Origin of the sequence: Streptomyces sp. NPDC088915 (genome assembly GCF_044749825.1) — a bacterium.
Lineage (GTDB): Bacteria > Actinomycetota > Actinomycetes > Streptomycetales > Streptomycetaceae > Streptomyces.
On the sequence record NZ_JBIVIR010000006.1, the window covers coordinates 225,064 to 280,334 of the forward strand.

The 55,271-nt window shown below is 73.2% G+C and carries 55 protein-coding genes (1 of these 55 running past the window's edge); 29 read left to right on the plus strand and 26 right to left on the minus strand.

Annotated elements, in window-relative coordinates:
• Positions 1–92 precede the first annotated feature (92 nt).
• Both ACIP5O_RS13540 and ACIP5O_RS13545 read left to right on the plus strand, forming a co-directional pair.
• Complete coding sequence (locus ACIP5O_RS13540) at positions 93–773, plus strand: RNA polymerase sigma factor (protein WP_401292368.1); 681 nt, start codon at positions 93–95, stop codon at positions 771–773.
• The gene (locus ACIP5O_RS13545) at positions 773–1,942 is read left to right on the plus strand and encodes a hypothetical protein (RefSeq protein WP_401292370.1); all 1,170 of its coding nucleotides are present in this window, start codon (positions 773–775) and stop codon (positions 1,940–1,942) included. Before ACIP5O_RS13540 ends, ACIP5O_RS13545 begins: the two co-directional genes overlap by 1 nt.
• A gap of 193 nt (positions 1,943–2,135) precedes the next feature.
• Here ACIP5O_RS13545 and ACIP5O_RS13550 read toward each other — a convergent pair whose 3' ends face one another.
• Positions 2,136–3,116, minus strand: coding sequence for a L,D-transpeptidase family protein (locus tag ACIP5O_RS13550; protein ID WP_401292373.1), 981 nt, complete (start codon positions 3,114–3,116; stop codon positions 2,136–2,138).
• 139 nt (positions 3,117–3,255) lie between these two features.
• Between ACIP5O_RS13550 and leuE the strand changes: the two genes are divergently transcribed.
• Together leuE and ACIP5O_RS13560 are read left to right on the plus strand one after the other, a co-directional pair.
• On the plus strand, positions 3,256–3,912 hold the full coding sequence (leuE, locus tag ACIP5O_RS13555; protein WP_401292376.1) for a leucine efflux protein LeuE: 657 nt from the start codon (positions 3,256–3,258) through the stop codon (positions 3,910–3,912).
• Between the two features lie 60 nt (positions 3,913–3,972).
• Positions 3,973–4,794: a MerR family transcriptional regulator gene (locus ACIP5O_RS13560; RefSeq protein ID WP_401292379.1), complete on the plus strand. Its 822-nt coding sequence runs from the start codon at positions 3,973–3,975 to the stop codon at positions 4,792–4,794.
• Positions 4,795–4,818: 24 nt separating this feature from the next.
• On the opposite strand, the gene ACIP5O_RS13565 is transcribed toward ACIP5O_RS13560, so the two are convergent.
• Both ACIP5O_RS13565 and ACIP5O_RS13570 read right to left on the minus strand, forming a co-directional pair.
• On the minus strand, positions 4,819–6,204 hold the full coding sequence (locus ACIP5O_RS13565; RefSeq protein WP_401292381.1) for a polysialyltransferase family glycosyltransferase: 1,386 nt from the start codon (positions 6,202–6,204) through the stop codon (positions 4,819–4,821).
• Positions 6,201–7,232 (minus strand): glycosyltransferase family 2 protein, encoded by a 1,032-nt coding sequence (locus ACIP5O_RS13570; RefSeq protein WP_401292384.1) that lies wholly within the window; start codon positions 7,230–7,232, stop codon positions 6,201–6,203. Before ACIP5O_RS13570 ends, ACIP5O_RS13565 begins: the two co-directional genes overlap by 4 nt.
• 219 nt (positions 7,233–7,451) lie before the next feature.
• Here ACIP5O_RS13570 and ACIP5O_RS13575 point away from each other — a divergent pair, with 219 nt between their 5' ends.
• The 12 genes from ACIP5O_RS13575 to ACIP5O_RS13630 all read left to right on the plus strand — a co-directional run bounded on the left by ACIP5O_RS13575 (position 7,452) and on the right by ACIP5O_RS13630 (position 21,802).
• Positions 7,452–8,741, plus strand: coding sequence for a DUF6716 putative glycosyltransferase (locus ACIP5O_RS13575; protein ID WP_401292387.1), 1,290 nt, complete (start codon positions 7,452–7,454; stop codon positions 8,739–8,741).
• Positions 8,741–10,237, plus strand: a complete 1,497-nt coding sequence (locus ACIP5O_RS13580) for a cytidylyltransferase domain-containing protein (protein ID WP_401292389.1) — start codon at positions 8,741–8,743, stop codon at positions 10,235–10,237. The genes ACIP5O_RS13575 and ACIP5O_RS13580 overlap by 1 nt, the downstream gene beginning before the upstream one ends.
• Before the next feature lie 11 nt (positions 10,238–10,248).
• The gene (locus ACIP5O_RS13585; RefSeq protein WP_356541478.1) at positions 10,249–11,142 is read left to right on the plus strand and encodes an N-acetylneuraminate synthase family protein; all 894 of its coding nucleotides are present in this window, start codon (positions 10,249–10,251) and stop codon (positions 11,140–11,142) included.
• The gene (locus tag ACIP5O_RS13590) at positions 11,139–12,350 is read left to right on the plus strand and encodes a hypothetical protein (RefSeq protein WP_401292391.1); all 1,212 of its coding nucleotides are present in this window, start codon (positions 11,139–11,141) and stop codon (positions 12,348–12,350) included. Before ACIP5O_RS13585 ends, ACIP5O_RS13590 begins: the two co-directional genes overlap by 4 nt.
• Positions 12,351–12,500: 150 nt before the next feature.
• Positions 12,501–13,724 carry an amidohydrolase gene (locus ACIP5O_RS13595; protein ID WP_401292393.1) on the plus strand — a complete coding sequence of 408 codons (1,224 nt, stop codon included), beginning with the start codon at positions 12,501–12,503 and terminating at the stop codon, positions 13,722–13,724.
• A 362-nt stretch (positions 13,725–14,086) separates the two neighbouring features.
• Positions 14,087–15,148, plus strand: a complete 1,062-nt coding sequence (locus tag ACIP5O_RS13600) for a BMP family protein (protein WP_401292395.1) — start codon at positions 14,087–14,089, stop codon at positions 15,146–15,148.
• A gap of 107 nt (positions 15,149–15,255) precedes the next feature.
• On the plus strand, positions 15,256–16,971 hold the full coding sequence (locus tag ACIP5O_RS13605) for an ABC transporter ATP-binding protein (protein WP_401292397.1): 1,716 nt from the start codon (positions 15,256–15,258) through the stop codon (positions 16,969–16,971).
• Positions 16,968–18,086: an ABC transporter permease gene (locus ACIP5O_RS13610; RefSeq protein WP_356541486.1), complete on the plus strand. Its 1,119-nt coding sequence runs from the start codon at positions 16,968–16,970 to the stop codon at positions 18,084–18,086. Before ACIP5O_RS13605 ends, ACIP5O_RS13610 begins: the two co-directional genes overlap by 4 nt.
• Positions 18,083–19,345, plus strand: a complete 1,263-nt coding sequence (locus ACIP5O_RS13615; protein ID WP_401292401.1) for an ABC transporter permease — start codon at positions 18,083–18,085, stop codon at positions 19,343–19,345. Before ACIP5O_RS13610 ends, ACIP5O_RS13615 begins: the two co-directional genes overlap by 4 nt.
• Positions 19,342–19,746 carry a cytidine deaminase gene (locus ACIP5O_RS13620; protein ID WP_356541490.1) on the plus strand — a complete coding sequence of 135 codons (405 nt, stop codon included), beginning with the start codon at positions 19,342–19,344 and terminating at the stop codon, positions 19,744–19,746. The genes ACIP5O_RS13615 and ACIP5O_RS13620 overlap by 4 nt, the downstream gene beginning before the upstream one ends.
• An 82-nt stretch (positions 19,747–19,828) precedes the next feature.
• Positions 19,829–21,106, plus strand: a complete 1,278-nt coding sequence (locus ACIP5O_RS13625) for a thymidine phosphorylase (protein ID WP_401292403.1) — start codon at positions 19,829–19,831, stop codon at positions 21,104–21,106.
• 105 nt (positions 21,107–21,211) lie between these two features.
• The gene (locus ACIP5O_RS13630) at positions 21,212–21,802 is read left to right on the plus strand and encodes a Uma2 family endonuclease (protein ID WP_401292405.1); all 591 of its coding nucleotides are present in this window, start codon (positions 21,212–21,214) and stop codon (positions 21,800–21,802) included.
• On the opposite strand, the gene ACIP5O_RS13635 is transcribed toward ACIP5O_RS13630, so the two are convergent.
• Positions 21,799–22,458, minus strand: coding sequence for an HAD family hydrolase (locus ACIP5O_RS13635; protein WP_401292408.1), 660 nt, complete (start codon positions 22,456–22,458; stop codon positions 21,799–21,801). The two genes, ACIP5O_RS13630 and ACIP5O_RS13635, sit on opposite strands and share 4 nt — an antisense overlap.
• A 74-nt stretch (positions 22,459–22,532) precedes the next feature.
• Here ACIP5O_RS13635 and ACIP5O_RS13640 point away from each other — a divergent pair, with 74 nt between their 5' ends.
• Positions 22,533–22,823: an STAS domain-containing protein gene (locus ACIP5O_RS13640; protein ID WP_401292411.1), complete on the plus strand. Its 291-nt coding sequence runs from the start codon at positions 22,533–22,535 to the stop codon at positions 22,821–22,823.
• Here the strand turns inward: ACIP5O_RS13640 and ACIP5O_RS13645 are convergent.
• The 3 genes from ACIP5O_RS13645 to ACIP5O_RS13655 all read right to left on the minus strand — a co-directional run bounded on the left by ACIP5O_RS13645 (position 22,812) and on the right by ACIP5O_RS13655 (position 25,954).
• Positions 22,812–23,783 carry a sigma-70 family RNA polymerase sigma factor gene (locus ACIP5O_RS13645; protein ID WP_401292413.1) on the minus strand — a complete coding sequence of 324 codons (972 nt, stop codon included), beginning with the start codon at positions 23,781–23,783 and terminating at the stop codon, positions 22,812–22,814. The genes ACIP5O_RS13640 and ACIP5O_RS13645 overlap by 12 nt on opposite strands.
• A gap of 82 nt (positions 23,784–23,865) precedes the next feature.
• Entirely contained in the window at positions 23,866–24,573 is a 708-nt protein-coding gene (locus ACIP5O_RS13650; protein ID WP_401292416.1) for a L,D-transpeptidase family protein, read from the minus strand.
• A gap of 121 nt (positions 24,574–24,694) precedes the next feature.
• Positions 24,695–25,954 (minus strand): MFS transporter, encoded by a 1,260-nt coding sequence (locus ACIP5O_RS13655; protein WP_356541501.1) that lies wholly within the window; start codon positions 25,952–25,954, stop codon positions 24,695–24,697.
• Between the two features lie 62 nt (positions 25,955–26,016).
• On the opposite strand from ACIP5O_RS13655, the gene ACIP5O_RS13660 reads away from it, so the two are divergent.
• The gene (locus ACIP5O_RS13660; RefSeq protein ID WP_401292419.1) at positions 26,017–26,988 is read left to right on the plus strand and encodes a LysR family transcriptional regulator; all 972 of its coding nucleotides are present in this window, start codon (positions 26,017–26,019) and stop codon (positions 26,986–26,988) included.
• A gap of 5 nt (positions 26,989–26,993) precedes the next feature.
• Here ACIP5O_RS13660 and ACIP5O_RS13665 read toward each other — a convergent pair whose 3' ends face one another.
• Positions 26,994–27,767, minus strand: coding sequence for an alpha/beta hydrolase (locus ACIP5O_RS13665; protein ID WP_401292422.1), 774 nt, complete (start codon positions 27,765–27,767; stop codon positions 26,994–26,996).
• A 188-nt stretch (positions 27,768–27,955) separates the two neighbouring features.
• Between ACIP5O_RS13665 and ACIP5O_RS13670 the strand changes: the two genes are divergently transcribed.
• Both ACIP5O_RS13670 and ACIP5O_RS13675 read left to right on the plus strand, forming a co-directional pair.
• Entirely contained in the window at positions 27,956–29,110 is a 1,155-nt protein-coding gene (locus ACIP5O_RS13670; RefSeq protein WP_401292425.1) for an adenosine deaminase, read from the plus strand.
• A 185-nt stretch (positions 29,111–29,295) separates the two neighbouring features.
• Complete coding sequence (locus ACIP5O_RS13675; RefSeq protein ID WP_401292427.1) at positions 29,296–29,649, plus strand: hypothetical protein; 354 nt, start codon at positions 29,296–29,298, stop codon at positions 29,647–29,649.
• Positions 29,650–29,726: 77 nt separating this feature from the next.
• Here the strand turns inward: ACIP5O_RS13675 and ACIP5O_RS13680 are convergent, their stop codons facing one another.
• From ACIP5O_RS13680 to afsQ1, 5 genes are all read right to left on the minus strand, one after another.
• Positions 29,727–29,927 carry a PspC domain-containing protein gene (locus tag ACIP5O_RS13680; RefSeq protein WP_401292429.1) on the minus strand — a complete coding sequence of 67 codons (201 nt, stop codon included), beginning with the start codon at positions 29,925–29,927 and terminating at the stop codon, positions 29,727–29,729.
• An 88-nt stretch (positions 29,928–30,015) separates the two neighbouring features.
• Positions 30,016–30,597, minus strand: a complete 582-nt coding sequence (locus ACIP5O_RS13685; RefSeq protein WP_401292432.1) for a VanZ family protein — start codon at positions 30,595–30,597, stop codon at positions 30,016–30,018.
• Between the two features lie 49 nt (positions 30,598–30,646).
• On the minus strand, positions 30,647–31,300 hold the full coding sequence (locus ACIP5O_RS13690; RefSeq protein WP_401292434.1) for a hypothetical protein: 654 nt from the start codon (positions 31,298–31,300) through the stop codon (positions 30,647–30,649).
• Positions 31,297–32,826 carry an ATP-binding protein gene (locus ACIP5O_RS13695; RefSeq protein ID WP_401292436.1) on the minus strand — a complete coding sequence of 510 codons (1,530 nt, stop codon included), beginning with the start codon at positions 32,824–32,826 and terminating at the stop codon, positions 31,297–31,299. The genes ACIP5O_RS13690 and ACIP5O_RS13695 overlap by 4 nt, the downstream gene beginning before the upstream one ends.
• A complete protein-coding gene (gene afsQ1 / locus ACIP5O_RS13700; RefSeq protein WP_185893284.1) occupies positions 32,823–33,500 on the minus strand; it encodes a two-component system response regulator AfsQ1 in 678 nt (225 codons plus the stop codon). The genes ACIP5O_RS13695 and afsQ1 overlap by 4 nt, the downstream gene beginning before the upstream one ends.
• A gap of 169 nt (positions 33,501–33,669) precedes the next feature.
• Between afsQ1 and ACIP5O_RS13705 the strand changes: the two genes are divergently transcribed.
• Positions 33,670–34,395, plus strand: a complete 726-nt coding sequence (locus ACIP5O_RS13705; protein WP_365542323.1) for a SigE family RNA polymerase sigma factor — start codon at positions 33,670–33,672, stop codon at positions 34,393–34,395.
• Positions 34,396–34,593: 198 nt separating this feature from the next.
• Here the strand turns inward: ACIP5O_RS13705 and ACIP5O_RS13710 are convergent, their stop codons facing one another.
• Positions 34,594–35,226, minus strand: coding sequence for an ATP-binding protein (locus ACIP5O_RS13710; protein ID WP_356541519.1), 633 nt, complete (start codon positions 35,224–35,226; stop codon positions 34,594–34,596).
• Between the two features lie 117 nt (positions 35,227–35,343).
• On the opposite strand from ACIP5O_RS13710, the gene ACIP5O_RS13715 reads away from it, so the two are divergent.
• On the plus strand, positions 35,344–35,742 hold the full coding sequence (locus ACIP5O_RS13715) for a hypothetical protein (protein ID WP_356541521.1): 399 nt from the start codon (positions 35,344–35,346) through the stop codon (positions 35,740–35,742).
• A gap of 81 nt (positions 35,743–35,823) precedes the next feature.
• Here the strand turns inward: ACIP5O_RS13715 and ACIP5O_RS13720 are convergent, their stop codons facing one another.
• Genes ACIP5O_RS13720 through deoC form a run of 3 tightly spaced genes read right to left on the minus strand, consistent with a single transcriptional unit; the run spans position 35,824 to position 39,108 of the window.
• Positions 35,824–36,714: an aldehyde dehydrogenase family protein gene (locus tag ACIP5O_RS13720; RefSeq protein ID WP_401292440.1), complete on the minus strand. Its 891-nt coding sequence runs from the start codon at positions 36,712–36,714 to the stop codon at positions 35,824–35,826.
• A complete protein-coding gene (locus ACIP5O_RS13725; RefSeq protein WP_401292442.1) occupies positions 36,707–38,143 on the minus strand; it encodes an aldehyde dehydrogenase family protein in 1,437 nt (478 codons plus the stop codon). Before ACIP5O_RS13725 ends, ACIP5O_RS13720 begins: the two co-directional genes overlap by 8 nt.
• A gap of 5 nt (positions 38,144–38,148) precedes the next feature.
• On the minus strand, positions 38,149–39,108 hold the full coding sequence (deoC, locus tag ACIP5O_RS13730) for a deoxyribose-phosphate aldolase (RefSeq protein WP_401292445.1): 960 nt from the start codon (positions 39,106–39,108) through the stop codon (positions 38,149–38,151).
• Positions 39,109–39,361: 253 nt separating this feature from the next.
• Here deoC and ACIP5O_RS13735 point away from each other — a divergent pair, with 253 nt between their 5' ends.
• The 3 genes from ACIP5O_RS13735 (at position 39,362) to ACIP5O_RS13745 (ending at position 42,118) form a co-directional block, all read left to right on the plus strand.
• On the plus strand, positions 39,362–40,645 hold the full coding sequence (locus ACIP5O_RS13735; RefSeq protein WP_401292448.1) for a hypothetical protein: 1,284 nt from the start codon (positions 39,362–39,364) through the stop codon (positions 40,643–40,645).
• Between the two features lie 128 nt (positions 40,646–40,773).
• On the plus strand, positions 40,774–41,412 hold the full coding sequence (locus ACIP5O_RS13740) for a class F sortase (RefSeq protein WP_401292449.1): 639 nt from the start codon (positions 40,774–40,776) through the stop codon (positions 41,410–41,412).
• A gap of 34 nt (positions 41,413–41,446) precedes the next feature.
• A complete protein-coding gene (locus tag ACIP5O_RS13745) occupies positions 41,447–42,118 on the plus strand; it encodes a PH domain-containing protein (protein ID WP_401292452.1) in 672 nt (223 codons plus the stop codon).
• A gap of 82 nt (positions 42,119–42,200) precedes the next feature.
• On the opposite strand, the gene ACIP5O_RS13750 is transcribed toward ACIP5O_RS13745, so the two are convergent.
• The 3 genes from ACIP5O_RS13750 to ACIP5O_RS13760 form a co-directional block, all read right to left on the minus strand.
• Positions 42,201–43,862 (minus strand): phospho-sugar mutase, encoded by a 1,662-nt coding sequence (locus ACIP5O_RS13750; protein WP_401292454.1) that lies wholly within the window; start codon positions 43,860–43,862, stop codon positions 42,201–42,203.
• A 370-nt stretch (positions 43,863–44,232) separates the two neighbouring features.
• Positions 44,233–45,036, minus strand: coding sequence for a purine-nucleoside phosphorylase (locus tag ACIP5O_RS13755; protein WP_053645975.1), 804 nt, complete (start codon positions 45,034–45,036; stop codon positions 44,233–44,235).
• Positions 45,037–45,194: 158 nt separating this feature from the next.
• On the minus strand, positions 45,195–45,632 hold the full coding sequence (locus tag ACIP5O_RS13760) for a gamma-glutamylcyclotransferase (RefSeq protein WP_356541535.1): 438 nt from the start codon (positions 45,630–45,632) through the stop codon (positions 45,195–45,197).
• Positions 45,633–45,836: 204 nt separating this feature from the next.
• Between ACIP5O_RS13760 and ACIP5O_RS13765 the strand changes: the two genes are divergently transcribed.
• Together ACIP5O_RS13765 and ACIP5O_RS13770 are read left to right on the plus strand one after the other, a co-directional pair.
• A complete protein-coding gene (locus ACIP5O_RS13765; RefSeq protein ID WP_401292458.1) occupies positions 45,837–47,276 on the plus strand; it encodes an NAD(P)H-quinone dehydrogenase in 1,440 nt (479 codons plus the stop codon).
• Positions 47,277–47,501: 225 nt separating this feature from the next.
• The gene (locus ACIP5O_RS13770) at positions 47,502–48,431 is read left to right on the plus strand and encodes a DeoR/GlpR family DNA-binding transcription regulator (RefSeq protein ID WP_401292720.1); all 930 of its coding nucleotides are present in this window, start codon (positions 47,502–47,504) and stop codon (positions 48,429–48,431) included.
• A 52-nt stretch (positions 48,432–48,483) separates the two neighbouring features.
• On the opposite strand, the gene ACIP5O_RS13775 is transcribed toward ACIP5O_RS13770, so the two are convergent.
• Together ACIP5O_RS13775 and ACIP5O_RS13780 are read right to left on the minus strand one after the other, a co-directional pair.
• Positions 48,484–49,029 carry a TetR/AcrR family transcriptional regulator gene (locus ACIP5O_RS13775; RefSeq protein ID WP_401292461.1) on the minus strand — a complete coding sequence of 182 codons (546 nt, stop codon included), beginning with the start codon at positions 49,027–49,029 and terminating at the stop codon, positions 48,484–48,486.
• Between the two features lie 80 nt (positions 49,030–49,109).
• On the minus strand, positions 49,110–50,864 hold the full coding sequence (locus ACIP5O_RS13780) for an acetyl/propionyl/methylcrotonyl-CoA carboxylase subunit alpha (protein ID WP_401292464.1): 1,755 nt from the start codon (positions 50,862–50,864) through the stop codon (positions 49,110–49,112).
• Between the two features lie 388 nt (positions 50,865–51,252).
• Here ACIP5O_RS13780 and ACIP5O_RS13785 point away from each other — a divergent pair, with 388 nt between their 5' ends.
• Positions 51,253–51,669 (plus strand): hypothetical protein, encoded by a 417-nt coding sequence (locus tag ACIP5O_RS13785; RefSeq protein ID WP_401292467.1) that lies wholly within the window; start codon positions 51,253–51,255, stop codon positions 51,667–51,669.
• Between the two features lie 13 nt (positions 51,670–51,682).
• Here ACIP5O_RS13785 and ACIP5O_RS13790 read toward each other — a convergent pair whose 3' ends face one another.
• The 4 genes from ACIP5O_RS13790 to ACIP5O_RS13805 form a co-directional block, all read right to left on the minus strand.
• Entirely contained in the window at positions 51,683–52,300 is a 618-nt protein-coding gene (locus ACIP5O_RS13790) for a nucleoside triphosphate pyrophosphatase (protein WP_401292470.1), read from the minus strand.
• 94 nt (positions 52,301–52,394) lie between these two features.
• A complete protein-coding gene (mmpB, locus tag ACIP5O_RS13795; RefSeq protein ID WP_401292473.1) occupies positions 52,395–52,523 on the minus strand; it encodes a morphogenic membrane protein MmpB in 129 nt (42 codons plus the stop codon).
• Positions 52,524–52,681: 158 nt separating this feature from the next.
• Complete coding sequence (locus tag ACIP5O_RS13800; protein ID WP_125665853.1) at positions 52,682–52,894, minus strand: acyl-CoA carboxylase subunit epsilon; 213 nt, start codon at positions 52,892–52,894, stop codon at positions 52,682–52,684.
• A gap of 29 nt (positions 52,895–52,923) precedes the next feature.
• Positions 52,924–54,525, minus strand: a complete 1,602-nt coding sequence (locus ACIP5O_RS13805) for an acyl-CoA carboxylase subunit beta (RefSeq protein ID WP_401292477.1) — start codon at positions 54,523–54,525, stop codon at positions 52,924–52,926.
• Between the two features lie 134 nt (positions 54,526–54,659).
• Between ACIP5O_RS13805 and ACIP5O_RS13810 the strand changes: the two genes are divergently transcribed.
• Positions 54,660–55,271 carry the 5' portion of a biotin--[acetyl-CoA-carboxylase] ligase gene (locus ACIP5O_RS13810; RefSeq protein WP_401292480.1) on the plus strand. Its footprint extends 243 nt past the window's final position, so the window shows 612 of its 855 coding nt (coding positions 1–612); its start codon is at positions 54,660–54,662; its stop codon lies beyond the right edge, outside the window.

Below are 55,271 nucleotides of genomic sequence, written 5' to 3' on the forward strand. Positions count from 1 at the left end.
GGAGCACCACGTAGCGTGCTGGTGCGTGAGGCAGCGTGACGGCGGTGACCAGCCGTGACGAGACGGCGCGATCGACGAACAGGGTTTGGGGAGTGCTGGGGGACGACGCGGAGCTGACGGCCGCGGTGCTCGCCGCACAGCAGGGGGACGAGGACGCCTTCCGTGCTGTGTATCGCGCCGTGCACCCCCGGCTGCTCGGCTACATACGCACACTGGTCGGCGACACCGACGCGGAGGACGTGGCCTCCGAGGCCTGGCTCCAGATCGCGCGCGACCTCGACCGCTTCGGCGGCGACGCGGACCGCTTCCGCGGCTGGGCCGCCCGGATCGCCCGCAACCGCGCCCTCGACCACATACGGATGCGCGGCCGGCGCCCCGTCGTCGGCGCCGACGAGACCGAACTCACCGACAAGCCCGCCGAGTCCGACACCGCGAGCGAGGCCCTGGAGGCCCTGGCCACCGGCCACACCATGGACCTGATCGCCCGGCTCCCGCAGGACCAGGCCGAGGCCGTCGTCCTGCGCGTCGTCGTCGGCCTGGACGCCAAGAGCGCCGCCGACACCCTGGGCAAGCGCCCCGGCGCCGTGCGCACCGCCGCGCACCGCGGCCTCAAGAGGCTCGCCGAGCTCCTCGGCGTCGAAGGCGCACCGGACGGCGCCGGCGGGGCCGTCGTCCCCCTGGACGGCGTGCCTCCGCAGCGCGGCAGGACACCGGGACCCGTGGGGCCCGGCGGTGTGACGCAATGGCGTCCGCGTACGCAGAAGGACATGTGATGGCCGACGAGCGGTACCAGTGGCTCGACGAGGAGGCCGCGGAGCGACTGCTCCGCGGCGATCCCGTCGACCCCGTCGGCCCCGCCGACGACCTCGCGCGCCCGCGGGCCGGCCGCCTCGCGGAGGCCCTCGACGCGATCCGCGCCCCGGCCGCGGAGGACGGACTGCCGGGAGAGGCCGCGGCCCTCGCCGCCTTCCGCGAGGCCACGGCGGCCCGCGCCGCCGCCTCCGCGGCAGGGAGCGCGTCCGGGAGCGTGCCCGGGAGCACCGCCGACCTCGGCCGGGTGCGGCTCGCGCGGCCCGTCGCCGCCCCGCGCCGCTGGGGCCGCTCCGCGCGCTACGGCCTCGCCGCCGCGGTCGCCGCCGTCGCCGTCGGCGGGGTCGCCGTCGCCGCGGGCACCGGCGCCCTCCCGCTGGTGGGACCCGCCCCCGCCCGCTCCGTCTCCGCCGGGGACACCGCGCGGCCGCTCGTCTCGCCGGAGCCCGGCGGCACGCGCGAGGACCCCGGGATACCCGGGCCCCCGCCGCCCGTCGACGGCCGCACGCCCGGCGCGACCCCCTCCGCCGGTACGGGCTCCACGGCACCGGCCGCCCCGGCCCCGGACGGGGAGGGTGCGAACCGGCCGAAGCGGGACGCCCCGGAGCCCGGCCGGAGCACGGCGGACCCGCACGGGACCCCGCGCCCGGACCGCACGGACGACCGGGACCGGGACGGGAACGAGAACGGCGGCGGTACGGACCTCCGGGAGAGGGCCGTCGAGGCCTGCCGGGCCTACCGGTCGGGAAAGCTCGACGACGGGCGCCGCCGCCTGCTCACGGAGACCCTGCGCAACGGCGAGACCCTGCGCCGCTACTGCGACCGCCTCCTCGCCGGCGCCCCCGGGGACACCTCCGGGGACGGCGCGAAGGACGGCTCGGACCCCGGCTCCGGGGACGGCTCCGGGAACCGGCCGGGCGACGGCTCCGAGGGCGGCTCGAAGGGCGACGGCAGGGGCGACGGGAAGGGCGACGGGAAGGGCGGCAGCAGGGGCGACGGCTCCTGGGGCAGGGGCCGGGACGGCCGCGGCACCCCCCGGACCTCGGCGGAGACCCTCGCCGGACCGGCCGCCACGGACCCCGCGGAGCTCCCGGGGACGGGCGCGACGACGCGCCTCCCGCTCGCGGTGTAACACTTTCCGGCCCACCGGCGCAGTACGTAATGCCGACTGGTCATCGGCCGCGCGATGAGCCGGGGTTCCCCCCGTACCTACGGCTCGGCGCACCCGGCGCGGGTGGGACACGTTCCCCCGGTCCCACCCGCGCCCTCTCTCCTCCCCGCCCCTGTCGGGGGACTCCCCGCCCCTGCCAGTGGGCTCCCCGTCCCTACCAGTGGACGACGACCTTGTCCCCGACCTTCACCTGGTCGAAGAGGGCCGCGAGCTTGGCCCGGTCCCGGACGTTGACGCAGCCGTGCGAGGCCCCCGCGTAGCCGCGGGCCGCGAAGTCCGCCGAGTAGTGCACGGCCTGGCCGCCGCTGAAGAACATCGCGTACGGCATGGGCGTGTGGTAGATCGTCGACGTCCACTCGCGGGCCTTCCAGCCCACGCTGAACGTGCCCTCGCGGGTCGGGGTGTTCTCCGAGCCGAAGCGGACGTCCATCGACGAGACGACCTTGCCGTCGATCATCCAGGCGAGGGTCCGGCTCTCCTTGCTGATGCAGAGCACCCGGCCGGTCATGCACGCCGGGGCCGGGGCGTCCAGGGCGTTGGTGGTCGACGGCTTCAGCTCGTCGGCGGTCGGCTTCCGGCTGGCGCCGAGCAGCCGCTGCCAGGTGGCCTCGTCGACCGAACCGGTGGCGGCCAGCCCCTGCTTCTTCTGGAAGCCCCTGACCGAACCCGCCGTCATCGTCCCGTAGAAGCCGGTGGGGGCGCGGTCGAAGAACTTCAGCTGCCGCAGCCGCGCCTGGAGCTCGCGCACCTGCTCGTTCTCGTCCCCGTCCTTCAGGAGGACCGGGGACGCCGACGTCCCGTCGGAGGCCGAGCCGGAGGGCTCCGGCGTGGGGAAGGTGGGGGAGGCGGAGGGCGCCTTGCCGTCGTCCGTGGGAGAGGCCTCGGGGGTGGCGGACCCCGACTCCGACTCCGAGGGCGACGCGGTCGCGGACGTGGACGCCGATGCCGATGCCGACGGCTGTGCCGAGGAGCTGCCCGAAGGGCCCGCGCCGCCGCCGGCCCCGGCGCTCCCCGTGCCGGCCGCCTGGGCCGTACAGCCCGCGGCGAGCGCCACCGAGACCGCCGCCAGCACCACTCTGCGCACGACACCTCTGCGTACGACACCTCTGCGCACGACGGTCGAAGACCGCTTCATCGTTGCCCCCCGGGAAACTCGTCTGTACGTAGAGGGATGCTTCCCGCGCGCGCGTGGTTGCGCACCACGGCCGGAAATCGCCCTTCCGCGATGCGAAACGCGCGGGCGGAACGTCGTACGCGCGTGCGACACTCCGCCCATGCTGGGTGTCACCGATCTGCCGACCTACCTCGCCGGGCTCGTCCTCATCATCCTCCTGCCCGGACCGAACTCGCTCTACGTCCTGTCCGTCGCCGCCCGCAAGGGCACCCGGACCGGATACAAGGCCGCCGCCGGCGTCTTCACCGGCGACACGGTCCTCATGACCCTGGCCGCCCTCGGCGCGGCCTCCCTCCTCCAGACCACCCCGGTCCTCTTCATGATCGTGAAGTACGCGGGCGCCGGATACCTGGCCTGGATGGCGTACGGGATGCTGCGCGCGGCCCGGTCGATGTGGCGCTCCCGCGAGGAGACGGCCGCCGAGGAGTCCCCGGCCGCCGCGGCGGCCCCCGCCGAGCGCCCGTACCGGCGCGCGCTGGTCATCAGCCTCTTCAACCCGAAGGCGATCCTCTTTCTGATCTCCTTCTTCGTGCAGTTCGTGGACCCCGGCTACGCCTACCCGGCGCTCTCCTTCCTGGTCCTCGGCACCCTGCTCCAGCTCGGCAGCTTCCTCTACCTCACGACTCTCATCTTCGGCGGCACCCGCCTCTCCGCCGCCTTCCGCCGCCGCAGGCGCCTCTCCGCCGGCGCGACCTCGGCCGCCGGCGCCCTCTTCCTCGGCTTCGCCGCGAAGCTCTCGCTCAGCAGCGCCGCCTGACCCCGTCCACCGGCACCGGTTGACCCTCACACCGTGTGAGGCCGTTCCGTAGGGGGCGTCATGTTCACCATCGGAGACTTCGCCCGGCACGGGCGGGTGTCGGTCCGGATGCTGCGTCACTACGACGCCGTCGGACTGCTGCGCCCGGCCCGGGTCGACCCGCACACGGGCTACCGCTTCTACGCGGCGGACCAGCTGGCCCGGCTCAACCGCGTCATCGCGCTCAAGGACCTCGGCTTCACCCTCGAACAGGTGGGGGCCGTCCTCGACGAGCGAATCGACGCGGACGAGCTGCGGGGCATGCTGCGCCTGCGCCAGGCCGAGCTGGAGACGGCCCTGGCGGAGGCGCGGACCCGGCTCGACCGGGTCGGCGCGCGGCTCCGTGCCATCGAGAGCGAGGGACGCGTGTCCACCCAGGAAGTCGTCGTCAAGAAGATCCCCGCCGTCCGGATCGCCGAACTGAGCGCGGTCGCCGCGAGCTTCGGCCCGCAGGACATCGGCCCCGTCATCGGCCCGCTGTACGACGAGCTGTGCGGCCGGCTCGAAGGCGCGGGCGTCACCGGCTTCGGCCCGGCCGTCGCGTACTACGAGGACGCGGGCCGGGGCGACGGCTCGGTCGTCGTCCACGCGGGGACGACCGTCCCCGAGGGCACGGCGGCGGAGGGCGTCCTCGTGCACGTCCTGCCCGGCGTCGAGGAGGCGGCGACCGTCGTCCACCACGGCGCGATGGACGACGTCCTGCCGACCGCGCAGACCCTGGCGACCTGGATCGACGCCAACGGCTACGCCTCCGCCGGGTACGCCCGCGAGCTGTACCTGGAGTGCCCGGAGGACCCGGCGCGCTGGGTGACCGAGCTCCAGGAGCCGGTCGTCCGCGCCTGATCCCCTTCCGGCTCCCTCAGGCGGCTACCTCTTCAGCGCCCTGCGCAGCCGCAGCGCCCGCCGGGCCAGCCGGCGGACCTGCGGGTGCCGGGGGAGGGGCAGGCCGCCGGGGAGGCCCAGGACGGTGAGGCGGCGGCGGGTGAAGTGGTGCCGGGTGCGCTCGGCGAGCGGCCCCGACAGGTGCCGTACCGCCGCCGTCCGCAGCTCCGGCCGGATCTTCGGCTGCATCGCGAAGCCGACCGCCGCGACCAGGTCGTTCAGCTCCTCCGTACCGATCCCGGAGCCGCCGCCCGCCGTACCGCCGCCCGCCGGGTCGCCGCCCGCCGGGTCGCCGCCCGCCGGGTCGTCGAGCGGCGGGACGACCGCGTCCACCACCGTGAGCGGGATCCGGTTGCTGTTCTGGAACGGGGTGAGCCGCTCCAGGAGGGGGCGGGTGCCGACCCGGGCGACCGGCAGGCCGTAGAAGGTGCGCGCGGTGAGCAGCGCCGTCGAGAAGCAGCCGACGACGAGGGCGGGCCGCAGCTCGCGGTAGAGCACCTCAGCGAGGACGGGCCGGTCCTCGACCGTCAGCTCCGCGCCCAGCTCCTCCGCCGCGCGCACCAGCGCCCGCGACCAGGCGTCCGGGGCCGTCGGGTGCGGTTTGAAGACGAGCCGCCGGTGGCCCAGGGCGACCGCGCCCCGCACCATCCGCAGGTGCAGCTCCTCCTCCTCGGCGGCGGTCAGCAGGTTCAGGGCCGCCAGGTACTGGCCCAGGAGCAGCACCGGGCCCTCCTCCGCCGCCGGGCCCTCCGCCGGGGACGGGCCCGCCAGCTCCTCGACGCACTTCGTGAACGCCTCCACCGGTACGGCCTCCGGCACCGCCCCGAACTCCCCGAGCAGCAGCGGCGCGAGCCCCGGGACCAGGTCCAGGTGGAGCAGCCGGGAGACCCGGCCGCCGATCAGCGGGTCGATCTTGTTGCGGGTCGGCCCGTAGCTCATCAGCCCGTCCGCGTACACCGTGATCGGCGCCTCGGGGAGGAGCTGCGCGATGGCGAGCGCGGGCGTCACCTGGATCGACTCCAGGGCCAGTTCGACCCGGTCGTCGCCGAGGTCCCAGAGCCTGCGCAGATGGCGCTGGAGGAGGGGGAGGTCGCTCGCGCGGGGGGTCCAGCCGCCCGGGTGGAGCGGGGAGATCGTCTCGTTCCAGGAGAGGACGGAGTCGAAGCGGCCGCGCAGCCGCGCGAACCCCTCGGCCTCGTCGAGCGCGGGCGTCGTCTCCGGCACCGGCGCGTTGTTGGTGACCAGGAGGATCCGGCGGTCGGCGGATCCGAAGCAGCCGCTGTCGATCGCGGCGGCGAGCGTCACCGCCCCGTAGAGGGTGGAGGCGCAGAAGATCTGGGTGGTGCGGCGGGGGCGCGTACGGGAACTCATGCCGCGACCTCCGGCTCCGGGTTCGGCTTCGGGGACGAGGAGTCGGGACCCGCCGGTGTCGGCGGTGGGGCCGGCCTCCGCCTCCGCAGCCTGCGCAGCAGCGTCGCGCGGTCCCCGCCCATCGCGGTCAGGGCCTCGTCGAGGACGTCCTGCGGCATCCGGCGCAGCGCCCCCGCGCTCATCGCCCGCGCCTGCCGCGCCACCGCCGGCTCGAACTTCCCGATCGAGCCGATGTGGTGGGAGATCACCGCGCAATAGGTGCGCACGGCTTTCGGGAGGAGACGGTCCGCGTCCCGGTCCCGTGCCGTTTCCTCGATCACCTGGTCGAAAGCGCGGATGAAGTCCAATTGCCTGACGTCGCCGATCTGCGTGAGGGAGGTCGCCACTCCGCGCCGGTAGAACACGCCGAGTTCCCCGACCGCCGCGAACGATTCCGCCTCGCGGTGCAGCCGCCAGATCCACGGCCGGTCCTCGGCCGTCCGCAGGCCGGGCGTGAAGTGCAGCAGGCCCCGGTCCAGGAGCCGCCGGTGGTAGATCCCGGCCCAGGCGTACGGGTAGTCGACGGAGGTCGTCCGGTGCGCCGGCAGGATCGCGTCCCGCGGGCGCAGCACCTCGCCGCGCCGGGGGACCGGTGCCCGGCGCACCCCGCGCTCGCGGCCGGTCACCGAGACGTGGTCGGTGCGCAGGAAGTCGCAGCCCAGCTCCTCGGCGGTGGCGACGAGGCGGCCGTAATAACCCGGGGCGAGCCAGTCGTCCCCGTCGAGGAAGGCGACGTACGTGCCGCGGGCGGCGTCGAGTCCGGTGTTCCGGGCCGTGGCGAGGCCCTCGTTGCGCGCGTGCCGGAGCAGGACGGCGCCCGGGATCTCGCGCGCGGCCCGTTCGAGGAGCTCCGGGGTCCCGTCCGACGAGCAGTCGTCGACAAGCAGGAACTCGAAGTCCTCGCGGGTGTTGGCCCGCAGGCTCGTGAGGGTGTCGGGGGCGTATGTCTGCACGTTGAAGAACGGCACGACGACGGAGAGCTTGACCACGCGGCCGACGCTAGGCGCCGGCCCGGCATTCCCACCGACCGGCGGGGGGATGTCCGGTGAACACCAAGCGGCGAGCCGATTAACCGCCTTTTCCCGAGTGGGGAATCCGGCCGCGGGCGGCCGGATCCCGACCCGCTTCAGCAGGCGGAGAGGCTCTGTTCACCGGTTGTTGTGGCTCAGTTGGGCCGAAGAGCGGAATGCCCTTCTAGCGTCCTCGACGTGCCATCACGTACCCGAGAAGCGATACGGGTCGCCGTACTCGCCGATTCCGACACCCGGTGGAAATGGGGCGCCCTCACCGCGCGCCGCATCACGGCGACGAGCGCCGAACCCACCGGCTTCGTCCTGCGCGGACGCGCCACCCCCACCGCCCGCCAGCTCGCCGAGACCGGGGTGTCCGCGGACGCCCCCCGCGAGGTGACGGGCGTGGAGTTCCTGCGCGCCGTACGGGACGCGGAGGCGCGCGGCGAGGGGTACGACGTCCTCGTCCTCGCCCTCGTCGGCGGCACCGTCCGGGCCGTCCTCCAGGGCCTGGCCGACCTGGGCCTCGCGCGGCGGCCCGTGATCGTCACCGGTTACGTCGGGGTCGTCTACGAGAAGCTGACCGACGGCCTGCTGCTGCGCCACGGCGCCGACGTCGTCCTCGCCAACTCCCGCCACGACGCCGAGCGCTTCCGCGCCGTGTACGAAGGGGTGGGCGCCGGGGCCGAGTCGGTCGTGGAGGCGGCGCTGCCCTTCCTCGGCGGCGCTCCGTACGCCCCCGCCGCAGGCCGCGACACCCTGGTCTTCGCCGCCCAGCCCTCCGTGCCCGCCACCCGCGCCGAACGCGCCCACGTGCTGCGGCGGCTGATCGGGCACGCCCGGCTCCACCCGGGTCGCGAGGTGCTCCTCAAGCTCCGCTCCAAGCCGGGCGAACACACCACGCACCTGGAGGAGTTCCCCTTCCAGAAGCTGGTCCGCGAGCTCGACCCGCCGGACAACTTCCGCCTCGTGTACGGGCACATGGGCGAGGTCCTCGACCGCACCGACCTGCTCGTCACCGTCTCCTCGACGGCCGCCCTGGAAGCCCTGCACCGGCGGATCCCCACCGCGATCCTCACCGACCTCGGGGTCCGCGAGGCGCTCGGCAACCACCACTTCGTCGGCTCCGGCCTGCTGACCTGCTTCGACCGCCTCGACGAGGGGCTCGCGCCGACGCCCGACGAGACCTGGCTCGCCCGCCAGGGGGTCGCCTCCGACGGCTCGTACGAGAAGGCCTTCGACGCGGCCCGCGACCGGGTCGCCGCCCTCCTGGCGCTGCCCGCGCTCCCCCCGATCACCCCCTACTACACCGCGGAGACGGCCTCCGGCTACCTGCCGGGGATCCTCGCCCGCCACCGCCTGGACGTCACCGCGCCGGAGGCCCGCGAGAGCGGCCTGCGCCGGGTCGTCCGGGAGGCCGCGCGGGGCGCGTACCGCCACGGCGTGCAGCGCGTCGCCCCCGTCATCCGCCGCCTGGGAGAACTCTGATGACCGCCGCACCCGCTTCCGGGCCCGCCGCGCCTGCGCCCGCGACCGCCGCGCCCGCTCTCGGGACCGCCGCGCCCGCGTCCGAGGCCGCCGCTCCTGCTTCCGGGCCCGCCGCGCCTGCGCCCGCGACCGCCGCGCCCGCTCTCGGGACCGCCGCGCCCGCGTCCGAGGCCGCCGCTTCCGGGCCCGCGCCCGCGTCCGAGGCCGCCGCCTCCGCGACCACCGCGCCCACCCCCGGGACCGCGCCCGCCGCCCCCGTGCACACGAGCCCCGCGGCCGTCGTGCTCGCCGTGATCCCCGCCCGGGGCGGCTCCAAGGGCGTGCCCGCCAAGAACCTCGCCCCGGTGGCCGGGGTCCCCCTGGTCGGCCGGGCCGTCCACGCCTGCCTGGGCGCCCGCTCCGTCACCCACGTCGTGGTCTCCACCGACGACCCCGCCATCGCGGCCGCGGCCCGCACCGCCGGCGCCGAGGCGGTGCACCGCCCCGCCGCGATCGCGGGCGACACCGCCACCAGCGAGGCCGCCGTCCTGCACGCCATGGACGCCTTCGAGGCCACCCACGGCCGCGCCGCCGACGTGGTCCTCCTCGTCCAGTGCACCAGCCCCTTCCTCACCTCCGCCGAGGTCGCCGAGACCGCCGACCGGATCCTCGCCGGCGCCGCCGACACGGCCTTCACGGCCGCCCCGTCGCACGGCTTCCTCTGGCGCGAGACGGGGGAGGGCGCCGAGGGCGTCAACCACGACAGGGCGCACCGCCCCCGCCGCCAGGACCGGGAGCCCGAGTACCTGGAGACCGGCGCCGTCTACGCCATGGCCGCGCCCGGCTTCCGCACCCACCGGCACCGCTTCTTCGGCCGCACCGCGCTCGTCGTCACCGACCCCGCCCGGGTCCTGGAGATCGACGACCCGCACGACCTGGCCCGCGCCAAGGCCCTCGCCCCGCTCCTGGACGCCCCCGTCACCCCCGGCTTCGCCGACGTGGACGCGGTGGTCCTGGACTTCGACGGCACCCAGACCGACGACCGGGTCCACCTCGACGCCGAGGGCCGCGAGTTCGTCTCCGCGCACCGCGGCGACGGCCTCGGCATCGCCGCCCTGCGCCGCGCCGGACTCCCCGTCCTCATCCTCTCCACCGAACAGAACGCCGTCGTCGCCGCCCGCGCCCGCAAGCTCCGGATCCCCGTCCTGCACGGCATCGACCGCAAGGACCGGGCCCTCAAGGAGTGGTGCGAGGCCGAGGGCATCGACCCGCAGCGCGTCCTCTACGCCGGCAACGACGTCAACGACCTGCCCTGCTTCCACCTCGTCGGCTGGCCCGTCGCGGTGAGCAGCGCCCACGACTCCGTACGGGCCGCGGCCCGCGCGGTCACCGTCACCCCGGGCGGCGCCGGAGCGATCCGCGAGATCGCCGCCTGGCTCCTCGGACCCGAGCTCGACACCCCCGTACGCGCCGACGCCGCGCGCACGACCCCCGCACGCACCACCACCGAACCCTAAGGACCCGCACCATGAGCACCCGTCTCCGCACCCTCGGCGCCAAGACCGCCGGCCCCGGGCAGCCCGTCTACGTCACCGGCGAGATCGGCATCAACCACAACGGCGAGCTGGAGAACGCCCTCGCCCTCATCGACGTCGCCGCCGAGGCCGGCTGCGACGCGGTCAAGTTCCAGAAGCGCACCCCCGAGATCTGCACCCCGCGCGACCAGTGGGACATCGAGCGGGACACCCCCTGGGGCCGCATGACCTACATCGACTACCGCCACCGCGTGGAGTTCGGCGAGGAGGAGTACCGGGCCATCGACGCGCACTGCAAGGAGCGCGGCATCGACTGGTTCGCCTCCCCGTGGGACACCGAGGCCGTCGCCTTCCTGGAGAAGTTCGACGTCCCCGCCCACAAGGTCGCCTCCGCCTCCCTCACCGACGACGAGCTGCTGCGCGAGCTGCGCTCCACCGGCCGCACGGTGATCCTCTCCACCGGCATGTCGACGCCGAAGCAGATCCGGCACGCCGTCGAGGTCCTCGGCAGCGACAACATCCTGCTCTGCCACGCCACCTCGACCTACCCGGCCAAGGCCGAGGAGCTGAACCTGCGCGTCATCCAGACGCTCCAGGAGGAGTACCCGAACGTCCCGATCGGCTACTCCGGCCACGAGACCGGCCTCCAGACCACCCTGGCCGCCGTCGCCCTCGGCGCCGTGTTCGTCGAGCGCCACATCACCCTCGACCGCGCCATGTGGGGCTCCGACCAGGCCGCCTCCGTCGAGCCCCAGGGCCTGACGCGCCTGGTCCGCGACATCCGCACCATCGAGACGGCCCTCGGCGACGGGGTCAAGAAGGTGTACGAGTCGGAGCTCGGCCCGATGAAGAAGCTCCGCCGGGTCCAGGGCGCCGTCGCCTCATGACCGGGCAGCTGGCGTTCGTCGAGAGCCCGGTCCAGCTCCTCAACGTCCTGGAATGGGCACACACCCGGGCCCCCGGCACGGGCATAGGCGCGGCCCCCGGCACGGGGGCACCCGCCACGGACACGGACACGGCCCCCGGCACCGGGGCACCCGCCACGGGCGCCCCCGCCGCCGGGAAGCCCGCCCCGGAGGCCCCCGCACCCGTCACGGCCCCCGGCACCACGCCAGCCCCCCTCACGGTCGTCGTCCTCTCGCCGACTGACCCCATGTCGCGGGGCCAGCTGCGCCGGATGGCCCAGCTGGCCCGCGACGAGGGCCTCACCGTCCACTGGCAGGAGGCCCGCGGCGGCCGGGGCGCCCTCGTCCGCACCCTGCGGCGGCTCGCCGGGCCGCTGCGCTCGGCGGAGCGGGTGATCATCGGGGACCCGTTCTCCCGGTACGTCCAGCTCCTCCTGACCCTCTTCGCCCCCCGGCACCTGACCGTGGTCGACGACGGCACGGCGACCATGGAGTTCGCCGCCCAGCTCGGCCGCGGCGAGCGCCTGGTCCGCTGGCACCGCAAGGGCAGCCTGGGCCCCCGCGAGCTGGTCCTCGCCCCCGTGACCACCCTGGCCCGGCGGCGGCTCGCCCCGGCCCGGGGCCGCACCGTCGAGATCTTCACCTCGCTGCCCGTGGAGGCGCCGGCGGGCGTCGAGGTCACCGAGAACTCCTACGCCTGGACCCGTGCCCGCTTCGGCCCGCCGCTGCTCACCGGCGGCGCGGACCTGGTCGGCACCTCGCTGGTGGAGACGGGCGTGGTCGACGCCGACCACTACACCCGCGTGGTCGGCGAGCTCGCCCGGACCCACGGCGCCACCCGCTACTTCGCGCACCGCAGGGAGAGCGCCGAGAAGCTGCACCGGATCGCGGTCGAGACGGGCCTCCAGGTGGTCCGGCCCGAGCTGCCCCTGGAGCTGATCGCCCGGCGCGGACCGGTCGGCCGCACGATCGTCAGCTTCCCGTCCACGGTCGTGCACACCCTGCCGCTCGCCCTCGCCGGCACGGGCGTGAAGGTCGCCGTCTGCGACATCGCGCCCGAGTGGCTGCGGGCGACCGCCTCCCCCCGCGCGCAGGGCTTCCTGTCCGGCGTGACGGGCACGGCGGCCCACGAGGTCGACCGGCTCACCGCGCGCAGGACCCCCGCCGTCGACCGGCTGGAGTTCGGGTGACGTTTCCCGCCGCACATACGGGGCAATCGGGTGAGGATACCCACATGGAGTGGTCCTTAAGCCCGGGAAATCGAGGTTCTTTCCCCTAACGGACTGAACTTTTCGTGATCAACGGGCAGTTGGCCACCCCGAAGGCCTACCCTTCAAAAGGTGAACCAGTTGAAGTCCCGTGAGCCAGGCTCCGCCACTCTGCCCGGAAAGCTGCCCGCGACCCTGCGTGACGAACTGATCGTCTTCCGCAGGGACTTGCACATGCACCCCGAGCTCGGGAAGCAGGAGTTCCGTACGACCGCCGCGCTCAAGGCCCGCCTGGAGGCGGCCGGGCTCGCGCCGGAGGTCCTTCCGGCCGGCACCGGACTCATCTGTGACATCGGCACCCCGGACCCGCGGCGGCCGATGCTGGCGATCCGCGCCGACCTCGACGCGCTGCCCATCCCGGACGTCAAGACCGTCGCCTACCGCTCCACCGTGGCCAACCGCGCCCACGCCTGCGGACACGACGTCCACACCACCTCCGTGCTCGGCGCGGGCCTGGTCCTCGCCGAGCTGGCCCGGCAGGGGCTCCTGCCGGGCGCCGTGCGGCTGATCTTCCAGCCCGCCGAGGAGGTCCTCCCCGGCGGCGCCGTCGACGTCGTCGAGGCCGGCGCCCTGAACGGCGTCGGCCGGATCATCGCCGTCCACTGCGACCCGAGGGTCGACGCGGGGAAGATCGGCCTGCGCGCCGGCCCCATCACCTCCGCCTGCGACCGGCTGGAGATCACCCTGGACGGCCCCGGCGGCCACACCGCCCGGCCGCACCTCACCACCGACCTGGTCACCGCCGCCGCCCGCGTCGCCACCGACGTCCCCGCCGTCCTGGCCCGCCGCGTCGACGCCCGCTCGGGCCTCTCGGTCACCTGGGGCCGCATCGAGGCCGGCCACGCCCCCAACGTCATCCCGCAGCACGCCGAGCTCTCCGGCACCGTCCGCTGCCTCGACCTGCCGGCCTGGCGCGACGCGCCCGACCTGGTGCACGCGGCGATCGACGAGGTCGCGGCCCTGCACCGGGCCAAGTCGACCGTCACCTACGTCCGGGGCGTCCCGCCGGTCGTCAACGACGCGGCCGTCGCCGAGCTGCTCCGCGACGCCATGGCCGCCCGGCGCGGACCGCACGCGATCGAGGACACCGAGCAGAGCCTCGGCGGCGAGGACTTCTCCTGGTACCTGGAGCACGTCCCCGGCGCCATGGCCCGCCTCGGCGTCCGCGTCCCCGGCGACACCCGCGTCCGCGACCTGCACGCGGGCGACTTCGACGTGGACGAGAGCGCCATCGAGGCGGCCGTGGAGCTCTTCACGGCGGCGGCCCTGCTCGACGGCGGCGCGCCGGAGGCCTGAGGGGCCCGGCGCACAGGAGGCCCGAGCGCCCCGGGACGCCGACCGCGACTCGCACGCCCGACCCGTACGCCCGAACGACGCTTTCCGGCCGGACGGACGCCCTCATCCGTCCGGCCCAGCCGTTCCCCCCGACGGCCCAGCGTCCGGCGTGTCCGCCGTACGCCCCCTGTCGCGGCGGGCGCCCCCGCCGGTATAACCGGCGGTACCGGGCCGAACGCCCTCGGTCGCCCCGCCCGGCCGGTTCGCGACGATCCGATAACGACTCATGAACGGGTCTTTAACTGACATCTACGCGCGTTACGATCGCCGCGAAACCAGCGCCGGAAGAGGCGCTTTCGGTCAGTCTTGAAGGGACCCTCCTCTTGCGCCGGATCACCAGGATCACGACCGTGGGCATCGCCTCCGCGGCGCTCGCCCTCTCCGCCACCGCGTGTGGCAAGTCCTCGACGGACTCCGGTTCCAGCAGCTCCAGCTCGGACTCGAAGACCGTCACGGCCGCCATCGCGTACGACATCGGCGGCCGCGGCGACCAGTCCTTCAACGACGCCGCCTACGCGGGCCTGCAGAAGGCCGAGAAGGAACTCGGCGTCAAGGGCAAGGAGGCCGAGCCCTCGGAGGGCGAGGGCGACGCCGACAAGGTGCAGCGCCTCACCGCCCTCGCCCGCTCCGGGAGCAACCCGGTCATCGGCGTCGGCTTCGCCTACGCCCCGGCGATCGCCAAGGTCGCCAAGGCCTACCCGAAGACCACCTTCGGCCTCATCGACGACACCTCGGTGACCGCCCCGAACATCGCCAACCTCGTCTTCAACGAGGAGCAGGGCTCCTACCTGGCCGGCGTCGCCGCCGCCAAGACGTCGAAGACCGGCACGGTCGGCTTCATCGGCGGCGTCGAGGTCCCGCTGATCAAGAAGTTCCAGGCGGGCTTCGAGCAGGGCGCCAAGGACACCAACCCCAAGGTGAAGGTGCTCGTCCAGTACCTGACCCAGCCGCCGAACTTCGACGGCTTCTCCAAGCCCGACCTCGGCAAGGCCGCCGCGCAGGGCCAGCTCGACAAGGGCGCCGACGTGATCTACGCCGCCGCCGGTCTGGCCGGCTCGGGCTCGATCGAGGCCGCCGCCGCCGCGGACAAGTGGGCCATCGGCGTCGACTCCGACCAGTACAACCAGGCGGGTCTGGCCTCCTACAAGGACCACATCCTGACCTCGGTCACCAAGGACGTCTCGGACTCCGTCTTCAACCTGATCAAGTCGGTCAAGGACGGCAAGCCGCAGACCGGTGAGATCCGCTACGGCCTCGCCCAGGACGGCGTCGGCCTGTCCGACTCCAACCCGGCGTACAAGAAGATGACCGACGTCATCGCCGCCGTGAACGAGGCGAAGAAGAACATCGTCGACGGCAAGATCACGGTCAAGACCACTCCGTAAGGAACCGCAGGTCAGCGACCTCAGGGCCCGGCGACGGTGGGACCCCCACCGGAGCCGGGCCCCGTTCCCGTACGGATTTTCATTTTTCGGCAGTGCTACGCGTGTAGATGTCTCCCTGGCACGATAGCTTCGCCCCGCCCTGCCCTCCCGCTCCCACTCCTTCCGGCCAAGGAGAGTGCGTCATCAACGCGTCCAGCCCCCCCGCCGTAGAACTGCACGGCATCACCAAGCGATTCCCCGGCGTCGTCGCCAACAAGGACATCGCCATCACGGTCCGCAAGGGCACCGTGCACGCCCTCATCGGCGAGAACGGCGCCGGCAAGTCGACCCTCATGAAGATCCTCTACGGCATGCAGAAGCCGGACGAGGGCACCATCGCCGTCGACGGCGAGCAGGTCACCTTCTCCAGCCCCGGTGACGCCATCGCGCGCGGCATCGGCATGGTGCACCAGCACTTCATGCTCGCCGACAACCTCACCGTCCTGGAGAACGTCGTCCTCGGCGGCGAGAAGCTCCACGGCATCGGCGCCAAGGCCCGGAAGAAGATCCGGGAGATCTCCGACCAGTACGGCCTCGGGGTCCGCCCGGACGCCCTCGTCGAGGACCTCGGCGTCGCCGACCGGCAGCGCGTGGAGATCCTCAAGGTCCTCTACCGCGGCGCCCGGATCCTCATCCTCGACGAGCCCACCGCCGTCCTCGTCCCGCAGGAGGTCGACGCGCTCTTCGACAACCTGCGCGAGCTCAAGTCCGAGGGCCTGACCGTCATCTTCATCTCGCACAAGCTGGGCGAGGTCCTGAAGGTCGCCGACGACATCACCGTCATCCGCCGGGGCACCACGGTCGGCACCGCCGACCCGAAGACCGCCACCACCAAGCAGCTCGCCGAGCTGATGGTCGGCAGCGAGCTGCCCTCCCCGGAGACCCGCGAGTCGACCGTCACCGACGTGCCGATGCTCCAGGTCCGGAACCTGACCCTGTCCGAGACCGGCGCCGTCGCCGCCGCCCCGCTGACCAGCGCGGCCCCGCCGGACCCGGCCGGGGGCGCCACCGTCCTGGAGGAGACCGCCGAGGGCCGCAGGCTCCTCGACGACGTCTCCCTCACCATCCACAAGGGCGAGATCCTCGGCATCGCGGGCGTCGAGGGCAACGGCCAGACCGAGCTGATCGAGGCCCTCATGGGCATGGCGACCCCGGACTCCGGCGTGATCACCCTCGACGGCCGGGACATCTCCAAGGTCTCCGTGCGCAAGCGCCGCGAGGGCGGCATCGGCTACATCCCCGAGGACCGGCACCGCCACGGCCTGCTCCTGGAGGCCCCCCTCTGGGAGAACCGCATCCTCGGCCACGTCACCGAGGCCCCCAACTCCAAGCGCGGCGTCCTCGACCCGAAGGCCGCCCGCAAGGACACCGAGCGGATCGTCCGCGAGTACGACGTGCGCACCCCCGGCATCGACGTCACCGCGGCCTCCCTCTCCGGCGGCAACCAGCAGAAGCTGATCGTCGGCCGCGAGATGAGCCACGCCCCCAAGTTCCTGATCGCCGCCCACCCCACCCGCGGCGTGGACGTCGGCGCGCAGGCGCAGATCTGGGACGCGATCCGGGACGCCCGCCGCGAGGGCCTGGCGGTGCTGCTGATCTCCGCCGACCTCGACGAGCTGATCGGCCTCTCCGACACCCTCCGGGTCATGTACCGCGGCAAGCTGGTCGCCGACGCCGACCCCGCCACCATCACGCCCGAGGAGCTGGGCTCCGCCATGACCGGCGCTGCCACCGGCCGACTCGAAGGCACCGAAGAGCACCCCGGAAACGGTGACGCCCGATGATGAAATTCGACAAGGACCGGCTGATCCTGGGCGCGGCGGGACCGGTGCTCGCGCTGGTCTCCTCGTTCGTGCTCACCGTGCTGGTGCTGCTCGCGACCGGACTCGACCCGATCGAGCCGATCCGGATCATGATCGAGAACGCCGGGTATTCCGACATCCAGGTCCTGATCGTCAACCAGACCGGGATCTACTACCTCGCGGCCCTGGCCGTGGCGGTCGGCTTCCGGATGAACCTCTTCAACATCGGCGTCGACGGCCAGTACCGGCTCGCCGCGATGGTCTCCGCCCTCGTGGGCGCCTCCGTCGAGCTGCCGGGCCCGCTGCACATCCTGCTCATCGTGCTCGTCGCGATGCTGACCGGCGCCTTCTGGTCCGGCATCGCCGGCATCCTGAAGACGACCCGCGGCGTCTCCGAGGTCGTCTCGACGATCATGCTCAACGCCATCGCGACCTCCCTGGTGGCCTGGCTGATCCTGCCGAAGAACTTCGGCGTCCAGCCCGAGGGCTCCAACAACCTCACCACCGGTGAGATCGCCGAGTCCGGCTGGTTCCCCGGCATCGACATGGGCGAGGGCAGCGGCGTCATCTACGGCTTCACCTTCGTGGCCCTCGCCCTCGGCGTCGTCTACTGGTTCGTCCTCAACCGCACCCGGTTCGGCTTCGACCTGCGCGCCACCGGCGCCAGCGAGTCCGCCGCCCAGGCCAGCGGTGTCGACGCCAAGAAGATGATCCTCACCTCGATGCTGCTCTCGGGCGCGCTGGCCGGCCTCTCCGGCATGCCGACGCTGCTCGGCGAGTCCCACACGTACAGCCTCGACTTCCCGGTCGGCGTCGGCTTCACCGCCATCACCATCGCGCTGCTCGGCCGCAACCACCCGGTCGGCATCTTCTTCGCCGCCCTCCTCTTCGCCTTCCTCGACAAGGCGTCCTCGTCGCTCGACACCTTCGGCTACCCGAAGGAGATCACCAAGATCATGCAGGGCATCATCGTGATCGCCGTGGTCGTCTCCTACGAGCTCGTCCGCCGTTACGGCCTCCGCCGCCAGCAGCAGAAGGTCGGCGAGGAACTCGCCGCCGGCGGCGCCCTCAAGACCGACAAGGAGGTCTCGGCATGAGCACCGCCGCTGCCACCAAGCCGAGCGCCGCGCCCAAGGGCGGCGGACGCCGCAAGCTCACCCTGCCGTGGATCATGCTGATCGTCGCGGCCGGCCTCGTGCTCTTCTCGCTGGTCCGGGTCGTCTCCGGGGCCAATGACCTCACCTCCGTGGGCCAGGTCTCCGGCGCGCTCCAGCTCGCCGTCCCGATCGGCCTCGCCGGCCTCGGCGGTCTGTGGGCCGAGCGCGCGGGCGTCGTCAACATCGGTCTCGAAGGAATGATGGTCCTCGGCACCTGGTTCGGCGCCTGGGCCGGCTACCAGTGGGGCCCGTGGACGGGCGTCCTCTTCGGCCTCGTCGGCGGTGCGATCGGCGGTCTGCTCCACGCGGTCATCACCGTCACGTTCAACGTGAACCACATCGTCTCCGGTGTGGCGATCAACATCCTCGCGGTCGGCTTCACCCAGTACCTGTCGAACTTCACGTTCGCCGAGGCCGAGGGCGGCTCCTCCAAGCAGTCCCCCCGCATCGAACAGATCACCAAGATCACCGTTCCGGGGCTCTCCGACTGGTTGCAGGACCTCCAGGCCAAGCACTGGTTCCTGATCTCCGACCTCGCCGGCATCCTCGGCGGCCTGGTCACCAACCTGTCGCTGCTCACCGTCGTCGCGATCCTGCTGATCCCGGCCACCTGGTGGATCCTGTGGCGCACGGCCTTCGGCCTGCGGCTGCGCTCCTGCGGCGAGAACCCGGTCGCCGCCGAGTCCCTGGGCGTCAACGTCTACAAGTACAAGTACATCGCCGTCACCGTCTCCGGCGCCCTCGCCGGCCTCGGCGGCGCCTTCCTCGCGATCGTCGCCACCGGCATCTACCAGGAGGGCCAGACCGGCGGCCGCGGCTACATCGGTCTCGCCGCGATGATCTTCGGCAACTGGATGCCCGGCGGCATGGCGCTCGGCGCCGGACTCTTCGGCTTCACCGACAGCCTCAAGCTGCGCGGCGGCGCCGAGAACGTCCACGCGCTGCTGCTCCTGGTCGCGCTGCTCCTGGTGATCGCCGCCCTCTGGCAGCTGTACCGGAAGAAGTACGTGGTCGCGGTGGTCTCCGCCGCCTTCTCCGCCGTCTTCTTCCTCTGGTACGCGCTGACCGACGAGGTCCCGAGCCAGTTCGTCGACGCCGCCCCGTACGTCACCACCCTGCTCGTGCTCGCCCTGTCGGCACAGCGCCTGCGGATGCCGAAGGCGGACGGGTTGCCGTACCGGAAGGGCCAGGGCAAGTGACCGCGAAGCTCTCCGAGTCCGACTGGGAGGCCCTGCGGGTCACGGCGCGCGAGGCGATGTCCCGCGCGTACGCCCCGTACTCGGGCTTCCCGGTCGGCGCGGCGGCCCTCGTGGACGACGGGCGGACGGTCTCCGGCTGCAACGTGGAGAACGCCTCCTTCGGCCTCGGCCTGTGCGCCGAGTGCGGGCTCGTCTCGCAGCTCCAGGCGACCGGCGGCGGCCGGCTGACCCACTTCGTCTGCGTGGACGGCCGGGGCGAGTCCCTGGTCCCGTGCGGGCGCTGCCGTCAGCTCCTGTACGAGTTCGGGGGCCCCGAACTGGTCCTGGAGACCCCGGCCGGTCTGCTGACCCTGGCCGAGATGCTCCCGCAGGCCTTCGGCCCGGAACACCTGTCCCAGTAGCACTTCGGAGCGGCCCTTCCGGCACGATGGAAGGGCCGCTCCTCCTTTCCCCCTCTATGCGCGTAGAAAGAGGCACCACCCCATGGACGTCATCTCCGTCATCCGTACGAAGCGGGACAAGGGCGAGCTGAGCCCCGAGCAGATCGACTGGGTCATCGACGCGTACACCCGCGGCGCGGTCGCCGACGAGCAGATGTCCGCCCTGGCCATGGCGATCCTGCTGAACGGCATGAACCGCGACGAGATCGCCCGCTGGACCGCGGCCATGATCGCCTCCGGCGAGCGCATGGACTTCTCCTCCCTCTCCCGGCCCACCGCCGACAAGCACTCCACCGGCGGCGTCGGCGACAAGATCACCCTCCCGCTCGCCCCGCTCGTCGCCGCCTGCGGCGCGGCCGTGCCGCAGCTCTCCGGCCGCGGCCTCGGCCACACCGGCGGCACCCTCGACAAGCTGGAGTCCATCCCCGGCTGGCGGGCGCTGCTCTCCAACGAGGAGATGCTGCACGTCCTCGACACCACCGGCGCGGTCATCTGCGCGGCGGGCGACGGCCTGGCCCCGGCGGACAAGAAGCTGTACGCGCTCCGCGACGTCACCGGCACCGTCGAGGCGATCCCGCTGATCGCCTCCTCGATCATGTCCAAGAAGATCGCCGAGGGCACGGGCTCGCTGGTCCTGGACGTCAAGGTCGGCACCGGCGCCTTCATGAAGAACATCGAGGACGCCCGCGAGCTGGCCTCCACCATGGTCCGGCTCGGCACCGACAGCGGCGTGAGGACGGTCGCGCTGCTCACCGACATGTCGACCCCGCTCGGCCTGACCGCGGGCAACGCCCTGGAGGTCCGCGAGTCGGTCGAGGTCCTCGCGGGCGGCGGCCCGGCGGACGTCGTCGAGCTGACGATCGCGCTGGCCCGCGAGATGCTCGACGCGGCCGGGATCAAGGACGCCGACCCGGCGAAGGCCCTCGCCGACGGCTCCGCGATGGACGTCTGGCGCCGGATGATCGCGGCCCAGGGCGGCGACCCGGACGCGACCCTCCCGGTCGCCCGCGAGCAGCACGTCGTGACGGCCCCCTCCTCCGGCGTCCTGACCCGCCTCGACGCCTACGACATCGGCATCGCCGCCTGGCGCCTGGGCGCGGGCCGCGCCCGCAAGGAGGACCCGGTGCAGGCGGGCGCGGGCGTCGAGCTCCACGCCAAGCCCGGCGACACGGTCACGGCGGGCCAGCCCCTCCTGACCCTCCACACGGACACCCCGGAGAAGTTCGACTACGCCCTGGGCTCCCTGGAGAACACCTGGGACATCGCCCCGGCGGGCACGTCCTTCACGGCCTCCCCGATCGTCCTGGACCGCATCGCCTGACACCTGGGCATATGCGCCTGACACGTCCAGGCGAACGGGACCGGTGGACCCCCGCCGGTCCCGTTCGGCATGCTGGGATCGGTGACGCACTGATTGGAGACCGCCGTGAGCGCACTCACCGTCGACTCCGCGGGGGCCAACGGCCGCGACTGGGACGACCTCGTCCGGATCTGGGAGGAGACGGACGCGCCCGAGGGCTGCAAGGTGGAGATCATCGAGGGGATCATCACCGTGTCACCGCCGCCGTCACCCCTGCACAACGACATCGCCGACGAAGTCCAGAGGGCGCTCTACGGGGTGATCCCCCGCGACCGGGGGGTCTACCAGACGCAGGCCGTCACTCTGCCCACGCGCGCGGGGATGTTCATTCCCGACCTCCTCGTGGCTCCCAAGGGGGCCGTGCGCGAAGCCCCTCTCGCGATCCAGGCGTCCGACGCCGAACTCGTCGTCGAGATCACCTCGCGGAACAACGCGAACCACGACCGGATCGTGAAGCTGCAGGCCTATGCCACCGCCGCCGTCCCCCTCTACCTGCTCGTCGACCGCTGGCACTCCGGCCGCCCCACCGCGACCCTGTACGGCGAGCCGAAGAAGGGCCTGTACCGGGTCCTCGACGCGGTCGAGTTCGGCCGGGAACTCCACCTCCCCGCCCCCTTCGACCTCACCCTCGACACCGGAACCTTTCCGCTCGGCTAGAGCCCCGTCCCCGCCAGCAGCCCCGGCAGCGTCCGCATGTCCTCGAAGACCACCGTCCCCTGGCCCGCCAGGCGGTCCGCGCGGGTCAGGCCGCCGCAGTAGCCGAAGGCGCGCATTCCGGCGGCGCGGGCCGCCTCGACGCCGTACGGGCTGTCCTCGACGACGGCGCACCGCGCGGGCGGGACGCCCATCGCGGCGGCGGCGTGCAGGAAGAGGTCCGGGGCGGGCTTGCCCCGGGCGACGTCACGGGCGCTGAAGATCCGGTCCTCGAAGCGCTCCAGGAGCCCGGTGCGGCCGAGGTTCCGCCGGATCGTGGGGTGGCTGCCGTTGGAGGCGAGGCAGTACGGGACGGACAGCGCGTCCAGGACGTCGGCGACGCCCTCGACGGCGGTCAGCTCGGCGTCGAGCGCGTCCTCGTACCGCTGCCGGAAGGGTTCGTGCCAGCCGGGCTCCAGGGGGCGCCCGATGCGTTCCTCCAGGATCGCCGTCAGGACCTCGTGGGAGGAGCCCACGAACCGCTCGACGATCTCCGCCTCGGTGAACTCCGCCCCGAGGCCGGCGAACACCTCCCGGTCCACCCGGCAGTAGATCCGCTCGCTGTCCACCAGTACGCCGTCACAGTCGAAGATCACCAGTTCGACGGGTTCGAGAGTCATGACCGGGAGCCTAGGGGGTGTCCGGCGGAGGGGCCTTCCGATGAGTTCCCGCCCGCGCTCCGGTCTCACCGGACGTGGACACCAGTCAGCCGGGCACCAGCCGGCCCCTCGTCGTGACCCTGAGCGCCCGGCCCGGGCGGGAGGAGGTCGAGCGGCTCTGCGCGGAGCTCGCCGCCGCCCCGCCCGCCGAGGTCGTCTGCGAGGCCGGCGCGCTCGTGCCCGACGGGCTCGCCGCCGTCGACGCCCTGGCCCGGCTGAAGCTCGCGGCGGTCCGGCACGGCCACCGCCTCCGGCTCCACGGAGCGGGCCCCGAGCTGCGGGCCCTGCTCCGGCTGACGGGGCTCGACGGGACCCTAGGCCTCTAGCCTCGCAGGCAGGTCGAAGAGCGGGAACCAGCGCTCGGTGTCCAGGAAGAAGTCCATCCCCGCCACCTTGCCCTCCCGCAGCTCCAGGACGATCAGCGCCCACGGGCCGTAACCGCCCTCCGGGTCCGGGTGGTAGTGCGCGAAGGCCGGCGAGCCGTTGGCGACCGTCGGCACCAGCTTCGAGCCGCGGCAGACGTCACCGACGCCCAGCATCCAGCCCACGATGTCGTCGTGCCCCCGGAGCCACAGGTCGTACGGCGGCATGGACATCGTCGCGTCCTCGTGGAGGAGGGCGGTCAGCGCCTTCATGTCGTAGCCCTCGAAGGCGGCCACGTACCGCTCCAGGAGCGCCTTCTGCTCCTCGTCCAGCGGGTCCGCCGGGTCGGAGGAGGCCGGCGCCTGCTCGGCCAGGGTCGCGCGGGCCCGCTGCAGCGCGCTGTTCACCGAGGCCACGGAGGTGTCGAGCAGCTCCGCCACCTCGCTCGCCTTCCACGCGAGCACCTCGCGCAGGATGAGGACCGCCCGCTGCTTGGGCGGCAGGTGCTGGAGCGCGGCCACGAACGCGAGCCGCACGGTCTCCCGGGAGACGGCCGCCTCCGCCGGGTCCGCCACCGAGGGCAGCACCCGCCCGTCCGGCACCGGCTCCAGCCAGGTGATCTCGGGCTGCTTCACGAGCTGCGCCCGCTCCACCGGCGTCGGGGAGGTCAGGTCCATCGGCCGCGCCCGCCTGTTCCCCGCGTTCAGCGCGTCGAGGCAGACGTTGGTCGCGATCCGGTACAGCCAGGACCGCAGCGAGGAGCGGCCCTCGAAGGAGTCGAGCGCCTTCCAGGCCCGCACCATCGTGTCCTGCACCGCGTCCTCCGCCTCGAAGGAGGAGCCGAGCATCCGGTAGCAGTAACCGGTCAGCTCACGGCGGTACTTGTCGAGTTCCTCGGTCGTCGCGATCGCTGCGTCGCTCATCGGTGCACACCCCGCTCGCCCTCACCGGCACCCGTTCGGTGCCGATGGGAGCGAAGCTACCGCAGCGCACTGACAGCCGGGGTCAGGTTCCCGGCTTGCGCCCGTACACGTAGACGTCGTCGCCGTTGCGCAGCAGGTTCCAGTACGCCTTCGCGTCGGCCGACGTCATGTTCACGCAGCCGCCCGAGCCCGGCGGGTTCCACATCGACTTGGTGGTCGAGTGGAAGGCCTGGCCGCCGTCGAAGAACTGCGCGTACGGCATGGAGACGTGGTAGAGCGTCGACCAGTGGTCGATGTTCCGCCAGTAGATCTTCTTCGGGCCGGTACGGGTCTCCGTGCCGTTCTTGCCCGTGCGCACCGGCACCGGGCCGTACTTCAGCTTGGCGCCGTCCTGGATCCAGCTCAGCTGCCGCGTCAGGTCCACGCAGGCGATCCGGCCCTTGTCGGTCGGACACTTGCGGTCCTTGTTCGGGTTCTTCCCGGCCGCCTTCTGCTGGTTCATCGTGTTCATGGTGCGCCAGGTGATCTCCCCCGCGTACCCGGCGGACGGCGTGATCCCGTGCTTCTTCTGGAAGGCCTGGATCGCCTTGCAGTCGGCGGACGACTGGCGCCCGTCGACCGGCCGGCCCAGGAACTTCTCGACCTGCTTCTGGTACGGCCCGGTCGTCACGTTGCAGGTCGCGGCCTCCGCCGTCCCCGTCCCGAGCGCGACCGTCAGCGGCACCACCAGCGCCGTCAGACCGGCCGTGACGACCGCCCTCCGGCCCGTCCGGCGTATGACTTCCCTCATGTCCTCTGCACCCCCTGGAGTCCTGTCCCCGAAGACGTACGGAGGAGTCTGGCGGTTGCGGCCCGCCCGGGGAAGAGGGGCTTCCGTCACGGGCGGGCCGCCGCGGGGCGCCCGGCGCGCCTCAGGCGGTCGCCGGACGGATCCGCCGCGCCTCCACGCGCGCGCTGTGCGTGCCGTACAGGGTGATCGAGACGACGCCGAGGACCGCGACCAGGCCGATCAGGACCGTGCCCGCCCAGCCGCCCGCGTGGAAGGCGACCGCGCCGAGCGTGCCGCCCGCGCTGGAGCCCAGGTAGTACGCCGACTGGTACAGCGCCGAGGCCTGCGCCCGGCCCGTCTTCGCCGTGCGGCTCACCGAGGAGGACGCGACCGCGTGGCCCGCGAAGAAGCCGGCCGTGATCAGGACGAGGCCCGCCAGGACCGCGGGGAGCGCGTCGGCCAGCGAGAGCAGCAGGCCCGCGGCCGTGGTGGTCACCGCCAGGTAGAGCGCCCCGCGCCGGCCGAGCCGCCCGACCAGCTTCCCGGCCGCCGCCGAGGAGACCGTACCGACCAGGTACACCAGGAAGACCGAGCCGATCACGCCCTGCGGCAGCGAGAACGGGGCCTCCACCAGGCGGTAGCCGATCACGGTGTACACCGCGCCGAAGACCGTCATGAACAGGGCGCCGATCGCGTAGAGCCGCATCAGGAGCGGGTCGGCGAGGTGGCCGCGCACGGTCCGGGCCAGCGCCCTCGGGTGCAGCGTCCCGGGCGTGAAGTGCCGGGCCTTCGGGAGCAGCGCCCGGAAGGCGAGCGCGCACGCCAGGGAGACCAGGCCCACGGCGGCCACGCCCGCGCGCCAGCCCCACACCTGGGCGATCCAGCCGGACACGATCCGGCCGCTCATCCCGCCGATGGAGTTGCCCGCCACGAAGAGGCCGATCGCGCCGACCAGCGCCTTGGGCCGCACCTCCTCGGCCAGGTACGCCATCGCGGAGGCCGGGAGCCCGGCGAGCGCCGCGCCCTGGAGCGCGCGCAGCACGACCAGGGACTCCAGGTTCGGGGCGAGCGGCACCAGGAGCGCCAGGGCGACCGCGACCGAGAGGGAGACGGTCATCGTCGCGCGCCGGCCGAAGCGCTCCGAGAGGGCGCTGAACGGCAGGACGCACAGGGCGAGGGCGCCGGTCGCGGCGGAGACCGTCCACGAGGCGGCCGAGGCGGTGGCGCCGAAGTCGGCGGAGATCGCCGGGAGGAGGGCCTGCGTGGAGTAGAGGAGGGTGAAGGTCGCGAGCCCGGCGGCGAAGAGCGCGAGGCTCATGCGGCGGTAGCCGGGGGCGCCGGGGGAGAGACGGGTGTCGGCGGACGCGTGGGTGGCGGCCGCCCTGGTACTGGCGGAAGGCATGCCACGAACGTAGGACGACGGGTTTCATGCGTCCAATGCACGGAACTGCTGTAATCGTTCCCATGGTGCATGAGTACAGGTCACAGCCCCGGCTGTCACCGAGCAGTAACGAAGAAGACATGGGACTGCTGCTCGCGCCCCGGCTCGCGTACTTCGCGGCCGTCGCCCGGCACGAGCACGTGACCCGGGCCGCGGCCGAGATGGGCGTCCCCCAGTCCACGCTCTCGCGGGCGATGGTCCGGCTCGAACAGGACCTCGGCGTGACCCTCTTCGCCCGCCGGGGCCGCACGGTCTCCCTCACCCCGGCGGGCCGCCGCTTCCTCACCGCCGCCGAGCGGGCCCTGGCCGAGGTGGAGCGGGCCGCCGACACCGTACGGGCCGACGCCGACCCGGCCGCCGGGCGGGTCGCCTTCGGGTTCCTGCACACCATGGGCTCCGAGACCGTCCCCGGGCTCATCCGCGCCTTCCGGGTCGACCACCCCCGGGTCCGCTTCACCCTGGTCCAGAACTACGGCGAGGCCATGATCGAGCGGCTGCGGGCCGGCGACCTCGACCTCTGCCTGACCTCGCCGGTGCCGGACGCGCCCGACCTGGTGGCCCGGCGCCTGGACGAGCAGCGACTGCGGCTCGTCGTCCCGGACGACCACCGGCTCGCGACCCGCAAGCGGGTGCGGCTCGCGGAGGCCGCCGACGAGACCTTCGTGACCCTGGAGCCGGGGTACGGGCTGCGCCGCATCACCGACGACCTGTGCGCGGAGGCCGGGTTCAAGCCCCGGGTGGCCTTCGAGGGGGAGGAGGCCGAGACCCTGCGCGGCCTGGTCGCCGCCGGGCTCGGCGTCGCCCTGCTGCCCCCGCCGGCCGTGCCCCGGCCCGGTGTCGTCGAACTGACCGTCACCGCCCCGCGCGCGGTCCGCGAGATCGGGGTGGCCTGGCTCGACGGCCACCCGGACACGGCCCCGGTGGCCGCCTTCAAGAAGTTCCTCCTGAGCCGGCGCGGCCACCTGCTCCCGAAGGAGCCCTCGCCCCCGGCGTGAGGCGGTCACGTCCGCCGCGCGCCCCCGAACCCCGCCGCGAGCGGCATCCGCAGGCCGAGCGGCGGGGGCGCGGCGAAGGCGTCGGTCAGGGGGCGGGCGACCGGCCGGGCGAAGAGGGCGCCGAGGACGAAGTCGACGGCCAGGGCCCGGACCTCGTCCGCGTACTGGCGCAGCGCGTGGCCGTCCGAGTGCACCTCGAAGCGGCAGGTCTCCCGGTTCGCCTTCTTCGCCCGCTCGGCGAAGCGGAACGACAGCTCCGGGTCCGTACGGGCGTCGTTGGTGCCGTGCACGAGCAGCACCCGGCGCCCCACCAGCTGCCGCACCGGCTCCGGTTCGGCCGCCACGTCGTCCTCGGGGAGCCAGGGGGCGAGCGCCAGGACCGCGCCGACCGCGTCCGCCCCGGCCGCCCGCAGCGCGGCCCGTCCGCCGAGCCCGTGCCCGGCCAGGCAGACCGGGACGTCGCCGTAGCGCCGTACGGCCTCCTCGACCGCCCAGGAGGCGTCCGCCGCGAGGTCCGCGTCCGCGCCGTTCCAGCCGCGCGCCCGGTAGCGCACCACGTGCGCGACGAGCCCCTCGGCCCGGCCCGCCCGCACCAGGGCGCGCCCGAGCGGGACCATCGCCGCGTGGGCCCGCGCGGAGGCCCGGCGCCTCGACGACGGCTCGCCGTCCGGGAGGAGCAGCACCACGCCGCCCACCGCCGACGTGCCGGAACCTGCGACGGACCGTCCGAGCCGGGGTCTCCGTGCGTCGGGCGGCCCCACGAGTGCGAAGTGCGCCATGGCAGAACAGTCTCAGAAGCGGAGGTGTACGCCAGCCGTACGCGCGGTCACTGTTGCGTATCGCCGCCGGGGCCCTCGAACGGACGTGCCCGGCAAGCCCGTTCGAGCCCGGCGGGCGCCGCCGCGAACGTACGGGAAGGCGAGCGCCACGAGGGGCGCTCTACGCGCGTAGGGGCTAGAGTGCGGCAATGACGAGCCAGACCCACAGCGTCCCCACCGCGGACCGGATCCGCCGCGCCCCGAAGGTGCTGCTCCACGACCACCTCGACGGCGGGCTGCGCCCCGGCACGATCATCGAACTCGCCCGCGAGCAGGGCTACGAGAACCTCCCCGAGACCGAACCCGACAAGCTCGGCGCCTGGTTCAGGGAGGCCGCCGACTCCGGGTCCCTGGAGCGGTACCTGGAGACCTTCGCGCACACCTGCGCCGTCATGCAGACCCGGGAGGCCCTCTTCCGCGTCGCCGCCGAGTGCGCCGTCGACCTCGCCGAGGACGGCGTCGTGTACGCGGAGGTCCGCTACGCCCCCGAGCAGCACCTGGAGGGCGGCCTCACCCTCGAAGAGGTCGTGGAGGCCGTCAACGCGGGCTTCCGCGAGGGCGAGCGGCGGGCCAGGGAGGACGGCCACCGCATCCGGGTCGGGGCCCTGCTCACCGCCATGCGGCACGCGGCCCGCTCCCTGGAGATCGCCGAACTCACCAACGCCTACCGCGACTCCGGGGTCGTCGGCTTCGACATCGCGGGCGCCGAGGCCGGCTACCCGCCCACCCGCCACCTCGACGCCTTCGAGTACCTCAAGCGGGAGAACAACCACTTCACGATCCACGCGGGCGAGGCCTTCGGGCTGCCCTCCATCTGGCAGGCGCTCCAGTGGTGCGGCGCCGACCGCCTCGGCCACGGCGTCCGGATCATCGACGACATCGAGGTCGCGGACGACGGCTCGGTGCGCCTCGGCCGCCTCGCCGCCTACGTCCGCGACAAGCGGATCCCGCTGGAGATGTGCCCCTCCTCCAACCTCCAGACCGGAGCCGCCGCCTCGATCGCGGAGCACCCCATCGGCCTGCTGCGCAAGCTGCACTTCCGGGCCACGGTCAACACCGACAACCGCCTCATGAGCGGCACGAGCATGAGCCGTGAATTCGAGCTGCTGACCGAGGCGTTCGCTTATACGCTCGACGACATGCAGTGGTTCACGGTCAATGCGATGAAATCGGCGTTCATTCCTTTCGATGAACGACTGGCCATGATCAATGAGGTCATCAAGCCCGGCTACGCCGAACTCCGGTCCGAATGGCTGTTCCAGCAGACCGCCGCGACCAGCGGGTCTTCCGGCACGGAGGACTGAGCGGAGCCCCCGGGAGGGGCGGAGGCGGCCGGGACGGCACGACATCCGGCCGCTTTCCGGTGTTTGCGGAGGGTCCCCCCGCTGGTTAGGTTGCAGAGCCGCTCTGCGTTCCCCCTGTCATTCCCCGGATTTCCCCGCACGGCTTTTCCCGAAGCCCCCGGATTCCCCCTTAGGAAGTTCCCCAGATGAAGCAGTCCGCCAAGAAGCTCGGTGTCGTCGCCCTCGGTGCCGCCTTCGCCGCTGCCGCCGCCGGCACGGCCTCCGCCGCGCCCGCAGCCCCCGACGCGCTCGGCCTGGTCACCCAGACCGTCCCGCTGGGCGACGGCCTCGGCGAGCTCCCCGACGACGCCGCCAAGGGGCTCGACGCCGGACAGGGCGCCCTCGGCCAGGGCCTGGACCAGGTCACCAGGACCCTCCCGACCGCCGCCGGCCAGGCCACCCAGAACCTCCCGCTCGGCACCGCCACCAGCGGCCTCGGCGCCACCCCGCTCGGCGGACTCCTCGGCGGCCTGCCCCTGAACGGCCTGCCGCTCGGCTGACCCGGCCCGTACGACGGCCGAGGGGGCGCGCACCCGGAAGACCCCGGGTGCGCGCCCCCTCGTCGTGCGCGCGGCGGCTACCAGGCCGCGCTCGCCGTCTTCTCGGCCGGCAGCAGCAGCCACAGCGCCAGGTACACCAGGAACTGCGGGCCCGGCAGCAGACAGGACGCCAGGAAGATCACGCGCATCGTCGTCGCGGAGGTGCCGAAGCGCCGGGCGAGCGCCGCGCACACCCCGCCGATCACGCGTCCGTCACGGGGGCGGATGAGTGCGGCCATGGTGGGCTCCTTCAGGTCGGTCCGGGAGCCGCTCCGTCGGGCTTCCGATGACTCCATACTGCGGTCGAAAGGGGGACGAAGCGTCGGTCTACCGGGCGATCGGGACCCTGGGAATCGTCGGGGTCGCACCCTGAGAACCCTCGTTCCGCGGCAGGACGGAACCCCGGCCGCGCCCGGTCCCTCCGGAGGACCCCGGACGGCCCGCACCCGACCTGCGGCGCAGCCAGACCCGCCCGGCCGGCACGAGCAGGAGGTGCGCGAGGACCACGCCCGCCGTGTTCAGGAGCACCGAGTCCACATCCACGACCTGCCCCGGCACCGCGGTCTGCAACAGCTCCACCGCGAGCGACACGAGCGCCCCGGCGGCGGCCGTCCGGACCAGGGAGGCCCAGCCGGGCACGTCGAGCCGCCCGTCGGCCATCGGGAGCAGCACCCCGAGCGGGGCGAGCAGCAGCAGGCCCTCGCCGATCAGCCGGACCGCCTCGGCGGACCCCAGCGCGAGATCGGCCCGCAGGCCGTCCAGGGGCACCGTGTTCGGCGCGGTCACCCAGGCCACGTCCCGTGGGCGCAGACTGACCCAGGCGACGAGCAGCAGATGCGCGACGAGGAGGACGAACCCCGTCGCGCGGACGACCACGGCGGCACTGCCGCCCGAACCTTGACGCTGCACGCCCCCCAAGACGCCCCCGGGAGCGGAATCGGTTCCGCCGCGCGACGACTCAGCCGGTCGGGGCCGCGGGGGACGACCCCGGGACCGGCCCCGACGCCGAGGCCGTCGGCGGCGGGGCCGTCGGCGGCGCGGACTCCGGGCGCTCGCGCAGCTCCGTCGTACAGCGGTAGCGCTTCGGCGCGTACGGGCCGGGGCCGCCGAGCAGGACCGTGCGGTCGCCCGCGCCCGCCGAGCTCTCCGCGAAGGAGCAGACGACCTGCGACAGGGCGACCGGCGTCAGGTCCTCCGGCTGCCGGCTCAGCCGCAGCGTGCCCACCGGGTCGCCCCGGTGCCCGCCCTTCACCGCCAGCGGACCGCGCACCGCGGTCGTGAACCCGGCCCGCCGCTCGCCCTCCGAGGGCGCGGCGAGGAGCTGCGTGAGCAGCAGCCGGGCCGTCCGCACCGGATCGGCGTCGGCCTTCCCCTCCGGCAGCGGCGAGCGGCGGTCCACCGTCTCCAACTGCGAGCCGCAGACCAGGAACACCCGGACCGGCACGCCCCCGACCGCGGCCCCGGTCGTCCCGTCCCCGGCCGTGGCGCACGGCACCCGGGACGGGGCCGCGCCCGCGTCCACCGGGACCGACGTCGTCCTGATCCCGCAGCCGGCGACCAGGGCGGCGAGCGCGACCGCACCGGCCGCGCGCCCGAAGGTACGGCGCCTCACGCTTCCTCCACCTCGCCCCGGCCGCTGCGGGTCCTGACCTCGCTGGTGATCCCGGAGGCGTCCAGGGGCAGCCGCAGCACGAACACCGCGCCGTCCGCCTCCCCCTCCTCGCCCACCGAGTTGGAGGCCGTGATCGAACCGCCGTGGATCAGGGCGTTCTCCATGGCGATCGACAGGCCGAGACCGCTGCCCTCGGACCGCGGCCGGGACGCGCTGGCCTTGTAGAAGCGGTCGAAGACGTGCGGCAGCACCTCCTCGGGGATGCCGGGGCCGTGGTCGCGGACCGCGATGACCAGCTCCCCGTCCTCCGTGCGCACCGACACCCGCACCGGCGAACCGCCGTGCTTGAGCGCGTTCCCGATCAGGTTCGCCAGGATCACGTCCAGTCGGCGCGGGTCGAGCGGCGCCACGATCCCGCGCTCGGCGTCGAGCTCCACCGCGTCCAGCCACGCGCGCGCGTCGACGCACGCGGTGATCTGGTCGGCGATGTCCACCTCGTCCAGGACGAGCCGGGCGGTGCCCGCGTCGAAGCGCGTCACCTCCATCAGGTTCTCCACCAGGTCGTTCAGGCGCCGGGTCTCGCTCACCACCAGCGCCACCGCGGGCGCGATCATCGGGTCCAGGGAGTCCTGCTCGTCCTCCAGGACCTCCGTGACGGCCGTCAGGGCGGTCAGCGGGGTGCGCAGCTCGTGCGACATGTCGGCCACGAAGCGCCGGCTGGACTCCTCCCGCGCGCTCATGTCCGCGACCTTCTTCTGCAGCGACTCGGCCGCGCCGTTGAACGTCCGGGTGAGGTCGGCCAGTTCGTCGGCGCCGGTCACCCGCAGCCGGGTGTCCAGCTTCCCCTCGCCGAGCTGCCGCGCCGCCTCCCCGAGCCGGTGCACCGGACGCAGCACGGTCGTCGCCGCGACCTGCGCGAGCAGCACCGAACCGGCCACCGCGAGCGCGGTGGCGATCCCGAGCGACCAGGCCAGCGAGTTCAGGTCGGCCTTCTCCGCCGCCAGCGACTTGAACATGTAACCGGCGGGCCCGCCGCCGTCGATCCGCACCCCGCCCACCAGGTACGGCGTCCCGCCCCGCTCCGTGCGCTGCCAGAACAGGTGGTACGGATACGGGTTGGCGTCCGTCACCGGCCGCCGGGTGTCCACGGCGTCGCGCAGCGGACGCGGCACGTCGGCCAGGGTGAAGTCGTCCGGGTCCGAGGCGCCCACGATCGGCTTGCCCTCGTCCCGCTCGCCCAGCAGCAGCACCTGGTAGCCGGCGCTGCCGCTCGCCATCTGCTCGGCGGTCCGCCGCAGGTCGTCCTGGCCGGGCCGCAGCGGCAGCGTCGCCACCCGGTTCTGCATCTCCTGCCGGAAGTCGTTGAGCGCCCCGTCCTGGGTGCGGGTGAGCACCGCCTCGCGGTTGAGCCAGTACGCGATGCCGGAGGCGGCGACGGCCGCGGTGAGCGCGACCAGGGCGAAGACGACGACGAGCCGCAGGCGCAGGCTGGAGAGGCGCAGCCGCGCGAGGATCCCTCTGCTCACGCAGGGACGTCCAGCCGGTAGCCGACGCCGCGCACGGTGCGGATCAGGGTCGGCGAGGACGGCACGTCCTCCACCTTGGCGCGCAGCCGCTGCACACAGGCGTCCACGAGCCGCGAGTCGCCCAGGTAGTCGTGCTCCCACACCAGCCGCAGCAACTGCTGCCGGGACAGCGCCTGTCCGGGCCGTCGGCTCAGCTCCAAGAGCAGCCGCAGTTCGGTCGGGGTGAGCTGGAGGTCCGCGCCGTTCTTGGTGACCGTCATCGCGGACCGGTCGATGACCAGCGAGCCGTACGTCGCCGAGTCCGTCGACTCCCGCTCCCCGCGCCGCAGCACGGCCCGGATGCGGGCGTCCAGGACCCGGCCCTGCACGGGCTTGACGACGTAGTCGTCCGCCCCGGACTCCAGGCCCACGACCACGTCGATGTCGTCGCTGCGCGCGGTCAGCAGGATGATCGGCAGCTGATCGGTCCGGCGGATCCGCCGACAGACCTCGAAGCCGTCGATGCCGGGCAGCATGACGTCGAGCACGACCAGGTCCGGCCGCTGCTCGCGCAGCAGCTGGAGGCCGTCCTCGCCCGTGGCGGCGGTGGCCACCCGGTGACCCTGCCGGGACAGGGACAGCTCGAGAGCCGTACGGATGGCGTCGTCGTCCTCGATCAGCAACAGAAAAGGCACGGCAGCATTCTGTCTCATTCGGCCGTCCGAGTTCGACCGCCAGGGGCCACGCTTCCGCGACGGGCCCTGTGACACGCCTGTGACAGTCGGCGGACACCGCCATGAAGTCCCACCGGCAAGCTTCTTGGCACACGGACCGAAACACACTCCAGCCGACGGGGGGCGCGAGATGAACGCACTGCACAGCACCAACTCCAGCGCAGTTGTCACGCGTCTCCACGACGTCGTGCGGAGCACGGAGAAGTCCGGCGCGGCAATGAACGGACGGGGGTGCGTTCGCAGCGTCGGGCGTCAGCGCAAGGCGCCTTACATGGTGGCCGTCGCTGACGGGGGAGCGGTGTACGGGGAGGCCACGGGGGAACGCCCGGGCTGTTCGGAGGCCGAGTTCACGGCCTACGTCCAGGAGCGTCGGGCCTCCCTGTACGCCACCGCCTACCACCTCACCGGTGACCGTTTCGAGGCCGAGGACCTGCTCCAGAGCGCGCTGTTCTCCACGTACCGCGCCTGGGACCGGATCAGCGACAAGGCCGCGGTCGGCGGGTACCTCCGCCGGACCATGACCAATCTGCACATCAGCGCCTGGCGCCGGCGCAAGCTCAACGAGTACCCCACCGAGGAGCTGCCGGAGACGGTCGGCGAGACGGACGCGATGCGGGGCACCGAGCTGCGCGCGGTCCTGTGGCAGGCGCTGGCCCGACTGCCCGAGCTCCAGCGCACGATGCTGGTGCTGCGGTACTACGAGGGCCGGACCGATCCGGAGATCGCGGAGATCCTGGACATCAGTGTCGGCACGGTGAAGTCGAGCATCTGGCGCTCGCTGCGGCGACTGCGCGAGGACGAGGTGCTGAGCTTCGGCCGTGACGAGGAGGAGTCCTTCGGCGAGCTGGTGGCCTGAAGGTCGGGGGGAAGCACGGGGGAAGCGGGGGAAAGCAGGGGGGGAAAGACCCACGGGAGCCCACGGGGGAAACGGGGCTCGCGGGGGAAGCACGGGGGAACCGTACGGGGGTACGGGGGAAAGAAAGAAGCGGATCGTACGGGCCCGGGGGTCTCGTACGGTCCGCTTCCTTCGTGTCGGGGGCGCGTCGGGGGGCCTCTACGGGCGGGCGGCCGGGGTGCGGTGGCGGCCCGCCGCCGCGGCGGCCAGTCGGCCCAGGGCCTCCGGCTTGGCGCAGGGATGCGCGCCCAGCTCCGCCTGGCGGGCCACGATCGCGCGCTCGGCCCGCATCAGGCGCCAGCCGCGGCGCAGCAGGAACGGCACCGACTTCCGGCCCTCCCGGAGATCCCGGGCGAGCCGGCGGCGGAACGTCGTCGAGGGCCGGCCGCGCAGACAGATCGCGTCGGCCAGGACGCCGAGGTCGCGGCAGCGGGTCACGATCTCGGCCGCGAAGATCCCCTCCGCCACGAAGAGCGGGGTCCGCCCGATGTCCACCCCCTCCCGGCCCGTCCGGGAGCTGGTGGCGATGTCGTACACGGGGACGTCGGTCCGCCCCGTACGGCACAGCTCGACGACGGCGGAGACGGCGGCGTCCGCGTCCCAGGACTGCGGCGAGTCCCAGTCGATGTCCGGACTGCCGTCGACGAGCGGGAGCGACGGGTCGTCGTGCTCCTTGTAGAAGTCGTCGAGGCGCAGGACCGGGAGGCCGGTGACGGCGGCGAGGGACGACTTGCCGGAGCCGGAGGGGCCCGTCAGCAGGACGACCCGGGTCGGGATCGGTTGGGAACTCACGGAACACCAGTGTGAGGCATTCCCCCGTGCAGGGGACCCTCAGGGAGGGCGTTGGTATCGGGCGTCACACCTCCACTACTGTCGGTGTCCGCCCGAACACCCCCTGGAAGGAACGCCATGGCGCGTCACGCAGCCCCCAGCACCTCCCGTCGCAGCGCCCTGTTCAAGGCCGGACTCACCGTCACGGCGGCGGGCGCCGCGCTGGTCGGCGCGGGGGCCGGGGCCCAGGCCGCCGCCCCGGTGCCGCTGCCGCTGGACGGCCTGACGAGGACGGACACGGGCGCGGCCGGCACGGGTGCGCTCGACGGGGTCGGCTACGCCCTGGGCCCGCTGACCCAGCTCCAGCTCGACCCGCTGGCCAACACCGGCGTCGACCCCCTCGACAACGGACTGGGCACCCAGGTCGCCGACTTCAAGCCGGTCGGCACGCACCTGGTCACCGACCACCTCACGAAGGGCGGGGCCGTGGCGGACCTTCCGGTGGTCGGACCGCTGTCGCAGGGGCTGCTCCCGTAGGTGCGGACGCGGGCGTGGGAAGGGCCCCCGGGATCATCGTCCCGGGGGCCCTTCTCCGCGTGCTCCAAGTACGAGCGTGCTCTAGTACGAGGAGCCGGAGGCGCCCAGGCTGCCCGTCGGGTGCCAGACCGTCTTCGTCTCCAGGAACGCGGTCATGCGGTCCGTGCCCGGGGACTCCGCGAAGTCCTCGGTGCGGCGGCGCAGGACGCGCTTGAGGTTGTCCGCCGCCGCGATCTCCAGGTCGCGGGCCAGGTCGGCGTCCGCGCCCGTGAGGTCGATGGCGTTGACGTCCTGGTGGGCCGCGAGGTGCGGGCCCATCTCGGAGGCCTTGCCGGAGAGGACGTTGACCACGCCGCCCGGCAGGTCGGAGGTGGCGAGCACCTCGCCCAGGGAGAGCGCCGGCAGCGGGTACTTCTCGCTCGCGACCACCACGGCCGTGTTGCCCGTCGCGATCACCGGGGCGATCACCGAGACCAGGCCCAGGAAGGACGAGTCCTGCGGGGCCAGGACCGTGACGACGCCGGTCGGTTCGGGCGTGGAGAGGTTGAAGTACGGGCCCGCGACCGGGTTGGCGCCGCCCGTGACCTGGGCGATCTTGTCGGTCCAGCCCGCGTACCAGACCCAGCGGTCGATCGCGGCCTCGACGACCGCGGCCGCCTTGTTCTTGGACAGGCCCTCGGCGTCCGCGACCTCGTGCACGAACTGGCCCTTGCGGCCCTCCAGCATCTCGGCGACGCGGTAGAGGATCTGGCCGCGGTTGTACGCGGTCGCGCCCGCCCAGCCGCCGAAGGCCTTGCGGGCGGCGACGACCGCGTCACGGGCGTCCTTGCGGGAGGAGAGGGGCGCGTTCGCCAGCCACTTGCCCTTGGAGTCCGTCACCTCGTACACCCGGCCGCTCTCGGAACGCGGGAACTTGCCCCCGACGTACAGCTTGTAGGTCTTGAAGACGCTCAGACGGTTCGCGTCAGACATCGAGGTAGGCCTCCAGACCGTGACGGCCGCCCTCGCGGCCGAAGCCCGACTCCTTGTAGCCGCCGAAGGGCGAGGTCGGGTCGAACTTGTTGAACGTGTTGGCCCAGACGACGCCGGCCCGGAGCTTGTTCGCCACCGCGAGGATGCGGGAGCCCTTCTCCGTCCAGATGCCCGCCGACAGGCCGTACTGGCTGTTGTTGGCCTTCGCCACGGCCTCGTCGGGCGTACGGAAGGAGAGCACCGACAGGACCGGGCCGAAGATCTCGTCGCGGGCGATGGTGTGCGCCTGCGTGACGCCCGTGAAGAGCGTCGGGGCGAACCAGTAGCCGGCGGACGGGATCTCGCAGGCGGCGGTCCAGCGCTCGGCGCCCTCCGCCTCGCCCTGCTCGACCAGGGTGGTGATGCGGGCCAGCTGCTCGGAGGAGTTGATGGCGCCGATGTCGGTGTTCTTGTCCAGCGGGTCGCCGAGGCGGAGCGTGGAAAGGCGGCGCTTGAGCGCGTCGAGCAGCTCGTCCTGGACCGACTCCTGGACCAGGAGGCGCGAGCCCGCGCAGCAGACCTGGCCCTGGTTGAAGAAGATGCCGTTGACGATGCCCTCGACGGCCTGGTCGAGCGGGGCGTCGTCGAAGACGATGTTGGCGCCCTTGCCGCCCAGTTCCAGGGTCAGCTTCTTGTCCGTGCCCGCGACCGAGCGCGCGATGGCCTTGCCGACGGCGGTCGAGCCGGTGAAGGCGACCTTGTTCACGTCCGGGTGCTCGACCAGGGCGGCGCCCGCGTCCCCGTACCCGGGGAGGATGTTGACGACGCCCCTGGGCAGTCCGGCCTGGCGGCAGACGTCCGCGAAGAACAGGGCGGTCAGCGGGGTCGTCTCGGCCGGCTTCAGGACGACCGTGTTGCCGGTCGCGAGCGCCGGGGCGATCTTCCACGCCAGCATGAGCAGCGGGAAGTTCCACGGGATGACCTGGCCGGCCACGCCCAGCGGGCGCGGGTTCGCGCCGTAGCCGGCGTGGTCGAGCTTGTCGGCCCAGCCCGCGTAGTAGAAGAAGTGCGCGGCGACCAGGGGGAGGTCCGCGTCGCGGGTCTCCTTGATCGGCTTGCCGTTGTCCAGGGTCTCCAGGACGGCCAGCTCGCGGCTGCGCTCCTGGATGATCCGGGCGATCCGGAAGAGGTACTTGGCGCGCTCGGAACCGGGCAGCGCGGACCACTTCTCGAAGGCCCTGCGGGCCGCCTTCACCGCGCGGTCCACGTCCTCGGCGCCCGCGCGGGCGACCTCGGACAGGACCTCCTCGGTGGAGGGGGAGACGGTCTTGAAGACCTTGCCCTCGGCCGCGTCGACGAACTCGCCGTCGATGAACAGGCCGTAGGAGGGGGCGATGTCGACGACGGACCGGGACTCGGGCGCCGGCGCGTACTCGAATGCAGATGCCATGTTGATCAGTCCACCGTCACGTAATCGGGGCCGGAGTAGCGGCCGGTCGCCAGCTTCTGGCGCTGCATCAGCAGGTCGTTGAGCAGGCTGGAGGCGCCGAAGCGGAACCAGTGGTTGTCCAGCCAGTCCTCGCCCACGGTCTCGTTGACGAGCACCAGGAACTTGATCGCTTCCTTGGTGTTGCGGATGCCGCCGGCGGGCTTCACGCCGATCTGCACGCCGGTCTGGGCGCGGAAGTCGCGCACGGCCTCCAGCATGAGGAGCGTGTTGGCCGGGGTGGCGTTGACCGCGACCTTGCCGGTCGAGGTCTTGATGAAGTCCGCGCCGGCCATCATGCCGAGCCAGGAGGCGCGGCGGATGTTGTCGTACGTGGACAGCTCGCCGGTCTCGAAGATCACCTTCAGGCGGGCGCGGTCGCCGCACTCCGCCTTGATCGCGGCGATCTGCTCGTACACCTCCAGGTAGCGGCCGGCGAGGAAGGCGCCACGGTCGATGACCATGTCGATCTCGTCGGCCCCGGCGGCGATGGCGTCGGCCGTGTCGGCGAGCTTCACGGGGAGGGCGGCGCGGCCGGCCGGGAAGGCGGTGGCGACCGAGGCGACCTTGACGTCCGAGCCCGCGAGGGCGGCCTTGGCGGTGGCCACCATGTCGGGGTAGACGCAGACGGCGGCGGTCGTCGGGGTCGTGCGGTCGGTCGGATCGGGACGGACGGCCTTGGCGGCGAGCGCCCGGACCTTGCCCGGGGTGTCCGCGCCTTCGAGCGTCGTCAGGTCGATCATGGAGATGGCCAGGTCGATGGCGTACGCCTTGGCCGTGGTCTTGATCGAGCGGGTGCCGAGGGACGCGGCGCGCGCCTCCAGGCCGACGGCGTCGACGCCGGGCAGCCCGTGGAGGAAGCGGCGCAGCGCACTGTCGGACGCGGTCACGTCGGCGAATGCGAGAGCTGCGGGTGCAGTGGTGGGCATGGTCACCAGTCGAGCATATCTACGCGCGTAGCGACCTGTACAGGGGGCGGGATCCGTAGAGCCCGAGGTCACAGGCGGCGGTCGGCGTGGTGGTCCCCGTCACGTGGTCGTGACATGAAGCGGACGCGTTACGCATACAAGATCACTAAATTTTTTCTTGCAGCCAGCCAGACCTCACCGGGATCACGTTCGGACCGAGAAAAAGCGGCATGCGGCTCTCCATCCACCACCTGCCTGAAGTCCAGGAGTCGTTATGCGCACCGCCCTTCGCACCGCCATCGCCACCGCTCTCGTCGCGGGCGTCGCGATCACCGCTCCGGCGTTCGCCGCCGGTGCCGCCTTCGCCGCCGACGGCCCGGCCGCCACGCCGGCCCCGGCGGCCACGAGCGAGGCCCCGGCCGTTACGAGCGCCGCTCCGGCCCCGGCCGTCACGAGCGAGGCCCCGGCCCCCGCCACCACGACGGCCGTGCCGAAGCCGACGGCCACGACCTCCACCCCGGCCGGTGCCGCGAAGGGCACCCTCGTCCGTACCGAGACCCTCCGCAGCGGCACCGTCGCCAAGATCTACGAGGTCACCTCCTTCCACCACCGTGCCGAGCTCTTCGCCCGGGGCGCGTCGGTCGGTGTCGTCGACGCCAACACCCGCTGGGCGGTCGGCCGGAACAACGGCGAGTTCTTCGTCCTCTCCGCCGAGGGCCGCTCCTACAACTGGCAGGGCAACCACGTTCCCGCCGCCGCCCCCGGCCTCTACCGGCTCGCCGACGGCACGGTCGTGGAGCTGGGCCGGAAGGACGGCCGCTACGGCCTCCAGCTGGTCGAGAACGGCAAGGGCCGCGGCTTCACCTACCTGAACGGCTTCCGCCAGGTCTGGCTGTACGGCGGAAAGGCCCTTGTCGTCCTGGAGCAGGACGGCGGCCTCGCCGCCTACCTCCCGGGCTCCTCGAAGCAGGCGGCCCCCCAGTACGTCGGCACGGGCGCGCCCGCCCCGAAGCCCGGCCCGGCCGCCCTGCCGCCGGCGAAGGTCCTCGACGGACCGACCGTCCTCGGTCCGTGCACCATCACCCAGGAGATCCGTTCCTCCCGGGGCGACGACTGGCTTCTCGTGATGACCAACGACGCGGTCAAGGGCCCGTGGGCCGTGCTGAAGAACCCCAAGCCCGAGTTCGTGTCCCGCGTGGACCGCGCGCACCCGCTCGACACGGTCGACGGCCTCAAGATCGAGGGTGCGGACACGCGTACCCCGCGCCTGGGGCAGCGTTCCCAGGGCGGTGACACGCCGTACCGCTACAACGACTTCCCGGTGCTCCCCAAGAGCTGCTACGCCTCCGCCACCCCGGCCGGGCAGACCGGCACGGGCGCCGTCCAGCAGGGCGGTCAGACCTCCGTCGTTCCGAAGGGCGGTGTCGCGGCCGGTGCCGAGGGCGTCGCGGCGGACGACTCCACCGCGCTCGTCGCGGCCGGTGCCGGCGCGGCCTCGCTCGCCGCCGCGGGCCTCGGCTTCGTCGTCCTGCGCCGCCGGGCCGCCGCCCGCGTCTGATCCCGCACGCCCTCCCCGCACCACCCCACTCCCCGCCCCTCGACCCGAGCGGGAGCACCACCCCACCCCGAGGCCGGTCGCCGCGTCCCGCGCGGCGGCCGGCCGTGCCCGTCCGTCCGGAGCCCGCCGTGAACCGCACCCGTATCCGCACCCGCACCCGTCCCCGTACCGCCGCCGTCGTCCTCCTGGCCGCCCTCGCCGCGCTCACCGGCTGCTCGGCCGGGTCCGAGGGGCAGGCCGCCCCGCCCGCCCGGATCACCGAGACCGCCGCGCCGAAGGCGAGTGCCGTCCCCGTCCGGCCCCTCGCGCGCTCCCTGCCCGCCCGGGTCGCGCTGCCCTCCGCCGGGGTCGACACCGGGCCCGTCCTGAAGCTGGGGCTCGCCGCCGACGGCACCGTCGAGGTGCCCTCCGTCGCGGACGCCGACCGCATCGGCTGGTACGACAAGGGCGTCACGCCCGGCGAGACCGGCCCCGCCGTCCTCATCGGCCACTTCGACACCGAGCGCGGCCCGGCCGTCCTCAAGAACGTCTCCCGCGTCCGGGCCGGCGACGAGATCACCGTCACCCGCGCCGACGGCAAGGCCGCCGTCTTCCGCGTCCGGGAGCTGGAGCAGGTCGACAAGGACGCCTTCCCGACCGCCAAGGTGTACGGGAACACCACCCGGCCCGAGCTGCGCCTGATCACCTGCGGCGGCGAACTGGTCGACGGCCACCGCCCCGACAACATCATCCTGTACGCCGACCTCGTGGCCGTGCGGGCCGCCTGAGCCCCCGCCCGTCCGCTGAGGCAGAATCGGCGGCATGACGACCCCCGAGCCGACCCCCGGGCCGCACGACGAGCCGAGCACCGGGTCGACCCCTGAGCAGTCCTACGCCGACCGGGTCTTCCGGTCGCCCCTCGGGATCGCGAGCGGGGTGTTCCTCCTCGCGCTCGCGGCCGTGTTCGCCGGTGACGCGATGGTCCGCGGCGAGGGCAGGACGCCCTGGCTCGCGCTCGCGGGCCTCGTCCTCGCCGTGCCGCTGATCGTCGCCTTCACGATCCGGCCCGCCGTGTACGCCGATGACCGGCGGCTGCGGGTCCGCAACCCGTTCCGGTCGATCACCCTGCCCTGGGCCTCCGTCGCCGACGTCCGCGCCGGCTACTCCAGCGAGGTCTTCACCCAGGAGGGCGCCAAGTACCAGCTCTGGGCCGTCCCCGTCTCGCTGCGCCAGCGCAAGAGGGCCGCCCGCCGGGCCGCCCGCGCCTCCCAGGACGACCCGCACGGCCGCACCTCGGTCACCGCCGACGTACGGCAGAGCGCCGCGCGCACCGCGCCCACCGACCAGACCGTCGCCGACCTGCGCGAGCTCGCCGAGCGCCACGGCGGGAGCCCGCAGGCGCAGGGCGAGCCGCAGGTCCGCTGGGCGTACGAGATCATCGCGCCCGCCGTCGTCGGACTGCTGCTCCTGGTGGTCCTGGGGGCGACGGGCTGAGCGGCCGGCCGCCCGTCCGGACATGACGGAGGGCCGGTACGGAGGATCTCCTCCGTACCGGCCCTCCGCGCGTCCTACGGGGTCACAGCCCCGCGGCCTCCGCCAGGTCCCGCTTGATCGCGGCGAGCAGCCCGGCGGCCGTGGTGCGGGCCGCCGGCAGGCCGTCGGCGCCGGAGACCGGGACCACGACCTCCAGGTAGCACTTGAGCTTGGGCTCGGTGCCGCTGGGGCGCACGATCACCCGGGCCTTGTGATCGCCCTCCAGGTGGTAGCGCAGCCCGTCCGTGGGCGGCAGCGCCTCCGTGCCCTTGGTCAGGTCCTCGGCCGAGACGACCGTCAGACCGGCGAGGGAGACCGGCGGGCGCTCGCGCAGCGCGGCCATCGCGCGCGCGATGATCCCCAGGTCCTCGACCCGCACCGAGAGCTGGTCCGTGGCGTGCAGCCCGTGCTCCACGGCCAGGACGTCCAGGAGGTCGGTCAGGGTCCGGCCCTCCTCCTTGAGCACCGAGGCCAGCTCGGTGACGAGCAGCGCGGCCGTGATGCCGTCCTTGTCGCGGACGCCCTCCGGGTCGACGCAGTAGCCGAGCGCCTCCTCGTAGCCGTAGCGCAGGCCCTCGACGCGGGCGATCCACTTGAAGCCGGTCAGCGTCTCCTCGTACCCGAGGCCCGCCGCCGCCGCGATCCGGCCGAGCAGCGAGGACGAGACGATCGACTCGGCGAAGACGCCGGTGACGCCCCTGCGCACGAGGTGCGCGGCGAGCAGCGCGCCCACCTCGTCGCCCCGGAGCATCCGCCAGCCGCTCTCGGCGTCCGGGTCCGGCACGGCCACTGCGCAGCGGTCGGCGTCCGGGTCGTTGGCGATCACCAGGTCCGGGGCCACGGCGCGGGCCGCCTCGAAGGCGAGGTCCATCGCCCCCGGCTCCTCCGGGTTCGGGAAGGCGACCGTCGGGAAGTCCGGGTCCGGGTCGGCCTGCTCGGCCACCAGGGCGGGCGGCGGGAAGCCGGCGCGCGCGAACGCGGCCGTCAGGACGTCCTTGCCGACGCCGTGCATGGCCGTGTAGACGGTCCGCGCGGTGCGGGGCGAGCCGGGCGTCAGGACCGCGTCCGTACGCTCCAGGTAGGCGTCGAGCACCTCGTCGCCGAGGGTCTCCCAGCCGTCCTCCGGGCGCGGCACGTCGTGCAGCGAGCGGACGGCGGCGATCTCGGCGGCGATCTCCGCGTCGGCGGGCGGCACGATCTGCGAGCCGTCGCCCAGGTAGACCTTGTAGCCGTTGTCGCGCGGCGGGTTGTGGCTCGCGGTCACCTCGACGCCGGCGACGGCCCCCAGGTGCCTTATGGCGTACGCGAGGACGGGCGTCGGCAGCGGGCGGGGGAGCAGCGCGGCGCGCAGCCCGGCGCCGGTCATCACGGCGGCGGTGTCGCGGGCGAAGTCGGCGGACTTGTGGCGGGCGTCGTAGCCGATGACGACGAGGCCGCCCTCCTGCCCCTTGGCCTTCAGGTACGCGGCGAGGCCGGCGGCGGCGCGGATGACCACCGAGCGGTTCATCCGCATGGGCCCGGCGCCCAGCTCGCCCCGGAGCCCGGCCGTGCCGAACTGGAGCGTGCCGGCGAACCGGACGGCGAGCTCGTCCGTCGTACCGGCCCTGCCGGCCTCGATGAGCCGCGCGAGCTCCTCGCGGGTCTCCTGGTCGGGGTCCTCGTCGAGCCAGGTCTGGGCCCGGGTGAGGAGGTCGTCCTGCGTCACGGTGTGCCTTTCGGAGGGGACGGGCTCTGTACGGGGGTGGGCGCTTTGTGCGGGCGGCGGCGGTGCGGGTGCGGGTGCCGGTGGGTGCGGGCCGCTGCGCGGAGCCTTTCCCCGTCCCACCCCTTCCCGTAACCGGGGGCGAGCCCCCGGGCCCCCGTACGCCCTCCGGGCGTGTCCTCAAACGCCGGACGGGCTGAAGTTCCGCCCGCAGGGGGAAAATCCAGCCCCGCCGGCGTTTGAGGCGCGGGGTCCGGGGCGGAGCCCCGGTTACGGGAAGGGGCAGGGTGGGGGAGAAGCCCCGCGCAGCGGCGCCCCCGCCCGCACCCGACCGCGTCCCGGGGCCCGTACCGGCCCCGGGACGCGGGAAAGGTTAGATCCGGTCCAGGACCCGCGTCAGCAGCTCGCCCATCCGCGCCGCCGAGTCCCGCCCCGCCTGGAGGACCTCCTCGTGGTTCAGCGGCTCGCCCGAGAGCCCCGCCGCCAGGTTGGTGACGAGCGAGATGCCCAGGACCTCGGCACCGGCCTCGCGGGCCGCGATGGCCTCCAGGACGGTGGACATGCCGACGAGGTCGCCGCCCAGGACGCGGACCATGTTGATCTCGGCCGGGGTCTCGTAGTGCGGGCCGGGGAACTGCACGTAGACGCCCTCTTCGAGGGTCTCGTCGACCTCCTTGCACAGCGCGCGCAGCCGCGGCGAGTACAGGTCGGTGAGGTCCACGAAGTTCGCGCCGACGATCGGGGAGGCGGCCGTCAGGTTGATGTGGTCGCTGATCAGGACCGGCTGCCCGGGGCGCATGCCCTCGCGCAGACCGCCGCAGCCGTTGGTCAGGACGACGGTCTCGCAGCCGGCCGCGACCGCGGTGCGGACGCCGTGGGCGACGGAGGCGACGCCCCGGCCCTCGTAGAAGTGGGTGCGGCCCAGGAAGACCAGGGCGCGCTTCTCGCCGATCTTGTACGAGCGGATCGTGCCGCCGTGGCCCTCGACGACCGGCGGCGGGAAGCCGGGGAGCTCGGTCACCGGGAACTCGGCCTCGGGAGCGCCGAGGGCGTCGACGGCGGGCGCCCATCCCGAGCCCATGACCAGGGCGACGTCGTGGCTCTCGACTCCGGTCAGCTCGCGGAGACGCGCGGCGGCGGCCTCGGCGGCCTCGTACGGGGTGGCAGTTGCGTTCACTGACTTCTCTCGCCTCGGGGAGGGGAGTCCGAGGCGGGCCCCGGACGATTTGCTACGCGAAGAAGCGTAGCCGGAGAATCCCTACGCGCGTAGATGACGGTGCTGACGGACATGCGATCGTTGTCTTGTCGTTTCCGACGAAAACCGGGGCGGACCGCTCAGCAGGGGCGCTTGCGCAGTTCCATCACGTAGTCGTGCGGCGCGCCCGCCGACTCGGCCGCGTCCGCGACCTCGCCCAGGTAGCGGGCCGACGGGAGCCCGCCCTCGTACCCGTTGAGGACGTACGTCCAGACGGGTTCCTCGCCGTCCAGGGTGTGCGCCCGCACCCGCATGCGCCGGTAGACGTCGAGGCCGACGCCCTCCCAGCGGTCCATGGAGTCCTCGTCCATCGGCGCGATGTCGTACAGCGCCACGAAGACCTGGGAGCGGGGGGCCTCCACGATGGTGGCGAGCGCTCCCTCCCACCCCATCTGCTCCCCGCCGAAGGTGAGCCGCCAGCCGTTCAGCCAGCCGGTGCCGCGCAGCGGGGAGTGCGGTGCGCGGCGGCTCATCAGCCGCGCGTCCAGGTTGCCGGCGAAAGCGGCGTAGAGGGACATGGGACCGAGGGTACGGGAGGGACCGAGGGGGCGGGCCGGTTCGCCGGAGCGTCGCCGGACCCCCTTCGGAGGCCCCGCCGCGTGGCCGCGCCGGACGTGCGGGACAATGGGGTACGCACTTGAAGCGTGCGGGACAATGGCGTACGCACTGCACCCCGGCGGGGGGACCCCCCGGCAGAACGAGAGCGCGAGGCGTAGATCCCAGTGACCCGGATCGTGATCATCGGCGGCGGACCCGGCGGATACGAGGCGGCCCTGGTGGGCGCCCAACTCGGCGCGGAGGTGACCGTCGTCGACACCGACGGCCTCGGCGGCGCGTCCGTCCTGACCGACTGCGTCCCCTCCAAGACCCTGATCGCCACGGCCGAGGTGATGACCACCTTCGACTCCTCGTACGAGGAGCTGGGCATCATCGTCGCGGACGACACCCCGCACGTGGAGCAGGCCGCCCGGGTCGTGGGCGTCGACCTCGGCAAGGTCAACCGGCGGGTGAAGCGCCTCGCGCTCGCCCAGTCGCACGACATCACCGCCTCCGTCACCCGGGCGGGCGCCCGCGTGCTGCGCGGCCGCGGCCGGCTCTCCGGCCGGCAGGCCGTGGACGGCTCCCGCCAGGTGGTCGTGACCGCCGCCGACGGCACCGAGGAGACGCTGACCGCGGACGCCGTGCTGATCGCGACCGGCGGCCACCCGCGCGAGGTGCCCGACGCCGAGCCGGACGGCGAGCGGATCCTGAACTGGACCCAGGTCTACGACCTCAAGGAGCTCCCCGAGGAGCTCATCGTGGTCGGCTCCGGCGTCACCGGCGCCGAGTTCGCCGGCGCCTACCAGGCGCTCGGCTCCCGGGTCACCCTGGTCTCCAGCCGCGACCGGGTCCTGCCCGGCGAGGACCCGGACGCCGCCGCCGTCCTGGAGGACGTCTTCCGGCGCCGCGGCATGAACGTCATGGCCCGCTCCCGCGCCGCGTCCGCCAAGCGGGTCGGCGACCGGGTCGAGGTCACCCTCGCCGACGGCCGGATCATCTCCGGCACCCACTGCCTGATGGCGGTCGGCGCGATCCCGAACTCGGCCGGCATGGGCCTGGAGGAGGCGGGCGTCCGCCTCAAGGACTCCGGGCACATCTGGACCGACCGGGTCTCGCGCACCTCCGCCCCCGGCGTCTACGCGGCCGGCGACGTCACGGGCGTCTTCGCGCTCGCCTCGGTCGCCGCCATGCAGGGCCGGATCGCGATGTACCACTTCCTGGGCGACGCGGTGACCCCGCTCGACCTGAAGACGGTCTCGTCGAACGTCTTCACCGACCCCGAGATCGCCACCGTCGGCTACACCCAGGCCGACGTGGACGCGGGCAAGATCGACGCCAAGGTCGTCAAGCTGCCGCTGCTGCGCAACCCGCGCGCCAAGATGCAGGGCATCCGGGACGGCTTCGTCAAGATCTTCTGCCGTCCGGGCACCGGCATCGTGGTCGGCGGCTGTGTCGTCGCCCCGCGGGCGAGCGAGCTGATCCATCCGATCTCGATCGCGGTCGACAACAATCTGACCGTCGAACAGATCGCAAATGCTTTCACCGTGTACCCCTCCCTGTCGGGCTCGATCGCGGAAGTGGCACGGCAGTTGCAGACCCGAAAGTCGGCGGGCGACGCCTAGTCGCCGCGTCCGGCCCGGCTCCCGCCTGCGGGAACGGTTCGCCGACCCGGACAACCCCCGGCAAGCCGGGGCATAGAACGATCAATGACGGGGCCTCCCATACCACTTGGGGGCCCCGTCCGTGCGCAACTTCTGCAATTCGCCGCATACTGCTGAAAAGCATCGCGCGGCCACGTTACTGTCAGTTTCGTGTTCGCTGCAGAACGTCGCCAGTTGATCCTCGAAATGGTGCGCGCCAACGGAGCCGTGTCGCTCCGCGAGCTCGCCCGCGTCGTCCAGACCTCGGAGGTGACCGTACGGAGGGACGTACGGGCCCTGGAGGCAGAAGGACTCCTCGACCGCCGCCACGGCGGTGCGGTGTTGCCGGGCGGATTCACGCGAGAATCCGGCTTCCCGCAGAAATCCCATCTCGCGGCCGCGGAGAAGACGGCCATCGCCGACGTCGCGGCGAGCCTCGTCGAAGAGGGCGAGGCCATCGTCGTCGGCGCCGGGACGACCACGCAGGAGCTGGCCCGCCGGCTCGCCCGCGTGCCCGGCCTGACCGTGGTCACCAACTCCCTGCTCGTCGCCCAGGCCCTCGCCCACGCCAACCGGGTCGAGGTCGTCATGACCGGAGGCACCCTGCGCGGCTCCAACTACGCGCTCGTGGGCAGCGGGGCCGAGCAGTCGCTCCAGGGGCTGCGGGTCTCCCGGGCCTTCCTCTCCGGGAGCGGCCTGACCGCCGAGCGCGGCCTGTCCACCTCCAACATGCTCTCCGCGAGCGTGGACCGGGCGCTCGTCCAGGCGGCGGCCGAGGTCGTGGTCCTCGCCGACCACACCAAGCTGGGCTCCGACACCATGTTCCAGACGGTGCCCACGGACGTGATCGCCCGTCTGGTCACCGACGAGCCCCCCGCCCACGACGAGCGGGCCGCCACCGAGCTCCAGGCCCTCGCCGACCAGGGCGTGCAGATCGCCGTCGCGGGCACCGGCGCCGGCTCCGGACCCGCCGGGGGCGACCAGCTCCCCCCCGGGGCCCGGCCCCGCCGTGACGTGCCCCTTCCCGGCCAGCGCGGCCGGATGGTGGCGGGGCAGTTCCGGGGCCCGGGCGGCGGCGGTTTCGCCGCGGAGGCGCTGGAGCGCACGGCCAGGGTCGCGGACCTGCGCCGCCGCTGAGGGAGCGGCCCCCGGGCCGCCTCCGTACGCGCCTGCGTACCTCTCCCGTGCCTCAGGTCGTGATGCCCCGCAGTGTCAGCGCGAGCAGGCGGTCCGCCAACTCCGTGTCCTCCGGGGACTGTTCCGCCGCGAGCGCGATCGCGTTGGTCAGCTGCATCAGGTCGCCGATCGACACGTCGGCCCGCACCCGGCCCGCCTCCCGGGCCCGTTCGAGCAGCCGTTCGCCCGCCGCGCGCAGCGGATCGCTGCACCGGGAGAGCGCCGAATCCCGGTCGTGCGAGGCGGACATCAGCGCGTGCGCGAGGCCCCGGTACTCGCCCGCGTGGGCGACCAGGGCCCGCAGCCACTCCACCAGCGCCCGGCACGGCTCCTCGGCGTCCGCCAACGCCCGCGAGCGGTCGAGGAGTTCCGCCAGGGCCTCCTGGAAGACGCCGTTCAACAGGTCGGCGCGGGTGGGGAAGTGGCGGTAGAGGGTGCCGATCCCCACGCCCGCGCGGCGCGCGATCTCCTCCAGGGGCGCGTCGGCGCCCCGGCCGGCGAAGGCGGCGCGGGCCTCGGTGAGCAGGCGTTCGTGGTTGCGGCGTGCGTCGGCGCGCATGGGTGACGGAGGCCCTCCCCTCGGCGAAGGGCCCGCAGGCGACTGCCCGCGGGCCCTCCGTACCGTACTGGGTGCGCCGGTCAGTCCTTGATCTCGCAGATGGCGGCGCCGGAGGTGATCGAGGCGCCGATCGCGGCGCTGAGGCCCTTGACGGTGCCGGAGCGGTGCGCGTTGAGCGGCTGCTCCATCTTCATGGCCTCCAGGACGACGATCAGGTCGCCCTCCTTGACCTCCTGGCCCTCCTCGACCGCGACCTTCACGATCGTGCCCTGCATCGGGGAGGCGAGGGTGTCGCCCGAGGCCGCCGGACCGGACTTCTTCGCCGCGCGGCGCTTCGGCTTGGCGCCGGCCGCCAGACCCGTACGGGCAAGCGACATGCCGAGCGACGAGGGCAGCGAGACCTCCAGGCGCTTGCCGCCGACCTCGACGACGATCGTCTCGCGGCCCGCCTCGTCCTCGTCGGCGTCCGCGCCGGCCGGGGCGAAGGGCTTGATCTCGTTGACGAACTCCGTCTCGATCCACCGGGTGTGGACCCGGAACGGGTCCGCGGTGAACGCCGGGTCGACCACGACCGCCCGGTGGAAGGGGATGGCGGTGGCCATGCCCTCGACCTTGAACTCCTCCAGGGCGCGCGCGGCGCGCTGGAGGGCCTGCTCGCGGGTGGCGCCGGTGATGACCAGCTTCGCGAGGAGGGAGTCCCAGGCCGGGCCGATGACCGAGCCGGACTCCACGCCCGCGTCCAGACGGACGCCCGGGCCGGTCGGGGGCTGGAAGAGGGTGACGGTGCCGGGGGCCGGGAGGAAGCCCCGGCCCGGGTCCTCGCCGTTGATGCGGAACTCGAAGGAGTGGCCCCGGATCTCCGGGTCGCCGTAGCCGAGCTCCTCGCCGTCGGCGATGCGGAACATCTCGCGGACCAGGTCGATTCCGGTGACCTCCTCGGTCACCGGGTGCTCGACCTGGAGGCGGGTGTTGACTTCCAGGAAGGAGATCGTGCCGTCCACGCCCACGAGGAACTCGACCGTGCCGGCGCCGACGTAGCCGGCCTCCTTCAGGATCGCCTTCGACGCGGCGTAGAGCTGCTTGTTCTGCTCCTCCGACAGGAAGGGGGCCGGGGCCTCCTCGACCAGCTTCTGGTGGCGGCGCTGGAGCGAGCAGTCACGGGTGGAGACCACGACCACGTTGCCGTGGGTGTCGGCCAGGCACTGCGTCTCGACGTGCCGCGGCTTGTCGAGGTAGCGCTCGACGAAGCACTCGCCCCGGCCGAAGGCCGCGACGGCCTCGCGGACGGCGGAGTCGTACAGCTCGGGGACCTCTTCGAGGGTGCGGGCGACCTTCAGGCCGCGGCCGCCGCCGCCGAAGGCGGCCTTGATCGCGATCGGCAGGCCGTGCTCCTTCGCGAAGGCCACGACCTCCTCCGCGCCCGAGACCGGGTCGGGCGTGCCGGCCACCAGCGGCGCGCCGGCGCGCTGCGCGATGTGACGGGCCGCCACCTTGTCGCCCAGGTCCCGGATCGCCTGCGGCGGCGGGCCGATCCAGATCAGGTCCGCGTCCAGGACCGCCTGCGCGAACTCGGCGTTCTCCGAGAGGAAGCCGTACCCGGGGTGGACCGCGTCCGCGCCCGAGTCCTTCGCGGCCTGGAGGACCTTGGCGATGTCCAGGTAGCTGGTGGCCGGAGTGTCACCGCCCAGGGCGAACGCCTCGTCGGCCGCACGGACGTGCAGCGCGTCCCGGTCCGGCTCGGCGTACACGGCCACGCTGCCGATACCCGCGTCCCGGCACGCCCGGGCCACACGGACAGCGATTTCGCCACGGTTGGCGATGAGCACCTTGCGCACGATGGCTCCCTCCTTGAAACAAGCTGAGTTTAGGGACTGCCGACACGGCCTTTCGACCCGTCCCCAGTGGTGAGCTTTCCCACACGGAGGGTGACCCCGGGCCTGCTCGGATCGTGAATTCCCTTGTCGCACCACGGTACGCAGGGTTCCTTTACGGCACAGTAGCTCCGAGGTGTGGCGCAGGTCTCTGTTCACGCGGCCAGTCGCCGTTCGGGTTTCTTTGTCGGGTCCCTACGAACGGCCTGGTGATTCTTTGCCCGACGCTCCGTCGTGTCCGGTCGTGCACGAACTCTTGTCCGGGGTTTTACCGGCCAGTAGCCTTCCCGCTGTCGATCGTACTGTCGGTAACAGGCGAATCCAGGGGGTGGCCGAGGTGGCCCGCAGACCGATGGCTCTCGTGACCGCGCTGGTGCTCCTCCTCGAAGCGCCCGGCATCGTCGCCCTCAACGCCGTCATGGCGCGCTTCGTGGAGGCGCAGTCGATGTCCCTCGACGGCATGGACCCCGACGCGATGGCCACCGGCACCCGGATCCTCGGCTACGTCTCCGGGGCGGCCCTCGTCCTCTGCGCCCTCGTCGCCCTCCTCGCGGGCCTCCGCGACCGCCGCCCCGGCCGCCTCGGCCGGGGCCTGCTCATCGGCTGCGCGGTCGTGCACGGCGTCCTCGGGGCGGTCGCCGTCGGCCTCCTCGGCTGGCAGGCCTTCGCCTTCCTGATGGTGGTGCTCGGCCTGATCGTCCTCACCCTGGTGGCCTACGGGAAGGAGACCGGGCGGCCGGCCGCGGAGAAGGCGCCGGCCCCCGCGTAGGACGGCCCGGGGCTCAGGCCCGCGGCTCGGTCCAGAGGTCCGTGATCCCGACGTCCAGCTTGCGCAGCAGCCGGCGCAGCAGCGGCAGGGACAGGCCGATCACGTTGCCCGGATCGCCGTCGATGCCGTCGATGAACGGCGCCGAGCGCCCGTCCAGGGTGAACGCGCCCGCCACGTGCAGCGGTTCGCCGCTCGCCACGTACGCCGCCACCTCCTCGTCCGTCGGCTCGCCGAAGCGGACCACGGTGGAGGCGGTCGCCGACTCGTAGCGCTTGGCGGCCGTGTCGTACACGCAGTGGCCCGTCTGGAGGACGCCGACCCTGCCCCGCATCGCCTTCCAGCGGGCGACGGCCTCCTCGGCGTCGGCCGGCTTGCCCAGCGCCCTCCCGTCCAGCTCCAGGACCGAGTCGCAGCCGATGACCAGCGCGCCGAACACCTCGGGCCGGGCGGCCACATGGGCGGCCTTCGCCTCCGCGAGGGCGAGCGCGAGCTCGGCCGGGGTCGGGGCGTGGACCTTGTCCTCGTCGACGCCGCTCACGATCACCTCGGGGGCGATGCCGGCCTGCCGGAGCAGACCGAGCCGGGCGGGGGAGGCGGAGGCGAGCACGACACGGCGCGGATCAGCAGTCATGGGGGCAGCGTAGCCAGTGCGCAGGACCCGGACCCACCGGACGGCCGGGGTGCGCGCGCGTGCCCGACCCGGACCGCCGGAGACACGCGCGGGGTCAGCGCACGCCGGCCGCGAACATCGCCACCACCATCGCGAGCGCGAGGAGCACGCCCGCGCGGCGGAGCATCGTCTGCATCTCGCGCATGAACTTCGGCGGCTCGTTCTCCGGGTCGGACCACAGCATGCCTCCGATCCTGCGGCCGGGAGGACCGCGGCGCCTGAGTACGGATACTCAACCGGCCGGTGTCCGCAGTCACACGCGCGAAGGAGCCGGAGAACGGAAGCACGCGCGCGAAGGGCCGGACCCCCCGCACAAGGGGTCCGGCCCTCCGGCCCTGACGTTCAGACGGGCCAGTACGACCTCGCCCAGGCCCGCGGACCCGGGCGCTGCCGTACGGCCCGTGCGATGCGGGAGGGGTCCGACCACCCCTCCGGCACCGCCGGGCCGCCGCCCTCGGCGGACGCCGCCGCCGTGGCCGCGGCCCGGGCCTGGACCACCGCCAGTGCGGCGGCCAACTCCTCCGGAGTCGGGTTTCCTCGTACGACCTTGATCATGTCGGCTCCTTGGAGGTCCGGAGGGGCTGCTAGAGCGGGATGTTGCCGTGCTTCTTCGGAGGCAGGGATTCCCGCTTCGTACGGAGCTGACGCAGGCCCTTGACGATCTGCGGGCGCGTGTCGGACGGCAGGACCACGCCGTCGATGTAGCCGCGCTCGGCCGCCGTGTACGGGTTGAGCAGGGCGTCCTCGTACTCCTGGATCAGCCGCGCCCGCGTGGCCTCGGTCTCGTCGGCGTCCCCCGCCTCGGCGATCGTCCTGCGGTGCAGGATGTTGACCGCGCCCTGCGCGCCCATGACCGCGATCTGCGCCGTCGGCCACGCCAGGTTCAGGTCCGCGCCCAGGTGCTTGGAGCCCATCACGTCGTACGCGCCGCCGAAGGCCTTGCGGGTGATGACCGTGATCAGCGGGACCGTGGCCTCCGCGTACGCGTAGATCAGCTTCGCGCCGCGCCGGATGATGCCGCCGTACTCCTGGTCCACGCCCGGCAGGAAGCCCGGCACGTCCACGAAGGTCAGGACCGGGATGTTGAAGGCGTCGCAGGTGCGCACGAAGCGCGCGGCCTTCTCGGAGGCGTCGATGTCCAGGCAGCCGGCGAACTGCATCGGCTGGTTGGCGACCACGCCGACGGGGAAGCCCTCGACCCGGCCGAAGCCGGTCAGGATGTTCGGCGCGAACAGCGCCTGCGTCTCCAGGAACTCGCCGTCGTCCAGGACGTGCTCGATGACCTTGTGCATGTCGTACGGCTGGTTCGCCGAGTCCGGGATCAGCACGTCCAGCTCGCGGTCCTCGTCCGACACCGCGGTGTCCGCGGTCTCCGGGAAGGCCGGCGGCTCCGAGAGGTTGTTCGAAGGCAGGTAGGAGAGCAGGGACTTCACGTACTCGACGGCGTCCTTCTCGTCCCCCGCCATGTGATGCGCCACGCCCGAGGTCGCGTTGTGCGTCCGGGCGCCGCCCAGCTCCTCGAAGCCCACGTCCTCGCCGGTCACCGTCTTGATGACGTCGGGACCGGTGATGAACATGTGCGAGGTCCGGTCGACCATCACCGTGAAGTCGGTGATCGCGGGGGAGTACACCGCGCCGCCCGCGCACGGGCCGACGACCAGCGAGATCTGCGGGATCACGCCGGAGGCGTGGGTGTTGCGGCGGAAGATCTCGCCGTACATGCCGAGCGCGCTCACGCCCTCCTGGATGCGGGCGCCGCCGGAGTCGTTGATGCCGATGACCGGGCAGCCGGTCTTCAGCGCGAAGTCCATCACCTTGATGATCTTCTGGCCGTACGTCTCGCCGAGCGCCCCGCCGAAGACCGTGAAGTCCTGCGAGAACACGGCCACCGGGCGCCCGTCGACCGTGCCGTAGCCGGTGACGACGCCGTCGCCGTACGGACGGTTCTTCTCCAGCCCGAAGTTGGTGGAGCGGTGCCGGGCGAACTCGTCCAGCTCGACGAAGGACCCCTCGTCGAGGAGGAGGTCGATCCGCTCGCGCGCGGTCAGCTTCCCCTTCGCGTGCTGCTTCTCCACCGCACGCTCCGAGCCGGCGTGGGTGGCCTCGTCGATACGGCGCTTGAGGTCCGCGATCTTGCCCGCGGTCGTGTGAATGTCGATCTCGTGCTGCTCTGCCGGCTCGGACATCGGGATGCGGCTCCCTGCCTGGTCACGGGGGGTTCGTGGACTGCGAATGGGCTACTGGTGCCCTACTGACCCGTAGCGTATCCACGCCGATACGGTTCGGCACTGCGGTCTTTGCCACACCTACTCTGGCTTGCATGACGTCCTCCCAAGGCTCCGGCGGACGCTGGTCCGACCTCGACCGGCCCCCGCTCAACGAGACGGCCCTGCGCCGCGCGCTCGTCCTCCCCGACGGACTGTGGACCTCGCTCGACGTGGTCCCCACCACGGGATCCACCAACACCGACCTCGCCGCCCGGGCCGGCGAACTGCCCGGGGGCGCGGTGCTCGTCGCCGAGGAGCAGACCTCGGGCCGGGGCCGCCTCGACCGCACCTGGAGCGCGCCCGCCCGCTCCGGGATCTTCGTCTCCGTGCTGCTCAAGCCGGACGTGCCGGCCCACCGCTGGGGCTGGCTCCCGCTGCTCACCGGCGTGGCGGCGGCGACCGGCCTCGCGAAGGCCGCCGGGGTCGACATGTCCCTCAAATGGCCCAACGACCTCCTGGTTTCCGTCCAGGGCGAGGAGCGCAAGACCGGCGGCATCCTCGCCGAGCGGGCCGGCGCGGACGGCGTCGTCGTCGGCCTCGGCCTCAACGTCACCCTCCGCGAGGACGAGCTCCCCGTCCCCGGCGCCGGGTCCCTCCTCCTCGCCGACGCGGTCTCCACCGACCGCGACACCCTCCTGCGGGCCGTCCTGCGTTCCCTCGAACGG

Coding starts and splice junctions, on each gene's coding strand:
- ACIP5O_RS13610 (WP_356541486.1), top strand. CDS start 16,968: ATGATGAAATTCGACAAGGACCGGCTGATCCTGGGCGCGGCGGGACCG.
- ACIP5O_RS13745 (WP_401292452.1), top strand. CDS start 41,447: ATGACGACCCCCGAGCCGACCCCCGGGCCGCACGACGAGCCGAGCACC.
- deoC (WP_401292445.1), bottom strand. CDS start 39,108: ATGCCCACCACTGCACCCGCAGCTCTCGCATTCGCCGACGTGACCGCG.
- ACIP5O_RS13715 (WP_356541521.1), top strand. CDS start 35,344: ATGGCGCGTCACGCAGCCCCCAGCACCTCCCGTCGCAGCGCCCTGTTC.
- ACIP5O_RS13775 (WP_401292461.1), bottom strand. CDS start 49,029: ATGCGCGCCGACGCACGCCGCAACCACGAACGCCTGCTCACCGAGGCC.
- ACIP5O_RS13725 (WP_401292442.1), bottom strand. CDS start 38,143: ATGGCATCTGCATTCGAGTACGCGCCGGCGCCCGAGTCCCGGTCCGTC.
- ACIP5O_RS13720 (WP_401292440.1), bottom strand. CDS start 36,714: ATGTCTGACGCGAACCGTCTGAGCGTCTTCAAGACCTACAAGCTGTAC.
- ACIP5O_RS13580 (WP_401292389.1), top strand. CDS start 8,741: ATGACCGCCGCACCCGCTTCCGGGCCCGCCGCGCCTGCGCCCGCGACC.
- ACIP5O_RS13705 (WP_365542323.1), top strand. CDS start 33,670: ATGAACGCACTGCACAGCACCAACTCCAGCGCAGTTGTCACGCGTCTC.
- ACIP5O_RS13770 (WP_401292720.1), top strand. CDS start 47,502: ATGGTGCGCGCCAACGGAGCCGTGTCGCTCCGCGAGCTCGCCCGCGTC.
- ACIP5O_RS13735 (WP_401292448.1), top strand. CDS start 39,362: ATGCGCACCGCCCTTCGCACCGCCATCGCCACCGCTCTCGTCGCGGGC.
- ACIP5O_RS13585 (WP_356541478.1), top strand. CDS start 10,249: ATGAGCACCCGTCTCCGCACCCTCGGCGCCAAGACCGCCGGCCCCGGG.
- mmpB (WP_401292473.1), bottom strand. CDS start 52,523: ATGCTGTGGTCCGACCCGGAGAACGAGCCGCCGAAGTTCATGCGCGAG.
- ACIP5O_RS13785 (WP_401292467.1), top strand. CDS start 51,253: ATGGCTCTCGTGACCGCGCTGGTGCTCCTCCTCGAAGCGCCCGGCATC.
- ACIP5O_RS13805 (WP_401292477.1), bottom strand. CDS start 54,525: ATGTCCGAGCCGGCAGAGCAGCACGAGATCGACATTCACACGACCGCG.
- ACIP5O_RS13545 (WP_401292370.1), top strand. CDS start 773: ATGGCCGACGAGCGGTACCAGTGGCTCGACGAGGAGGCCGCGGAGCGA.
- ACIP5O_RS13680 (WP_401292429.1), bottom strand. CDS start 29,927: ATGGCCGCACTCATCCGCCCCCGTGACGGACGCGTGATCGGCGGGGTG.
- ACIP5O_RS13550 (WP_401292373.1), bottom strand. CDS start 3,116: ATGAAGCGGTCTTCGACCGTCGTGCGCAGAGGTGTCGTACGCAGAGGT.
- ACIP5O_RS13650 (WP_401292416.1), bottom strand. CDS start 24,573: ATGAGGGAAGTCATACGCCGGACGGGCCGGAGGGCGGTCGTCACGGCC.
- ACIP5O_RS13665 (WP_401292422.1), bottom strand. CDS start 27,767: ATGGCGCACTTCGCACTCGTGGGGCCGCCCGACGCACGGAGACCCCGG.
- ACIP5O_RS13675 (WP_401292427.1), top strand. CDS start 29,296: ATGAAGCAGTCCGCCAAGAAGCTCGGTGTCGTCGCCCTCGGTGCCGCC.
- leuE (WP_401292376.1), top strand. CDS start 3,256: ATGCTGGGTGTCACCGATCTGCCGACCTACCTCGCCGGGCTCGTCCTC.
- ACIP5O_RS13760 (WP_356541535.1), bottom strand. CDS start 45,632: ATGTCCCTCTACGCCGCTTTCGCCGGCAACCTGGACGCGCGGCTGATG.
- ACIP5O_RS13590 (WP_401292391.1), top strand. CDS start 11,139: ATGACCGGGCAGCTGGCGTTCGTCGAGAGCCCGGTCCAGCTCCTCAAC.
- ACIP5O_RS13625 (WP_401292403.1), top strand. CDS start 19,829: ATGGACGTCATCTCCGTCATCCGTACGAAGCGGGACAAGGGCGAGCTG.
- ACIP5O_RS13565 (WP_401292381.1), bottom strand. CDS start 6,204: ATGAGTTCCCGTACGCGCCCCCGCCGCACCACCCAGATCTTCTGCGCC.
- ACIP5O_RS13660 (WP_401292419.1), top strand. CDS start 26,017: ATGGTGCATGAGTACAGGTCACAGCCCCGGCTGTCACCGAGCAGTAAC.
- ACIP5O_RS13615 (WP_401292401.1), top strand. CDS start 18,083: ATGAGCACCGCCGCTGCCACCAAGCCGAGCGCCGCGCCCAAGGGCGGC.
- ACIP5O_RS13635 (WP_401292408.1), bottom strand. CDS start 22,458: ATGACTCTCGAACCCGTCGAACTGGTGATCTTCGACTGTGACGGCGTA.
- ACIP5O_RS13800 (WP_125665853.1), bottom strand. CDS start 52,894: ATGATCAAGGTCGTACGAGGAAACCCGACTCCGGAGGAGTTGGCCGCC.
- ACIP5O_RS13560 (WP_401292379.1), top strand. CDS start 3,973: ATGTTCACCATCGGAGACTTCGCCCGGCACGGGCGGGTGTCGGTCCGG.
- ACIP5O_RS13655 (WP_356541501.1), bottom strand. CDS start 25,954: ATGCCTTCCGCCAGTACCAGGGCGGCCGCCACCCACGCGTCCGCCGAC.
- ACIP5O_RS13790 (WP_401292470.1), bottom strand. CDS start 52,300: ATGACTGCTGATCCGCGCCGTGTCGTGCTCGCCTCCGCCTCCCCCGCC.
- ACIP5O_RS13645 (WP_401292413.1), bottom strand. CDS start 23,783: ATGAGCGACGCAGCGATCGCGACGACCGAGGAACTCGACAAGTACCGC.
- ACIP5O_RS13605 (WP_401292397.1), top strand. CDS start 15,256: ATGTCTCCCTGGCACGATAGCTTCGCCCCGCCCTGCCCTCCCGCTCCC.
- ACIP5O_RS13670 (WP_401292425.1), top strand. CDS start 27,956: ATGACGAGCCAGACCCACAGCGTCCCCACCGCGGACCGGATCCGCCGC.